The following is a 52533-nucleotide window of genomic DNA, read 5'->3' on the forward strand; positions in this document are numbered from 1 at the left end:
TTTGCGTGTGTTGTTTTTTTGTTAAGTGACGCGGGGACCGCCGAGATCTACACGCGTAAGATCGTCGGCAGCGTCAGATGTGTATAAGAGACAGGACGTCGCTAGGCAACAAAACAGTCAGCTGTGCGCTGACTGTTTTTTTACTTTCTCTTTTGATAACTTTTAACTCTACTAAAGAGATTGTTCAAAAGTGTTTTCTGAATTTAAAAAATGCAAATAAATGCCTCGAAAATGTAGTTAATTATTTGTATTGTTTATCTTAATTGTTATTTGTTAAAAATCTGAATTGTCTTTCTTTTATAAGTTCCTTGACAGTAGCAGTCCACGTTGTTAATCTTACAATTAATATTCTTTTAACTATAGGAGGAAGTTACGAAAATGTGGGAGACTAAATTTGCCAAAGAAGGTTTAACTTTTGATGATGTATTATTAGTACCAGCTCATTCCGAAGTACTACCGAAAGATGTTGATTTATCTGTTCAATTAACACCAAAGATTAAATTAAACATCCCAATGGTCAGCGCAGGTATGGATACAGTTACAGAGTCTAAAATGGCGATTGCTATGGCACGTCAAGGCGGTATCGGTATTATCCATAAAAACATGGGGATTGATGAGCAAGCTGAACAAGTAGAAAAAGTAAAACGTTCTGAAAATGGTGTTATTACAAACCCATTCTTCTTAACTCCGACACATCAAGTTTTCGATGCTGAGCATCTAATGGGTAAATACCGAATCTCTGGTGTTCCTATTGTTGATAGTATGGAAAATCAAAAGCTAGTAGGGATTATTACAAACCGTGATTTACGTTTTATCTCTGACTACTCTTTAAAAATTGAAGATGTAATGACGAAAGAAGATTTGATTACAGCACCAGTGGGAACGACTTTAGAGGATGCTGAAAAAATTCTTCAACAATATAAAATCGAAAAGCTTCCAATTGTAGATGAAGAAGGTAGATTAACTGGACTTATTACAATTAAGGATATCGAGAAAGTGATTGAATTCCCGAATGCTGCGAAAGATACACATGGCCGTTTACTAGTAGGCGCGGCAGTTGGTGTATCAAAAGATACGATGGTACGTATTGAGAAGCTTGTTGAAGCACAAGTTGACATTGTTGTAATCGATACGGCCCATGGTCATTCAGAAGGCGTATTACAAACAATTCGCTCAATCCGTGAGACTTACCCTGAGCTAGAAATCATCGCTGGTAATGTTGCTACAGGAGAAGGCGCACGTGCATTATTTGAAGCAGGAGCAGATGTTGTTAAAGTAGGTATCGGTCCTGGTTCTATTTGTACTACACGTGTTGTAGCAGGTGTAGGTGTACCACAAATTACAGCAGTATATGATTGTGCTACAGTAGCTCGTGAGCTAGGTAAAACAATAATTGCTGATGGTGGTATTAAATACTCTGGTGATATCGTAAAAGCTCTAGCAGCTGGAGGCAACGTTGTAATGCTTGGTTCTCTTCTAGCAGGTACATCTGAATCTCCTGGAGAAACAGAAATCTTCCAAGGCCGTCGCTTTAAAGTTTATCGTGGTATGGGTTCTATCGGCGCAATGGAAAAAGGTTCTAAAGATCGTTACTTCCAAGAGGATGCAAAAAAATTAGTACCTGAAGGTATTGAAGGCCGTCTTCCTTATAAAGGACCATTAGCTGATACAATCTACCAACTGATTGGTGGTATTCGCGCTGGAATGGGTTATTGTGGAGCTCCACATCTGGAGCACCTACGCGAGAATGCACAATTTGTTAGAATGACAGGTGCTGGTCTTCGTGAATCACATCCACATGATGTACAGATTACAAAAGAATCACCAAACTATTCCATGTAATATATTACTTGCAACTTTTATGCTTTCGCATCGTCTACAAAGATGGCGCGAGAGCATTTTTTTATGGTAGAGAGTCAACACGTTTGTTGTTATCTATGATAAAATGTCGAGGACAAGATTATTTTTTGGAGGGCTTTAAAGGTGAAAAAGAAAATGAACACCGTATTATGCTTACTCCTAATTCCTGTTTTATTATTTAGTATTTTTGCAGGTATTCCTGCAAAGGCAAATGCGGAAACAGATTTAGGATTAACAGTGGATGCTGCGATTTTAATTGATGCAGATTCAGGGAAAATTTTATTTGAACAAAATGCAGATACTTCACTAGGTATTGCAAGTATGACAAAGATGATGACTGAATACCTGTTATTGGACGCGATTGATGCAGGGAAAGTTAAATGGGATCAAGAATATCACGTAACAGATTATACGTATCGTATGTCTCAAAATCGTGCATTAAGTAATGTACCTTTACGTAGAGATGGCTCTTATACGATTCGTGAGTTATACGAGGCAATGGCAATCTATTCAGCAAATGCAGCAACCGTAGCTATTGCTGAAACGATCGCAGGTTCTGAAACTGAATTTTTAAAGTTAATGAATAAAAAAGCAGAAGAACTTGGTTTAGAGGGCTATAAATTTGTCAACTCTACTGGTCTTAATAATGCTGATTTATTTGGTATGCATCCATCAGGCACAGGCCCAGAAGATGAGAATGTGATGCCTGCAAAATCTGTAGCAAAATTAGCATATCATTTATTAAAAGATCACCCAAAGGTATTAGAAACATCTAAAATTGCAAAAAAGACATTCCGTGAAGGAACAGAAGATGCAATTAAAATGTCTAACTGGAACTTTATGTTACCGGGATTAGTGTATGAATATCAAGGTGTAGATGGATTAAAGACAGGTACAACAAACTTTGCAGGTCACTGCTTCACAGGTACTGCAGAGCGCAATGGTACTCGTTTGATTGCAGTTGTAATGAAAGCTGTTGATGCAAATGGACAAGGGTCCTATGAAGCTCGCTTTGATGCCACAGCGAAATTATTTAACTACGGCTTTTCACAATTCTCAAAGCAAGAAATTTTACCAGGGAACTATACATTCAAAGATCAAAAAACAGTTAAAGTGACAAAAGGTAAAGAAGACAAAGTATCGATTGCAGTAAAAGAACCAATTTCATTTATGATTAAGTCTTCTGATAAAGACTTATATAAACCTACATTGGTTTTAGATAAAAAGAGTTTAGAGGCAGACGTTAAAAAAGGCACTGTTGTAGGAAAGGTCGTTATTGAACGCACAGAAGGCACAGATTACGGCTTTATCGATGGCAAGGATATTTCATCCGATGTTGTCACAACAGAGGCTGTAGAGCGTGCTAGCGGTATCTCATTGTTCTTCCAAGGTGTAGGTAACTTCTTCGGTAATTTATGGGGAGGCATTACAGACTTTGTTGGTGGATTGTTTTAATATTTAAATACGAGCACATGAATGCACTTAAGCATTCATGTGCTTTTTCACATTTTTACACGCTATAGCATACGCTAATAGGCGAAAGGATGTGGCTAAATGTGTGGCATTACAGGCTGGGCTAGTTTTCAAAAGGACTTAAGAACAAGTGACACAATATTAAAATCGATGACGCAAACATTAAATAAGAGAGGGCCAGATGATGAAAATATTTGGTGTAGTGAGCATATTGCATTTGGCCATCGACGGTTGGCTGTTATTGATTTAATCGGTGGCAAACAGCCAATGAAAAAAATCCATGATGGTTTGAACTATGTCATTACATATAATGGCGAACTTTATAATACAGAGGAGCTACGTAAGGAACTTCAAAAAAGAGGGCACAGCTTTACAACACAATCGGATACTGAAGTACTATTAACTGCCTATATTGAATGGAAAGAGCAGTGTGTAGAATTTCTAAATGGTATTTTTGCCTTCGGTATTTGGGATGAGCAAACACAGTCTTTATTTTTGTGTCGAGACCGACTAGGCGTAAAACCCTTGTATTATACAGAGCAACAAGAAGGTGTACTTTTTGCATCTGAGGTGAAGGCTCTGCTAGCACACCCTACGGTTCAAGCATGTGTAAATGTTGAAGGGTTGGCAAGTATGATGGCTGTAGGACCTTCTAGAGCGCCAGGTAAAACCCTTTTTCAAAATATTGAAGAATTACGACCTGGCTATGCTATGCGATTCTCTAGAGAAGAAGGTTTAAGAAAGTGGCCGTATTGGCAACTACAAAGCCGTAGACATGAAGAAACATTAGGAGAAACAATTGAACATGTTGGTTTTTTGTTAACGGATGCTATAGAACGTCAGCTAGTTTCGGATGTACCCATTTGTACGTTTCTTTCAGGAGGACTAGATTCCAGTATTATTACAGGCATTGCAGCAAATAGATTCCAACAGCAAAACCATCAATTGCATACGTATTCTATTGATTATGAAGATAATGAGCGCTTCTTTAACCCACATTCTTTCCAGACCTCCACGGATACGTACTGGATTCAAAAAATGACAGAAACTTTCAAGACAGCTCACCACGCAGAGGAAATCACTCAGCAACAGTTAATTGATTTATTAGTGGAATCGGTCATTGTTCGTGATTCCCCAGGTATGGCAGATGTAGATTCTTCGTTATTATGGTTTTGTCGTGAAATAAAAAGGGAATTTACTGTAGCGCTATCAGGAGAGTGTGCAGATGAAATTTTTGGTGGTTATCCATGGTTTAAAGATAGGACTACTGGTTTCCCTTGGATCCGTTCATTGTCTGAAAGAAGTGCATTACTCCAAGAGAAGTGGAACAAAAAATTAAAAATTGAAGCCTATGCACAACAACTATATACACAAACAATAGCTGAAGTTCCTTTGCTAGATGGAGAAGGTCTAGCAGAGGCAAAGCATCGTGAAATGTCCTACTTAAATATGCTATGGTTTATGCAAACATTATTAGAGCGGAAGGATCGTATGAGTATGGGGGCAAGTTTAGAGGTACGTGTCCCTTTTGCAGATCATCGGCTTGTAGAATATGCCTGGAATATTCCGTGGGAAATGAAGAATTTAGATGGAATAGAAAAAGGATTACTTCGAAAATCAATGTCACATCTATTGCCGAATGAAGTGTTATATCGTAAAAAAAATCCTTATCCAAAAACATATCATCCTATCTATACAGCAGGAGTGCAAAAATGGTTGAAGGAAATTCTACATGATAAAAATTCAATTTTGCATGAACTATTTGAACGACAAAAGCTTGCGGAGTTAATTGAATCGGGAGGTAGCTCTTTTAAGGTTCCGTGGTATGGGCAATTAATGGCAGGTCCCCAGCTTTTAGCTTATCTAGGGCAAATTCATACTTGGTTTGAGCATTATCAAATTCAATTAATTGAGACTTAATATAAAACGACCCATCTACGTAGATGGGTCATTTTTTTGTATACTCCAGCAATCCATCAACTGCTCAATGGATGATTCGATTGCTTGTACGGGAATCCCTCCAAAACCTAATAAAAATTGAGCTTGTGAAGATTCATAATGATCTAGTCTATAGGCTGATAATGGATAAATACCGATTTCTGCTTGAGAGGCGAGCTGTTGTAATTGTTTTTCTGAAAATGTGTGTTGAACCTCTAATAAAATATGCATACCCGCTTGTTCACCAGTAATGTTAATGGATGATGAATATTTTTCTAAAATAGAAGTTAGTTTATCATGTTTTTTACGATAAATTTTACGCATACGATTGAGATGTTTTGCAAAATGCCCATCACCCATAAAATTTGCCACAATATGCTGATCAAAACGAGGCACGGTTGATGAGTAATAATTAAAGACATCGTTATAAGTAGCAAGTAGTTTAGGTGGAAGTACAAAATAAGCTACTCGCAAGGATGGCATTAAAGATTTAGTAAAAGTACTCATGTAAATAACTTTATCGTTTCGATCTAGTGCGTGTAGGGCAGGAATTGGTTTTCCAGCATAACGAAATTCCGAATCATAATCATCCTCAATAATATAACGAGAGGTGCTTTGTGCCGCCCAATTTAAAGCTTGTGCTCGTCTTGTAGCAGATAATACAGCCCCAGTTGGGAATTGATGTGAGGGTGTAATATACACAACATTAGCATTTGTTTCTTCAAGATCATGAATAATTATGCCCTCTTCATCAACTGCAATTGGATAAACTTTTCGTTTATGCTGCGAAAACATTCGATGGACGGCAGGGTATCCTGGGTTTTCTAATGCAAAGCTGGTGTCCTCACTAAAAAGACGGAGAATCATAGGGAGGAGCTGCTCCGTCCCTGAACCAATAACAATTTGTTCAGGGTGGCATACAACACCACGGGATTGATATAAATAATTAGCAATCTCTGTGCGTAAAGACAGTTCACCTTGTGGTTCCCCTGTTAATAATAGCTCCTTTGAGGTATCGTCAAAAAGCTCTTTTGCATACTTTCTCCATGTTTGAAATGGAAAAGCATCGATATCAATAGATCCTGGATTAAAATCGATTTTGTAAGACTTTTTCTTAGGATGTTCATTAATGGACGCCACAGTATCTTGTTGAATGTAGGGCAGTTCATCTATTTCTTCTACAAAATAGCCAATACGTGATTTGGACATAATATAGCCTTCAGCTAAAAGCTGAGCATAGGCAATTTCAATTGTTGTTTGGGAAATGTTTAAAAAATCAGCTAATTTTCTTTTTGAAGGCAGTTTTTCTCCTACAGTTATTTTTTTAGAAATAATAGCTTCTTTAATACCGTTATAAAGCTGATCATAAAGCGGTTTATCACTATCTCTTTCAAGCTGGAATAAAAGCATATCCATGATCTGGAACCTCCTGACCCTATAAATATTTTAAAAACTGGATATTTTGATATGGTCAATTTCTATTATACTAAACTTCATCATAAAGGTGGAGGTTAGAAAATGAAACAAACAGGTACAGAGCTAGTAAAGCGTGGAATGGCAGAAATGCAAAAAGGCGGCGTCATTATGGATGTCATTAATGCAGAGCAAGCAAAAATTGCAGAAGCTGCAGGTGCTGTAGCAGTTATGGCATTAGAAAGAGTACCGTCAGATATTCGGAAAGCAGGTGGCGTTGCACGCATGGCCGATCCTCGTATTGTTGAGGGAGTGATGGGGGCTGTAACTATTCCTGTGATGGCCAAAGCACGTATTGGTCATATTGTTGAAGCACGTGTCTTAGAAGCAATGGGTGTTGATTATATTGATGAAAGTGAAGTTTTAACACCAGCAGATGAAGAGTACCATTTATTAAAAAGTGAATACACAGTACCGTTTGTGTGTGGCTGTCGCGATTTAGGGGAGGCAGCCCGTCGTATCGGGGAAGGTGCCTCGATGTTACGAACTAAAGGTGAACCAGGTACAGGGAATATTGTGGAGGCCGTTCGCCATATTCGTAAAGTAAATGCACAGGTTCGTAAAGTCGTAGGAATGACAGAGGATGAATTAATGACAGAGGCGAAATTACTAGGAGCTCCTTTTGAGTTATTAAGAGAAATTAAACGTATTGGTCGTTTACCAGTAGTAAACTTCGCAGCAGGAGGAGTGGCAACGCCTGCTGATGCAGCCTTAATGATGGAACTTGGAGCTGATGGCGTTTTCGTTGGTTCAGGTATTTTTAAATCTGAGAACCCTGAAAAATTTGCACGTGCCATTGTAGAGGCGACTACTCATTATAAAGACTATAAGCTTATTGCGGAAATATCAAAAGAGCTCGGAGTGCCAATGAAGGGGATTGATATTGCACAGCTTGGACACAACGAGCGTATGCAAGAGCGAGGTTGGTAGCATGAAGCGAATTGGTGTATTAGCATTACAAGGAGCAGTTCGTGAGCATATACAAATGTTAGAAGCTCTTGGTTGTGAAGCAATTCAAGTAAAACAAAGAAAGGATTTAGGAAACCTAGATGGACTTGTGTTACCAGGTGGAGAAAGCACAACAATGAGAAAATTGCTGGATCGATTTGATCTGCTAGAGCCAATTCGTGGACTTGCTCAGCAAGGATTACCGATGCTTGGTACATGTGCGGGATTAATTTTATTAGCCAAGGATCTAATTGAAGATGAACCACATTTGGCTGTGATGGACGTGACTGTAGCAAGAAACTCATATGGACGTCAGGTGGATAGCTTCGAAGTACAACTAGATATTCCTAAAGTAGGTGTAGGGATTCCAGCAGTATTTATTCGTGCACCTCATATTGAAGCGGTAGGTAAAGGTGTTGAAATTCTTGCACAACATGAAGGGAAAATAATCTTGGCACAAGATGGCCATTTATTGGGTTGTTCGTTTCATCCCGAATTAACAGAGGATACACGAATTCTTGAATATTTTGTAACCTCTATGGTATGACTTGCAAAATTTGTTTTCATATAGTACAGTATGGTTAAATTTTAAATAACTGAACACGATGATGGGAAGTAGTAGCAAGCACGTTTTTTTTAGAGAGTCAGCGGTTGGTGGAAGCTGATAAAAGCACTTGTGAATCCGTCCTGGAGTTGCACAGTCGAAGTGAATGAAGTAGGCTGTAGCCGGCTGAAATGCCGTTATGAAATAAGTGGATTAGGCAGAAATATGTCTAGTCAATTAGGGTGGCAACGCGGGTAGCTCTCGTCCCTTTTTAGGGATGAGGGCTTTTTTGTGTTCATTTCGCTGCAACGATTTTCCATCATGAAGAAACTATTGGAGGTATGAAGATGTTAGATATTAAACGCGTCCGTGAGAATTTCACGGAAATTAAAGAGATGTTATTAACACGTAATGAAGACTTGGGAAACTTAGATGACTTTGAAGACTTAGATGCAAAACGTCGTGAATTGATTGCCAAAACAGAAGAATTAAAAGCAGAACGCAATAAAGTGTCTGAACAAATCTCAGTTATGAAACGCAACAAAGAAAATGCTGATGAAGTCATTGCTCGTATGCGTCAGGTTGGCGATGAAATTAAAGAATTAGATGTACAATTAAATAATGTTGAAGAACGCTTTAAAGATATGATGATGCGTTTACCAAACATCCCACATGAATCTGTACCAGTAGGCACAACAGAGGACGACAATGTTGAAGAATATACGTGGGGTGAAATTCCGACATTTGATTTTGATATTAAAGCACACTGGGACCTTGCTACGGATTTAAAAATTGTAGACTTTGAACGTGGCGCGAAAGTAACAGGTAGCCGTTTCTTATTCTATCGTGGTCTTGGTGCTCGTTTAGAACGAGCATTAATGACATTCATGATGGATTTACATGCAGAGGAGCATGGTTACGAGGAAATGCTACCACCTGTCATTGTTAATCGAGATAGCCTAACAGGTACAGGGCAACTTCCGAAATTTGAGGAAGATGTATTCAAATTAGAGGAAACAGATTATTTTATGATTCCAACTGCAGAAGTACCAGTAACGAACTTCTATCGAGATGAGATTTTACCGGCTGAAGCTTTACCACAAGGCTTTGCAGCGTATAGTGCTTGCTTCCGTTCAGAAGCGGGATCTGCAGGTCGTGATACACGTGGTTTAATTCGTCAACACCAGTTCAATAAAGTAGAATTAGTACGTTTTGTAAAACCAGAGGAGTCATACGAACAATTAGAGCTATTAACAAGTCATGCAGAAAAAGTATTACAATTACTAGGCTTACCATATCGTAAGTTAAAAATGTGTACAGCTGATTTAGGTTTTACTGCAGCGAAAAAATATGATTTAGAAGTTTGGATTCCTGCACAAAACATGTACCGTGAAATTTCTTCTTGCTCTAACTTTGAGGATTTCCAGGCACGACGAGCAAATATCCGCTTCCGTCGTGAGCCAAATGCAAAACCAGAATATGTGCATACATTAAACGGCTCAGGTCTTGCCATTGGCCGTACAGTTGCTGCTCTTCTAGAAAACTACCAACAAGCTGATGGCAGCGTAGTAATTCCTGAAGTTTTAAGACCTTATATGGGCGGTAAAGAAATAATCGCACCAAAATAAACGACAGATAAAGCTATTTTAGACAATTCCTTTATGGATGTTCTAAAATAGCTTTTTTGTGTTGCTAAAATTGAAATCTCTCATAATTTTTGAAAATTCGTTATAATGGGTAATATTCATGGGGACAAGGGGGAGAAATTCATGGAATTGCAACAATTTGCACAGGCTTTCAGTGAATTTGATAATGTTTTAATTACAGATGATAAAGGCTGTGCAATCTTTTATGATTTAGCAGATTTAAATATATTATTGGAAATCGGCTTAACACCAGATGAATTTTTTCACAGCACAGTGACTGATAATTATCAAAATTTATCACCTGAGACAAGTACTGTTTTTCAAGTCATACAAACAGGGCAGCCAGTTTTATACTATGAACAACAACTGACAACATTGAACGGTTTTAGTTATTTATCACTGAGTTCGACCTATCCCATTATGGAGCATGGAAAAGCCATTGGTGCCATTGAATTTTCAAAACATTTTTATGAAACTAAGCAAATTAAATACTTAGACAATTTCCTGGGACATAAATTATATCGAGATAATCATACAACCTATCGTTTAGAGGATTACATTACAACAAACGCCGAAATGAAAACTCAACTTGAAAAGGCACGTCGTAGTGCTCAAAAAAGTGCACCAGTTTTACTAACTGGGGAAACTGGAACTGGGAAAGATATAATCGCACAAGGCATACACAATGAAAGTGAACGCTATACAAAGCCGTTTATTACTTTGAACTGCTCAACATTAACAGAGGATAATATATTTACTCAGCTATACGGCTCGGACAATGAAGCAAAAAGTGGAAAGTTACAGGAGGCTAATGGAGGGACGCTACTCATTGACCACCTTAATTTATTGGATATATCTTTGCAGGCGAAACTTTTACATGCGGTAGATATAAAAGTGTTAAATGGTGAGCCCTTGGATATACGGTATATTACTACTGTCAATGAAGATGTGGACAAACTATTAGCTGAAAAAAGGCTACGCGAGGACTTATTTTATCGCTTAAATGTTCTTCAAATTGATTTGCCACCGCTAAGATTAAGGAAGGAAGATATTCCACTTATCCTTGATTTTTATATACAATTTTACAATGAACATACACTACAGAAAAATGTAAGCTATTGTAATGAAGTAATTCAGTTATTTTATGCCTATCATTGGCCGGGGAATGTGCGTGAACTAAAAAATGCCCTTGAATCGGCATATAATAATTTGCTTGGGGATGAAATACTTGTTGAACATGTTCCAGAGAGGATTAAAAAAAATGTTCAACATTCAACTCAATCGATCATGCAAAACAACCAATCTGGACATTTACGAGATTTAACGGAAGCCTACGAGCGTCTAATTATAGCGGAAAAGTTGCGTGAAACTGATGGACGATTAGCGGAAACAGCTAGACGTTTAGGTATATCTCGTCAATTACTAAAATATAAGTGTTTAAAATATGAATTGTTGTAAAAAAAATTTTACAAAAAGGGGATAAAAATTTATCTCCTTTTTTCGTGTTATTAAATTTTTTATTATTTAGATAAATCTTCTGTAAACGATTATAAAGGGGTTGAGGATATGTCTAAAGTTGTGCAGCATACGATAATCGTGGGGCTAGCCTTATTTGCTATATTTTTTGGTGCTGGGAATTTAATATTTCCGCCTTCCATAGGAAATAGTGCAGGGGAATCATGGATCTCCGCTCTGATGGGCTTTAGCTTAACGGGTGTTATTTTACCTGTGCTTGCGGTGTATGCAATTTATAATACTGGGGGAACTGTGGAAGCGCTCACAAGACCAATCGGAAATTGGTTTTATAAAGCCTTTAATACGGTCATGATGGTTTGTATTGGGATGGTTGTCACAATACCGAGGATGTCAGCGACAACTCATGAATTAGGAGTATCACAAATTATTCCGAACGTACCTTTAATTGTGTCAGTATTAGCATTTTTCGCGATTTGCTTTTACTTTGCGATGGACCAATCAAATGTGATCGATAAGATTGGAAAATGGTTGACGCCTGTTCTTGTTCTTATACTTATTATCCTCATTGGTAAAGGGGTATTAGACCCAATAGGAGCGGCAATTAATACAGGAGCAGAAAGGGTTTTTGCCAACTCCATAATAGCAGCCTATCAAACAGGAGATGTGGGAACAGGTATTCTTTGTGCGCCAATCTTTTTAGCAGCAATAGTGGGCTATGGCTATAAAGGGAAACAATCTAAAAAGGTCGCGCTTGGTGGAATGGCTATTGCTGCAATAGGGTTAATTGCAGTATATGGTGGCCTGCTCTATTTAGGGGCTACAAGTAGTGGCATCATCACAAATCCTGGCAGTGATACAGAACTATTAGCGGGCATTGCCTTTAGTGTCATTGGTAATTTGGGTAAAGCGTTACTAGCTATATGTGTTGTTTTTGCCTGCTTAACATCAGCGATTGGTGTCATGGTCATATCCTCACAGTTTTTAAATGAACTAACAAAAGAGAAGCTTGGCTATAGAACGTGGGTCTTTATTATGTGTGTAGTAGGCGCAACTATTGGCTCCTTAGGTGTAGGTGCCATCGTCGAAATTACATTGCCGATTTTCTTGGTAATTTATCCAGTCATTATTGTACTTGTGCTACTGGGAGCCTTTGATCGTTTTGTCCCAAATGCAGGAGCCTATAAAGGAACTGTGCTATTTGCATTTCTAGTAAGCGTCGTTGAAACATTTGCTAGCTATGAAATTACGATACCTGGTGTGACACAGTTGGTCATGCATTTACCATTGCAGTCTAGTGGATTTGCTTGGATTATGCCATCTATTGTTGGCTTTATTATCGGTACTATTTTGCATAAGGTGCTGAAAGCAGAAGATCCTGAAAAATCTACTTTTGGTATAGAAGAAATAGGAGTTGAAAAATGATGCAAATTATTTGTAACGCAAAGATATATACAGCAGATACTATTCAGCCATCTGCAACTGCTATGGTAATCGAAGGAAGAAAGATACTTTGGATTGGACAACAGGAAGATTTACCCCCCTATCAGGGAGAAATAATAGATTTACAAGGAAAGGTCATTATTCCTGGGATTATTGACGCTCATATGCATCCGATTATGTTAGCGGATGTTATGGAACAAGTGGCTTGTTTACCTCCATATATTTATTCTATTGAGGATATAATTAATGCATTAGCAAACTATGATGCAAGTCAGCGGGGATGGCTATTAGGCTGGGGCTATGATGAAGGGAAACTAAAGGAAAAAAGAGCGCCTTTAAAAGAGGACTTAGACCGTGCCTCTACAGAGTTACCTGTCATTGTTATGCGTACATGTGGTCATATTATATCGGTTAATAGTAAAGCATTAGCAATCGCAGGTATTACGAAGGATACGCTTGATCCACAGGGTGGACAAATCGATCGGGATGAAAATGGAGAACCTACAGGCGTACTGCGTGAAAATGCACGTAATCTAGTACTACAGCATTTACCTACACCATCTGAAGAAGAGATTGTCAAAAGGCTTCTAAAGCTATCACAAACTTTGGCATCCTATGGTGTAACAAGTATTACAGAATTAATGGCCACGGTAGCACCAATTGATTATTTAGGCCTGTATCGTAAAGCCCGAGAAAAAGGTTTTAAGCAACGCGTAGCAGTTTATTATATCTGGGAAGATATTCAACGATATGAGCTGTTGACAGCAAATACTATTGATCGTTCTGCAGGAGCCTATATCGGAGGCATTAAGCTATTTTCGGATGGCAGTGTTTCAGGCCGTACAGCACTTGTTTCTGAGCCATTTTTGGGAAGTGATGAAAAAGGCATAGCGATGACTTCGAAAGAGGAGCTGCTAGCGGCTGCTGCGGTAGCAAAAGAATATGGTATTCAATTAGTGGTTCATGCAATGGGGGACAGAGCCATTGATCTAATTGTCGACACATTTTATGAGGAAAAGGCTTGGTTAACAGATGCACCGTCTGTTCGTATTGAGCATGCAGCCATGCCATCTAAAAGTGCCTTGCAAAAAGCTGCTGAATGGGGGATAGGCTTTGTGCCACAACCCATCTTCTTATTTTGTGAAATTGAGAGTTATTTAGAGAATCTAGGGCTAGAAAAAACACAGACATTATATGGTGTACAAACATTTCTCAAGAGGGGGATTGCGACAGCGCTCTCTTCAGATGCGCCTGCTACATCATGGGCAGAAGCGGCTAATCCCTTTGTTACGATACAAGCAGCTGTTACACGAACAGCCTATGATGGAACAGATTTAGGTACCGCAGAAAAAATCTCTGTAGAGGAGGCATTACAGCTATACACAGCTGATGCCAAGACGATGATTCGTATGGAGAACGTTGGTCAGTTAAAAGAGGGCTATGAAGCTAATTTTGTTGTACTAACAGACGATTTGCTGACGCTTTCACATAACCAGCTTATGCATGTAAAACCATTCGCTACATATATCGAAGGAGAATGTGTTTTTACACAATCCACTATTCAAGCTCAATAAATTAGTTATGAAGATGGTCGCTGCTACGACATATTTCATATATATCGCCATTCCCTTAAATATTAAAGAAGGTGTCTCATTAGGAGGCACCTTCTTTAAAGACCATTTACATCGTTGGAAGCTAATCGTGCTTTTTTCTCAGCTTTTTTACGGTCTCGTAATGCCTTAAAAAAGTCTGTTAAAATTTGACCACATTCCTCGGCTAAAATCCCTTCTGTTACATCACATTCATGATTAAAGCGTTCATCATTTAATAAATGGTAAAGAGAATCTACACAGCCAGCTTTTTGATCTCTTGCCCCATAAACAACTCGGGGTACACGTGATTGGAGAATGGCTCCTGCACACATTGGACAAGGCTCCAATGTAACATAAAGAGTAGTATCCTCCAGTCGCCAACTCCCTATTTTTTTGCAGGCTTCTTGAATCACTAACAGCTCCGCATGTGTTGTTGCATTTTGCGTTGTTTCTCTTAAATTATGCGCACGTGCAATGATTTTTCCTTCATAAACAAGTACTGCACCAATTGGTACTTCCCCAAGTAATGCAGCCTGTTGAGCTTCCTCTAATGCTTGTTTCATAAATAAACGATCTGCGTCAAAAATATCCACTCATATCTCTCCTTAACAGTAGTGTAGCGTGCTGAATTGGTAATTGCTACTTTTAACTTCTTTTCGGATGTTATATTCATCTAAAATCATTGCAGCCATGCGTAAGCGATTGATATGTAATATGTCGAAGCATAAATACTTGTTGACATTCCTTATATATCCATATATATTTATATATGAACACATGGTCATATATAAATATTGAAGAATGGGGTAAACTTCTATGGATGAAAAATTAAACAGTTCAGAAATGCAAAAAAATATTGATCAGCATTTAGATGAAGAGACATTATTTGTAGTATCTCAGACTTTTAAAGCCTTGAGTGATCCAACACGAATTCGTATTTTAAACTTACTTTGTTCAGATGAACATTCTGTTAATGATATTGCAGAAATTTTAGATTTAGGCCAATCAACCGTTTCCCACCAATTACGCTTTCTTAAAAATTTAAGATTGGTGAAATTTAGGAGAGAAGGAACAACCATATATTATTCTAAGGACGATGATCACATTATGAATTTATTGAAGCAGGCTATTGAGCATGCGGCTCATAACTAAAATGAAATGGGGGAATAACAATGGGACATCAACACGACCATGGCCATGATCATACACATGGTGCAAATAAAAAGGTATTATTACTGTCGTTTATTATTATTACAGGGTATATGGTAGTGGAAGCCATTGGTGGCTTTTTAACAAATAGTTTGGCTCTTTTATCAGATGCAGGGCATATGTTAAGCGACTCTATCTCTTTAGGCATAGCAATGTTAGCTTTTATGTTTGGGGAAAAAGCTGCAAGCTATAGTAAGACATACGGCTATAAACGATTTGAGATTCTAGCTGCAGTATTGAATGGCATTACATTAATAGGAATCGCATTATTTATTTTCTATGAAGCAATTGAACGATTTACAAACCCACCAGAAGTAGCTACAACTGGAATGCTTATAATTAGTATAATTGGTTTGTTCGTAAACATTTTAGTTGCCTGGATTATGATGCGTGGAAGTGATACAAAGGATAATTTAAATATGCGCGGAGCATTTTTACATGTACTAAGTGATATGCTAGGGTCTGTAGGAGCTATTGTTGCGGCACTATTAATTATGTTTTTTGGCTGGGGCTGGGCAGATCCTCTTGCAAGCGTTATTGTTGCATTATTGGTCGTACGAAGTGGCTACCATGTCACAAAAGCCTCCATTCATGTCTTAATGGAGGGGACACCTTCAAATGTAGATGTTCAGGAGATTATTCAGTTAATAGAGCAGACTGATGGAATAGAAAGTATCCACGATTTACACATCTGGACAATTACTAGTGGAACGAATGCATTATCCTGTCATGCGGTTGTAAATGATCAATTGAAAATAGCTGAGAGTGAGCATATCTTGCGGAAAATTGAACATAATCTTCAACATAAGGACATTAAGCATGTATCAATTCAATTAGAAACATCCTTACATCGACATGATAATTCTATTTTATGTAAATTAGAAAATGACCATGAACATCATCACGATGAAAAATAAAATTTTTTATGACTTGCATACCCTTCTTGGGTATAGTATGATAATTACAAATAGGAGGTGTAGTGAATGGAGGAGACAGTAAAAGAAGAAGCTTGTCATACAGAGGAAGCTACGTCTTGCCGAAAAAGTCATCACCCTGAACGTGTGAAAAAGGATTTAACAACTCGCTTAAATCGAATTGAAGGTCAGATTCGTGGTATTAAGGGAATGATTGATAAAGACGTTTACTGTGATGATATTATTACGCAACTATCTGCTACACAATCTGCATTAAATAGTGTGGCAAAAATATTATTAGAAGGTCATTTAAAGGGCTGTGTTGTGGATCGTCTATCAGAGGGCGATGAAGCAGTATTAGATGAGTTAGTAATAACGATTCAAAAGTTAATGAAAAAATAGATTAAAAACATACAAAAGGAGAGATTTTATTATGCAAAACGTAACATTAAACGTACAAGGAATGTCATGTGGTCATTGTGTAAACGCGGTTGAAAAAAACGTTGGTGCTTTAGCTGGTGTTGAACAAGTAAAAGTAAATTTAGCAGAAGGTTTAGTTGATGTTGCATTTGACGATGCACAAGTATCACTTGATCAAATTAAAGAGACAATTGATGATCAAGGCTATGAAGTAAAATAAAATTTGTAGAGTGCTTCTGTGGCACTCTCTTATTTTCAAAAATATATACCCCTAGTCGGTATAAGGAGAGGTGAAAGGTAAATGAGTTCTGATCATAAGGAAGCTAATTTGCAAATTACAGGGATGACATGTGCGGCCTGTGCCACTCGAATAGAAAAAGGGTTAAATAAAATGGATGGTGTAGAACATGCAACAGTAAATTTAGCACTTGAAAAATCATCTATTAAATATGACCCAACTAAACTAAGTGAAGCAGATTTTGAAAAGAAAATAGAAGCACTTGGCTATGGTGTTGTTAAACAAAAAGCTGAACTTGATATTACAGGTATGACATGTGCAGCCTGTGCAACTCGCATTGAAAAAGGGTTAAATAAACTAAGTGGTATTTCCTCTGCTAATGTCAACTTAGCACTGGAAAAAGCGATGATTGAGTTTAATCCTTCGGAAGTATCCATCTCAGATATCATTACAAAAGTTGAGAAGCTAGGCTATGGGGCACATCAAAAGGCAGATGAGCAGGAAACAGTGGATCATCGTGAAAAAGCTATCAAACAGCAACAACATAAATTTATTTTATCGGCAATACTTTCTTTACCACTGCTATGGACGATGGTTGGTCATTTTTCCTTTACGTCATTTTTATATGTTCCAGAATTTCTAATGAATCCATGGGTCCAAATGGTATTGGCTACGCCAGTGCAATTTATTATTGGTAAACAATTTTATGTAGGGGCATATAAAGCATTACGCAATGGTAGTGCAAATATGGATGTGCTTGTTGTTATGGGGACATCAGCGGCCTATTTCTATAGTGTCTATCAAGCGATTGTAACGATAGGATCACATCACGGTCCACATCTTTATTTTGAAACGAGTGCTGTATTAATTACACTTATTTTACTAGGTAAATTGTTTGAGGCAAAGGCAAAAGGACGCTCATCTGAAGCCATAAAAAAACTAATGGGACTTCAGGCAAAGACAGCAATCGTTGTACGTGACGGTATAGAAAAGGTGGTACCATTAGAAGAAGTTATCATTGGCGATATTATTTTAGTGAAACCAGGTGAAAAAATTCCTGTAGATGGTGAGGTAATAGAGGGGACAACAGCTGTTGATGAATCGATGCTAACAGGAGAAAGTCTACCAGTTGATAAAAAGCAAGGTGATCTATTATTTGGCTCAACTATTAACAAAAATGGTTTTATTAAAATGACTGCAACAAAGGTTGGACGTGATACAGCATTAGCACAAATTATTAAAGTGGTCGAAGATGCTCAAGGATCGAAAGCACCTATTCAACGTTTAGCAGATCAGATTTCAGGGATTTTCGTACCTATTGTTGTTGGCATAGCCATTGTAACCTTTTTAATTTGGATTATTTGGGTCCGTCCAGGGGAATTTACACCTGCTTTAGAGGTATTAATCGCAGTTCTTGTCATTGCTTGTCCATGTGCGCTTGGGTTAGCAACACCAACTTCAATAATGGCAGGCTCTGGACGTGCAGCTGAGTTTGGTATTTTATTTAAAGGTGGAGAACATTTAGAGCAAACACAAGGCATAGATACAGTTGTTGTAGATAAAACAGGAACAGTGACACATGGTAAACCTGAGCTTACAGATGTTCTGTTAGCGCCAGAGCAAGATGAAGCACGCTTTTTATCCTTAATCGGAGCAGCAGAGAAGCAGTCAGAGCATCCACTAGCAGAAGCCATTGTTCAAGGCATAGAAAAACGCGGCATAGCTTTAGGTGACGTTCAATTCTTTGAAGCAATACCGGGTTATGGTGTGCAGGCAACTGTCTCAGGTCAAGGTGTTATCATTGGCACACGTAAATTAATGCAACAATATAGTATTCATATTAATGATATTTTACCAACAATGGAGCAACTAGAACGAAATGGTAAGACAGCCATGTTAGCAGCCATTAATGGGCAATATGCAGGTTTAGTAGCTGTGGCTGATACCGTGAAAGATACATCAAAAGAAGCTATTCGTCGTTTACAGGATATGGGTATTACGGTCATCATGATGACTGGTGATAACGAGCGTACTGCTCAAGCAATTGGAACAGAGGTAGGCGTGAATCATGTTATTGCAGAAGTCTTACCAGAAGGTAAAGCTGATGAAGTGAAAAAACTTCAAGCCCAAGGGAAAAAAGTAGCGATGGTTGGTGATGGTATTAATGACGCACCTGCCTTAGCAACAGCGAATATTGGGATGGCAATTGGTACAGGGACAGATGTGGCAATGGAAGCTGCAGATATTACGCTTATTCGTGGAGATTTAAATAGTATCGCGGATGCCATTCTAATGAGTAGAAAAACAATGCGTAATATTAAACAAAATCTATTTTGGGCATTTGCTTATAATACATTAGGTATTCCAATTGCTGCACTCGGTCTGCTTGCTCCATGGGTAGCAGGCGCAGCGATGGCTTTTAGTTCAGTTTCGGTCGTATTAAATGCACTTCGTTTACAACGAGTGAAATTATAGAAAAAAGTAGTACAGACACAGATACTGAGTTTGTACTACTTTTTTATTAGTATGGGAATTGGATGGATAGTGTAAATCTCGACTTATGCATATTTTTTATAAAAGAGTGTTTTATTGAAGTATTAGTTAGGCAGAATTATCTTAGCTTAGATAATTACAAGTTAAATATTCTCGAATTAAATAGCTATCAATGATCTAGAAAAAAATTATCATTCTCTTATAGTATAACGCTAAAAATCTTGTTCAATAAGATTTTTTAATTCTGTAAATCTATAACGGCTTAAGTTAATCATGTGATTACAATGAAGTAATTTCACATTGTATGACTTCATGTAGTGATCTGCTTCTATGTATTCAATTTCATTTAAGGATACTAAATAAGATTGGTGTGTACGATAAAAATTAGAGCTATTGAGAATTTCCTCCAATTTATTCAAATTCTCTGAACATTCTATTGGTTCTGTATCTCTTAAATGGATCATAGTTTTCCTACCTTTTTTTTCTATATATAGAATTGAACTGATGTCAATTAAAGAGATTTTACCATTTGTTTTAATACCAATTTTTCTTTTCTTTTTATGTGTATAGCTTAGACGATCGAGAGTCTGTTTTAGTCGTACTATATTAATTGGCTTAATAATAAAATCCTCAGGATAATATTTGTATCCCTGTAAAGCGAAGTCTTGATATGCACTCATAAAAATAATTTTTATTTTTGGATGATTTTCTTTTAAAAATTGTGCAACATCAAATCCGTTAGTAACAGGCATATTAATATCCAATAATATTACATCAATTAGCGTACCTTGCTCTAGGGCAATGAACAACTCACTCACATTTGTTGTACTTAATACTATATCAATATTTGGTGATATTTTTATAATTTCATTTATCTCATTAAGAATTAATTCTTGATCGTCAATAATGGCAAGTTTTACAGACCGCATTTTTTCTAAAATTATTCCTGTTCATCAGGTAGTTCTGGCTCATATGAAAACCAAAAGCAACTACTCACTGTTGTAATAGAATTAAAAAATAATGAGATAATTCCAATGATATAAGTTATTATTTTTATCATAATAAATCTGGCCCCTTTGATGTGATTTTATTTATAAAATACTCTGTAGATAATACAATTTTCTCCCATAACGCTGTTAATGTTATACTTTGGAAAATTAAAGGTAACCAAATGCAATACATTATTGAGTAAGGAAAAAACAAGCTTACACCGGCGAATATTACATATATGGTAATTGCAGTTATTTTTAATCTTAATATACTATCTTTATTAAAAATATGCTTCTTCTTATGCAATACGGGTGCCTTTACCATAGTAATTAAGAAACTCAAAAGTAAGAACAATAATAGTAATTTGTTATGAGATGATAAAAAATCTGTATATTTTACACAAATGATTGTCAGAGAAATAATTTGTATTGTACTAAAAACAAGGCAAAAATAATACCGAGTGAAATGAGAGCCACCAGAAAACATCCTTAATAGAGCACCCGTAAGCAAAGCTACTAAGGTTTCTGGTAAAATTCCAAATGGCCAAACAAGTAAACAAACTATTACAATTTGATTAAGCCCTGATATTATCCATTCTAGGCCATAGCGAATCTTATTTTTACTTTTTTTAAACTGTGGATTTTCAGCAATTACAAGATTTGATAGGTTTGTTGCCAATGTATTTGGCATGAGAAGTTTAAGCATAATGTCCTCCGTATGGTATTTTTACAATAAATGTAATCATGTCATCTATAACTTCTAGATGAATGTGACCTCCGTAATTTAAGACAATATTCTCAACAATGCTCAATCCTTGTCCATTGTTTGAGGCATTATTTTTTGTTGTGAAACCTCTATTGAAAATTTTATTAATACTTTTTTGTAATACTTCTTCAACCATGAAATTACTCAATTCTATTATAAAGAATTTTTTATCTCGATAAATTTTTAAATTAATATATCGCTTTTCCTTATCTAATTGTTCTACAGCTTCAATTGCATTAAGTAGTAAATTACCTAATATTCTATTCGTTTCATAAAACTTACATGGGAAGTTGGATAAATCGTCAGAAATGTGGTAGTAGATATTAATTCCTTTATTAATTGCTTTTTCTTTGTAAGAAAGCAATAACCCACCAATGGCTTCTGATGCTACAGGTAATACATCACTTATATATGAAGTTTCATCCAAAACTGAATTAATATAGTCAATTGATTCTCTATACTTCTCATTATTTAGCATTTTCTTTAAAGCCAAAATGTGATGAATAAAGTCATGTCTAAGCGAACGTATTGTTCCAATCTGTTTTAAAATATCTTCTTCATATTGAATATCTATAGAAGCGGTAAGATTTTCAATTTTAGTAACCATATGATGATGAATTAAATACAACACTGATAATGTAATAATTACTACTAAAATTGTAGAAAATAAATGAAAAAATTTTAACTGATTGTACTCAAATATGAAGATATAAAATAAAAAAAGAGTACCGAATAATAAAAATAATACAGACATCATTTTATGGTTTTTATTTTCTATTTTTCTAAACGAAATTGGAAGTTTAAATTTAGTTGTTTTTAGTATTATAAAAATAATTCCCATTATAAGAAGATTAGGTATAAGTCTAACTAAAGGTGAAGTATTTAATGATATGTATGGAACTTCCTTTAAAAGAAGCGATCCTAGTACTTCAGATACTATTAAAGAAATACAACCTAGCAATATAGCGGTAATAGAAGCTAAAAAATTTAGATTAGTGGCAAATGTTAACAAAAATCCAATTATTAAAATTAATATAATTAGGTATAAACCGGGTGACATTACTTCCTTTATCATTACCAAAACAATACTTCCATAGAAGCTAACAACCAATATTGGTATTAATCTAGTTTTGAAAGATATACCAATAAACTTGTATCCTACACAAATAATAAAAAATGTCTCCAAAAACGCCCCAAAAACGCCAAGCACCACTACTATTTCCCTCCTGATTTTACAAATATAACATAAAAACATGTAATTAAGTACATGTTTTTGTCTTTTTTTATATAAAAAGAAAGAAATAGGGTTTTCTTTTTTCTTATTAGTACTAAATACGCCAGAATTGGCACCAACTAAACATTGGTAATTAAATAAATTAGTATATTTGGTAAAATTAAATTGTATTAAACAAAAATTGGGTTTTATGGTAGATGTGCTTTTATATCTGAATCCTAGATACAGAGATAATAAAGTCTATAAAGTATACGTGAAAAAATAGAACGGTTGTCTGGAGTGATCCAAAAGATATTAGTTAAATCCACAAACGATGAGACATTTCAAGTTTCCGATAATGAACTATTCATTAAGGATCGCTGGATTTATATAAGAATTAGCAATATGAGAAGCATTAATATTAATACAGAGGTTATTTATTAATAATGTTGAAAAATGCAAGGCAAAAACATAGAGGTGAAAAATGAAATTATTAATTCAATTTAGCATGAAAAATGCTTTAGTTTTGTTTTTGATAATCCTTCTTATTATATCGGGTGGCATTTATTCGCTAAAAGAGATGAATATGGAAAAATATCCGAAGGTTAATATTCCATATTTAACTGTGATTATACCTTACCCAGGTGCTTCGCCAGAACAATCGATGAATGATATCGGAGAGAAAATGGAAAGAGAATTCCTGAATCTTGAAGGAGCAAAGAATGTTTATACAGATGGAGTTGCTAATGCTGCATATTCAACAATAGAGTTCGATATGTCTATTGATATGGAGCTAGCAGAGCAAACAGTGAGGACAAGTGTGGCTAAGATGCAACTACCAGATTTAGCTGAAGAACCTCAATTTGAAATATCTAGTCCTGATGATAATCCTGTTGTCTTTTCCTTGGGTATTTATAATGCTGGAAATTTTGAGGGTGTTCAAGCTTTCGTAAAAGAAAATATCATTCCTAGTATTGAGGGTATTGAAGGTGTAAGTGAAGTCGAGATCGGTGGAACTATGGAAAGATATGTGTTTGTACGACTATTACCAGAACAATTGGTGATGAGAGGACTTACAATTGATGATGTTAGAGTCGCCATTAAAGCAAACAATCTATCGATGCCAATGGGTGATATTTTAGTATCAAATGAAGTATTGCCAGTTCGAGTAAATAAAGAACTTAAATCAATTGACGATGTTAAACAAATAAAGATTTTCACTGAGGTAGAGAATTGGGACAACGATAAAGCTATACATAAAACTATTACTTTAGGTGAGATTGCTGAAGTTACGTATGAAAGTAAAAATTCAAATAATATCACTCGAATAAATGGAGAACAGGGCGTAAGTGTAGGAATTATAACTAAAAGTGGAGCTAATGTAGTTGATATTGTTGATCAGGTAAAAGAGAAAATAGAGAAACTAGAAATTCCTCAGGATTACGAAATAGAAGTATTACGAGATCAATCCATTGAAATTAAGCAATCAGTATACTCTATGCTTAGAGAAGCTATCTTAGGTTCACTAATGGCTGTTATTGTAACCTTGTTGTTTTTAAAAAACATCCGTTCCACTTTTATTGCTGTTATCTCTATACCAGTATCCATACTTGCATCTTTTCTTCTAATGAAAGCAATGGACTATACTTTAAACATTATGACACTTGCAGGGATTGCAATAGCTGTCGGGCGAGTTGTGGATGATTCAATTGTTGTCATTGAAAATGTATTTAGAAGGGTTAGGTCATCTAAGGAAAGAAATGATCACCTCATACTGCAAGCTACAGGTGAAGTAGCATCTGCTATCACTTCTTCTACTATTACAACCGTAGCTGTTTTTTTACCATTAGCTTTTGTACCAGGAATTGTTGGGAGTTTTTTTAAACCACTTGCATGGACTATCGTAATATCACTATTGATTTCATTAATTGTTGCTGTTACTATTGTTCCGCTCTTGTCAAGAATTTTTCTATTGAAAATTACTCCAAATGAACATAAAGAAAATATACTACAAATTTGGTATCGCAAAATTTTAACTAGAGTGTTAAAACATCGCTTTGTAACCCTATTTGCATCAATATTGATTCTAGTTACTTCTGTCGCATTAATTGTTCCTAAGGTAGGAACAACTTTCCTTCCTCAAGAAAACGTCAATAACTTCGATGTGGAAATTACAATGGAAAAGGGAACTACCCCCGAGGAAACATTGAAAGTCACGAGTAAGGTTGAAAAAATCTTATTAGAACAAAAGGAAATTAATTTAGTAAATACCAGTATTGATGGGAAATCCGAAAAAGCAGAGATTTCATTTGTTGTAAAAGATTCTGTTGAAAATATAGATGACTTTGTTAAGGGTTTACGATCTCAGTTTACAAGTATTCCTGAGCCAGAAGGCATAACTCTGTCTGGTGTGGGAGGAATTATTGGTGGTTCTGAAAGTAGATATGTTCTTGTCGTAAAAGGAGCAAATTCAAAAGATATAGAAGAAGCTAGTGATCAAATTATTGCTTCTTTAAAAAGAGTAGAAGGGATAGAAAATATAGGTTCTTCTTTAGAAGGAGAAGAACCTGAAATAATTATTGATTTAGATGAAGATAAGCTTGCTGAAAAAGGTCTAATGCCAGCTATGGTGGCGCAAAGTCTTCGAACACTAATTAGTGGTGATATTTTAACGACTATGAGGGTAAGAGACGAAATTAATGAAATAAATATAGGGCTAAAGATGGATAACGTAACATCGTTGGAAGAACTTAGTAAACAAAAAATTAATAATATTATGGGGGAACCAGTAGCTCTTAATGAGATTGGCGAATTGAAAAAAGTTGATAATATCTCAGCTATTTCTCATTTGAATGGACATGAGTATATTATGATCTATGGGACAATTGTTGACGAAAAAATTGGAAATGTAATTAAAAAAGCGGATGAAACAATAGATAATTTGGATTTACCGAATAATGTTAATTATTACAAAGAAGGTGTATCTGCATCAATGACAGATGGCTTCACAGAGCTATCTATAGCTATAATTGTTAGTATTTTCCTGGTCTATTTAGTAATGGTCATTGCTTTTAGAGAAGGAAAAGCACCTTTTGTAATTTTATTTGCTATACCATTTTCTATCATTGGAGCACTAATTGGTCTTTACATTGTTAATGAGCCTATTGGTATGCCTGCAATGATCGGATTACTCATGTTGAATGGTATTGTCGTAACAAATGCTATAGTCCTAGTTGATAAGATAAAGAAAAATGAAAGTAGTGGTATGACTAAATATGAAGCCTTAATTGAAGCTGGGGTTGTACGTATTCGACCAATCTTAATGACAGCTATTGCAACAATTGGTGCTTTAATCCCAATGGCTATATCTAATGACACTGGGATGGTTTCTAAATCGCTCTCTGTAGTTGTAATAGGTGGACTATCCACTTCTACATTTTTAACGCTCTTTATTGTCCCAGTACTATACAGCATATTCACACCTAAATTAGAAAATGTAACGAAGTAGATGTAATAGCTAATACAAGTTTTTCTTATATATTGAAGTATTTAATTAACTATATGGAAGAGTGGTAATTTCTATTGTTAGTTGGAAATGGTTTAGACATGGTTGATTTAGATCGCATAGAGAAAATGTTAAAAAAGAATGAGAGATGGATTATTGAGAAAGTACTCTCAAAAAGAGAAAGAGCTTATTACTTAGATCTCAATGGCAGAGAAAATAAATTAGCTTGGGTTGGTAAATGTTTTGCTATTAAAGAAGCAACATTTAAAGCCATTAATCAACTGATTTATGGGAAGTTCAATTTTTTGAATATTGAATTTATAGTTGATGAAAATGGGAAGCCCAACATTTATTCAACCAAAATTGATTTTAAAGAAAAGGGGATCTTTCTACATCACTCGATAAGCCTTACATCCAAAACTGTTACGGCGTTTGTTACTGCTGAAAAATTAAAGGAGGTGAGTACTAATGAAAATTAAAGCGAATCCAATTCAAATTAAGAACCTAAAAAATGTAGACCGTTACAACGCTTGCGGTAAATGCTAAAAGATTGTACAAACCACTTACATTAAAGGAGGTGACCACTAATGAAAATTAAAGCGAATCCAATTCAAATTAAGAACCTAAAAAATGTAGACCGTTATAATGCTTGCGGTAAATGCTAATAAGCTAAAAGATCAATATACTTAGTTAAAAAACATAGGGGTAGGAGATAAGAAATTACTCTCTCAGAAAGGAATTTCTTATCTCTCCTTTCCAATCAAAGGGTGACAATATATGTTATATATTGATTACATTGAAACAGGTATTCCCGAAAAAATAGTAGATATTGAGGACCTGCAGGAGTACTTAAATTTAAAGAATTACCAGATTAAAGTTTTTAAAAAAGTACATGGATTGGCAGAAATCAGAAAAGAAGAGGGTTCCTTAACTGAATTATTAAGTGCACCCATTTTAAGGATATTTGAGCGTAGTAATATTTCTAAACAAGAAATTAAATATATAATTTACTGTCATACTATTCAAAATATATATCCTTTTCCGCTAAATATTTTCAATGAAATAAGTGAGATTTGCAATATAAATAATACAGTGAATTTTTCGTTAAATCAGCAAAATTGTGCTTCAAGTCTAGTAGGATTAGAGATTGCAGATAGTTTACTAAGGAATGCAAAAGTAAATGACAAAGTTCTTTTAATAATGGGTGAAAAAGTCTTCAATCCAATTATGCAAGTAATTCAAAATACAACTATTTTAGGGGAAGCTTCAGCTGCTGTCATTCTATCAAATAATAGTAAGAAAAATATAAAATTTATAAAAACATATACGAAAGTACTGGGAAGATATGCAGAAGGAATTGGTATTAATCAAGAGAAACAAAAACAATTCGAAAAAGAGTATATCCCAACACTAACTGCTTTAATAAAGGATATGCTCAATGATCAAAATTTAGATTTGTCAAAAATTTCATTGATACTGCCACATAATGTGAATATATCTTCTTGGAGACAATTGTCTAAATCGTTAGATATCCCAATTCAGAAAATTTACTTAAAAAATGTGAGTAAGTATGGACATTGCTTTTGCGCTGATCCATTTTTAAATCTGGAAAGTGTGATCGAAGAAGGTATTTTAAAAAAAGGTGACTATTTCTTAATGGTTTCAGTTGGTCTAGGAGCTACATTTGCTGTTAGCTTATTTCAGTTTTAGAAAGAGGTGAATTATGGAAGCGGTTAATTATTCTTTTAGTGAGAGTCTTAAAAAGGGACTAGTGAACGATGAAAATGCAACATTTATATATATAAATAACTTTGAAGTAGAACAATATTGGAAAACATCGGATATTGTGGGGATCCCATCAGTTTCAACAGCAAGTGCAAAGATTATGGTTAATAGAATGGAAGAACAAGGTGTATTATTTTCCAGCCCTACAGATATAGTAATTTTAAAACGACCTGTAAGTAACGATTTTTTAAATTATTTACAGCAGGTGTTAGAATGTCCGACAATTATATATGTAGAGAAGAGTAATCCAAATCTTAATATTACACAGGATATTCTGAATTGCCAAAAAACTATTTTATATCTTAAAGAAATGAAGGAAAAGAAAAAAAACATTTATTTTATGCCTTATGGTTGTTCAGAGTATGAAGAACAACTCTCAGAATTAACTGGCATTCCTTTAGCTGTACCGAATAGTGATGTGTTTCGTAAAGTAAACACTAAAGTGTATAGTCGATTATTAAACGAAAAAGTAAATATTAGGCAGATACCTGGTGGTGAGTGTGATTCAATTGATAGTTTACAGGAGACTTATCAAACCTTGAAGCATCATCTAACAGAGGGGGGGAAATTAGTTTTAAAGGAATCACTTGGAGTATCAGGAAAAGGATTAGTTATTATTGATTCTGAAGAAAAGTTTCAAAAAGTAATTAAGATGATAAGTAAAAGTCTAAATAAAAAAAATAACGGTAAAGTGAGTTTTATATTAGAAAAGTGGATTAATAAAGTAGCTGATATTAACTATAAGCTTTTAATTGATGTTAATGGAAATATTACATATTACGGTGCGAAGGAATGTATTGTAAAAGATGGTGTTCATCAAGGACATCTCTATCCAACCTATATCACAAGGAAGTTGGATAAAGAACTAAGAATTATTGGAGAAAAAATTTGTACACAATTATATAAAGACGGTTATTTTGGAGTTGTTGGAATAGATGCGATATATGATCAAGTGGGTACACTTTGGCCAAATCTCGAAATTAATGCACGATTAAATATGTCTTCCTACCAAATGAGAATTCAAGAAAACTTTTTGCAAAATGATAAATGCGCCTTAGCAAAATACTATGAGTTGAAGTTAACACGCAAATTAACTTTTAAGGAAGTGTCAACTGTACTTGAAAAATATATGATTAACTACCAGCGTAAAGAAGGTCTTTTAATTAATAATTTTGCAACTGTTAATTCAGGTTTTAGCAAAGAAGGCAAATTGTTTAAGGGGAGATTATACGGAGTTTTAATAGCAAATAATGAGGATTCGTTAATAGAGTTAGACAGTATTATACTGACTCAACTAGATAAATTTCAAGACTGAGAAAGGAAAAGGCAAATGGTATATCAAATACAAGGAATACCAATAATAGATTTAGCAGAAAGATATGGTACACCCCTATATATATATGATGGGAACGAAATTAAAAATGCATTTTTAGAATTAAAAAGTAATATCCCAGATTATTTAGAGGTATTCTTCTCCTTAAAATCCAACCCTAATATTTCAGTCTATAACTTACTAAAGTCTTTGGGTGCAAAAGCAGAAGTTTCCTCATTGACTGAACTAAAGACGGTTCTAATGGCAAATACAAATCCAAACGATATTATCTTTTTAGGACCAGGGAAAAGTGAAGAAGAAATTAAAAATTGTATTGATCATTCAATTTACGCAATTGTGTGTGAATCTTTTCAGGAATTAGAGTTAATTAATGAAATTGCTTCACTTCGAAAAAAAAGAGTACGTGTGGCTATTAGAGTGAACCCAACCTTTACTGTAAAAGGGTCGAGACTTAGTATGGGTGGTAAACCGCGGCAATTCGGAATAGATGAAGAAGAAATATTTCAAAATATAAGTATACTAAATTCATATAAAAATGTGGAAATTATAGGAATTCAAGTATATATGGGAACAAGGATCTTAGATGGTGATGTCATCTGTCAAAACACACAGAATATTTTAAAATTGGCAGAAAAGTTTAGTAAACAAACAGATCAGTATTTACAATTTGTAGATATTGGTGGAGGTTTAGGTGTACCTTATTTCGGTAATGAAGAGGAATTAAATATACAAAGATTAGGTAAACAGCTAGCGCCAATTATTGCCGATTTTAAAGCTAATTTCCCAAATACAAGGTTAGCAATGGAAGCGGGTCGCTATCTTGTAGCAAAGTCAGGAATATTTGTATCCAAAGTGAATTATACAAAAAAATCAAGGGAAGAAAATTTTGTAATAACAGACGGAGGTACAAACTGTCATATGGCAGCTGTGGGGATAGGTAGTTTTGTAAAAAGAAATTTTCCAATGATAAATCTAACAAATTTAAATGAAACTGATATAGAAACTTATAATGTAACGGGTCCGCTATGTACTCCAAATGATATAGTGGGAAAAAATGTGGAACTGTCGAGAGTTCAAAAAGGAGACCTTATAGGGGTTTTACAATCAGGAGCGTATGGGCCAAGTGCCTCCCCAGGTTTATTTTTAAGCCATGGTTTTCCAGCTGAAGTTATGATTCTAAATGGGGAGCATTATTTAATTAGAAGACGTGATCATTCGGATGATATTATAGATAAACAAATAATGGTTAATGAAAAAATAATACGGTAAATAGAAAGGGTTTAGAGAATGTTGAAAAAAAATACTTTTGAGATAACTGTAGCTACATTAAGAGAAGTGTTGGACATTGATACTGCGACAGAAATATTGCCAGAAACCTCATTAGAATCATTGAGCTTGGATTCTACTTCGATTTTTGAACTTTTAATGGTTTTGGAAGACAATATTGATGGATTTTCTGTTGATCCAGAAGATATAGAACCTGAGTACTTTGAATCTGTAGAGACCATTGTTGATTATATTAATAATTCTTTAGTAAGTGCATAAATGAATAGGCATGATAAAGATAAATTCTTATATTCATAAAAGTTTCCCCGAAAAGAGACCTTATAGTTATAGTAGTTTAAATATATCATTTCAAACAGATTTAGCAAGTATATATGGCTTTGAGGTAGATGAATCATTATTAAGTTCAGGGCGGAATAATTCATTTAGTTATATGGGATCTAGTTTAATAGATCATTTGTCAAATATGGGTAACAGAATTGATGATGTAGATTTAGTTGTTTTAGTTTATTGCATCCCAGATATTAATCTCTCCACTTCAAGTGTTAATTATTTTATTGATAAATACGCCTTAGACGCAACAGGTTTTGCCGTATCAGGAGTTGATACTTATGCTCCTTTTGCTGCAATGAAAATCATAAAGGAATTATTTAATACTAAAAAGTGTAAAAAGGCAATATTTTTAATTCTTGATCAATCTACCCTATCTTATCCGGTTACAAGATACGAAGAAATTGAAGATACCGGAATTGCCTTTCTCGTTGAGTCACATGGAACTAGCCCTTGTCTTGAATTAGATGAGTGGGGTTATGATATTATACCTAATCTGCGTGGATGGTTGGATAAAATCACTCAAAAGCAAAAAAAGAATGTATTTATTATTTCTTCTAATTTAGAAGAAATATATGAAGAGATGCCATCCAACTCTACCTTTATTTCCTCTCCTAATCAATTATGTACATCTTTGTTTGCAAAACTTTTAAATCTAATAAGCGAGGATAAAGTTCAGGGAAATTCCTCTATTTATTTGCTAGATGGAAATTTAGTGAGAAATGAAATGTATTATATGAAGTTTAATATATATGGAGGCAAAATGTGAATCTTGGTATTGCAAAAATTGGGACATATATCCCGAATCTAAGACAAAATATTGAAGAAGTAGTAGAGTATTGCGGTGGCAATGACAGAGAAATTAAGCTAATGAAAAGATTACACAACATTCAACAAGTTCCTATTGTAGAAGAGGGACAAAGATTAGATGAGACACTTGGGTATGCCTTATTAGATCTAAAGCTGAATGAAAACATTGATTTAATATTATATGCCCATTCTTTACTTGCTCAAGTGCCTCACGATTATGGGTTATTAAATAAGGTGCTTAAGCCATTTAATTTAAATAACGTAAAAAAATTTGGAATTACTCAAGAGGCTTGTGCTTCTTCCTTTTATGCGATGGATCTTGCAAATTTATATTTTACAAAGAAAGAAAATGTTAACAATGTACTCATAATTTTGGGCGATCAATCCAATATGACTAATCGATTAAGGTATATTGAAGGTTCTACCCTTATAGGAGACTCAGCTGTTGCGATTCTTCTACAAAAGAATTTTGAAACAAATAAATTATTGTCCATAGGTCTTTATAAAGACACTAGATTTAATCAGGGATTTTTTGAAAATCCGCAAAAAACAGCTCTCTTTAATGAGGAATATGTTTCAATTATTATTAAAGCAGTTCATGAAACTTTAAAAAAGGTGAATGTATCTCTCGATGAAGTTCAATATATTCTTCCTTATAATGTTAACAAAATGACTTGGAGGAGATTTTCAAAATTAACCCATTTTCCTTTTGAAAATATTATCCTAGATTTACTTCCAGACATTGGACATACCTATACAACTGATTGTTTTATAAATTTGGCGTATTTACAATCAAAAAATAGATTAAAAAAGGGAGATAAATTTTTAATGATAAGTGTAGGACTAGGTTGTTTTGTTGGATCAGCTCTATTTGAACATTAAGATTTTATTATAGAAGGAGATAAGTAATGACTACTTTTTTATCATCGAAGAATGAGGATTTATTGAACTATATGAATCGCTTTTTTGAAGAAACACGCGGTTTAAGTCCTATTGAAACTTTTGAATGGTATTCAAAAAGCTACACTAACCCTGTCATTGTATCATCCAGCAATTATTTTATTACCCCCAATACTATTTTAGAGAATCCAGCAACTCAGCTCCTTAGGGGAAATACTCTCTACAAAATGGCAGAAGTTAAATTTGAAAAAATTAACGATTTTATTCTAGGATATGAAAAGATTAGCTTATTTAAAATAGATGTCCCGATTAAACAGGATACACGGAATATATCTCAGATAGAGAGTATATTTTTAACAAAAAACCACTTTGCTTTGATAATGCGGTTACGGATTGCTTTGGATTGCCTAAATTATGATAAAAACCTTTTGAGCAACCGCTTTTCAGGGAAATTACCGATTATCCAATATCAAATGGTGAAAGGACAGTTTTCAGAAGCAATTATTAAATTATATTCTATTGTTAACAACTATATCAACGGAGATAGGGCAATAGAAGATAACTCTTTTTATGCATTTCTCCATAGTGAAATAGATGAATGTATGAATACTTTGATTAATCTTACTGGAGGTCATGGAGTCCTATTAGAAACAGTAAGCAGAAAAATTTATTTGTCTTTTGTCATCAAAAATCTGTTTGTAGAAACGGAGTGAAAAGCTTTGAACAGAGAGAGATTAGATGCTTTTGAACTAGCTATTAAATCATATTCTCAAGAATTTAGGGATATTGGTCTTGTTATAGATAAAGAACCAGATAGACTAGGTGAATTTACCAATTTGGACAGTGTTCAATTATTATCACGCATGATGATTCCTCCGGAATATAATGATCGTCCATTTATCGTAAATAATACAAAGTTCTACGGTTTATCTTGCATTGAGAGGGTCATTGGAACAGAGTGGCTTTCCTATGGAGACGCAGGTGTAGTTGTTGGTTGTCCAGGACCTTCCTTATCAGGGATAATTATCCAAGATTTTGCTGATGAGGAGCAAAAAGAGAAGTATTACAGTACTTTGATTGAAAAGCCATCTTGGACATTTTTTGCCTTAACTGAGCCTAAAAAGGGATCAGATGCCATGAATATAGAAACAAATTTAAAGAAAATAGATGGAAACAGTGGAAAGAAGATGTTGAATGGTGAGAAATATTTCATAGGAAACGGTACTCGGGCAGATATCGGCGTTGTTTTTGCACGTACCACAACTGGCCCTTTAGGAATTGAAATGTGCCTGGTTGAAAAGGGACAAGATGGTTTCTCGGCAGAATCATTGGGTACATTAGGCCTTCGCGGTCCGAAGCTTAGTAAGTTAATGTTCCAAAATGTGTGTATAAATGAGAGTCAGATTATTGGGAGACACTTAAGCCCATTAAAAAGAGGTATGCACGGAGCTATTACTGTTTTTAATAAGATGCGTCCCACAGTAGCAGCTATGGCACTGGGTGTATCACAAGCAGTTTATGATTATATGATAACTAATAAGAAAAATTTATCCTTAGATCAACAACTAAAATTAGAACATTTTCAAAATGAGCTCATAACGGTAAGGAATCTTATTCGACAAGCAGCATTAGAATTAGATATTAATCCTAAAAATGGCTATATTGGTTCAATTGCTAAAATTAGAGCAACGGCATTAGTAAAGAAAATCACTCAATACGCCCTTGATTTGTTTGGTGAAGGATCCTTATTTGACCATCCACATTTAAATAAATGGTTTAGAGATGCATTTGCGTTTGAAAATATGGAAGGTACTTCCAATATATTAAAATTAAATGTTTTTCAAAGTTACATGAATGGAAATATTTCTTATGTATAACATATGTAATTTAAATCTATCATTATCATCTTTAGCTTTTCTCAATATAGATCAAGATAATTATTATATAGATGGAGAAGAGATATCCGATTATTTAAGATTAGAGCCTCATTTACAAATTGAAGCTTACTACAATAATGTTCCTAAAGAATCTGTCGTATCATACTCAATTAAAATTAACAATCAACAGGTAACCTTATCAGAAATGATACATCAATGCCATATAGAACTCTTTCCAAAAGTGAACAACTACCAATGTTTACTGCTTTCAAATTCATTCTCTGATCGTCAACCAGAAATACAAGCCTTACCAAGAATTTTAGAGTGGTCTGATATAAAACCGAAAAATTATTTTGGTATTTCTCATTTAAGTTCAATAGCTTCGATAGAAAGTTTAGAAATTCTAGAACTTTCATTAAATGAAGAGGAAGATGGGATACTTTTATTGGGAGAACAGTTGATTATTGAAAAAAATCGTTATTGTGAAGGTTATTCACCTTTTGCAGATTTTGCTATGGGTATGCACTTTTCAAAAGGTTATGGACCGATTCAAGTCCTTCAAATAGGAAGTTATTTCACTTCTGATAATGAATTAAATAGTAATAATAGCGAGATTATCTTTTCCGAAATTATTAATCAAATTATTGAATTAGTTTCACAACAACATCAACTTAAAAGGGTTATTGTACAAAATTTATTTAGTCATATGGTTTACGAAGAATACGATGCCCTTTATATTCGGCAAATAAATAGTACCAAAGATTATCAAAGCGGTGATGTTTGGTACACATTTCTCGAATTATTATCTACAGAAAAATTAAACAAAGAGGAGAAAATACTTATAATATCGGCGAACCGAGATCTAAGTACTTCTTTTGCAATTCTTCAATTTAATGAACTTCCTATTATAACAAGCATTAAGTGGTAAGGGATGGATAATTTGCAAAAAAAAATTGATTATTTAAATGACAGAATTGTTCCGCTAATTTATAAAACCTTTATTCCAATGGTATTGGCTTCTTCTGTTTCAATTGTCACACAGTTAGCCAATACCTTTTTTATGGGGCATGAGCATAAGGATGCACTTTATATTGTTGGTTTGTATATACCATTTTCCTTTTTTATGACGGCGTTGATTGAAGGATTTCAAATATCGAACGCATCTACAGTAGCATTTGAAAAAGGTAAGGACAATTTGAATAATATTTCTAAAATCATTAATAACCTACTTTTGTATGGAATTATATCTAGTTTAATTATTGCTATTTTTATTAGTTTAGTTATTCCCCAGTTAATCAATTTTTTTAATGTTCATGATGGAGCAATCAATACATTTCTTAAATATACCCGTTTAATGGTTTTTATGACCGTTTTTTCTGTTATTAATGCAATCTTATTATCGAGTATTAGAGGATATGGATTAGTAAAAATTTCGTCTGGAATAAGTGTTTTAGCTTCATTGTCCAATATAATATTAGTTTACATTTTTATTAATTTTTTTAATCTAGGTGTTTATAGCATTGTACTTGCAAATTTTATTGTTATTAGTATTTCAATTTTTTTAAGCGCTTATTTCCTTCTTAAATATAAGATCTTTAATTTTACTAGCTATTTTTTTTCCTTGAAAAATATGAAATTAGAAAAAATAGTGAAAATTAAAATTTTGAATATTGGGATTCCGGTTGCAATTTCTTATTTTCTAATTTTTATTAGTACATTTTTTTTTAACAAAATTTTAATGCCATTTGGTAACGAGGTAATAGCAGGCTTTGGTGCTGCTTACCGTTTACAAACCATTGTCCTACTAGTATCAATATCTTTTGGCAATACATTAGGTCTTATTATGAATCAAAATATGGGTGGTAATAATGCGGAACGCGCTTTTCAAGTCTATAAGAAAGGGCTTATTAATATAGTAGGAATTTATATTATTATTGGCATGGTTATATTTTTAGGAAGAGATCTTATTGCTTCTTTTTTAATAGCTGATGGAGAAGTGAGCGCACATACAGAAAATTATCTACAAATTGTTGCTTTATCTTATAGCATAATGGGACCAATGATGTCTTCCTTGTTAGTTCTTGAGCAAATTGGTAAAGGGCTACGAGCGTTCTTTTTAAATTTTTTATATTTCTTTTTAATTGTTGTTGTAGGATGGCTTCTAACAACTATTTATCAGGTAGAAAGCCTATTCTATTGGACAATTAGCTTAGTGAATACTTTTGCAATTATAGGTATTTTCTATAGTTATGTTGTTATTAAGAATAACTTTAAGATGAAAAAAACGTAGTTTGAAAAAAATTACTAAATAATGACTTATTACTTTAATAGAGTAGAAAAAAGGCATTCATATTGAGAATGCTTCATTTTCGAAGTCTTACTTTGTCTTTAAGTTCGTATATCGGAGAAAAATAAGAGTATAGCTTTTTTAAATAGCTAAATAACAAGTAATGATCACATAATTTAATTTTTTCTTCAATGAAATAGGAAGAAAAAGATGATACCTAAATTATATCAATATGAAATACCCTTAATTATTTTGATTTACAAAGGAGAGTGAAAATATTGGATAGTTTTTATGAGTTATATAAGCGATTTTTATCAGAGGAAGAAATGCTGAAAAGTTACTATTATGAGAATGGCTTGTCGATTGATCAGTTTCTTTCGTTGACAAATATGGTTATGGAATTATTACCTCTAGAACTAAATGAACCTTGTGAGAAAATTTGGGCGAAATATTTGAGTCATAACAGACTCATAAATAGAGAGAGGGTAAAACCTAATTTTGAAATTGATAGTTTTGATGAAATATTCGGTGAAGAATATATGATGGAAACACTTAGTGAAGGAGGTGCATTTCTTACTTGGCATTTTGGAGATTATCGGCATAATACTGACCAAATTATTAAAGCTTTGAGATTTAAACTCCAAGATAAAAACAGAAAATTTTTTGTAGTAGTGGACCAGGAATCCTATGAATCAGAAGGAAAACTAGAGGCTTGGGAGAAAGTAAGAGAAGAAGCTGGAGTTAGATTATTAGTTGCAGAATCAAAACTAATTGCTATTAAGTTATTTTACCTTTTAAAAGAGAACAATTCATTTTTATTGTTTTTGGACGGTCAAGCAGGATTTAATGAGGATAATGCAGACATTCGAACGAAATTTCTATCATCAGAAATAAAGGTTAGAAGCGGAATCTTTAGAATTCTTGAAAAAGCTAAGAAAAAAATATGTATACTTATTACTACTATGTCTGAAGATGGAAAGAAACAAATTATCTTCTATAAACCATTTCTTGTTGAGCCAAATAAGATAGATGAAGCAGTTAACAAAGCCTTTTCAATTTTTACTGCTGAACTTATAAAAAAACCAGAACTATGGCGTTTATGGTATCGTCATGATGAACAAGTTTTAAATTGGCATTCATCTGTAAATATTGATAATGGGCGACCAATTCAAATTGATTGGAGAACAAAAGACATACATAGTAATCAAATGTTGGGATTAGATGCTAAAAATGCTCGATTATTTGAGCTTGAAACTGAAGAATTATCACTTAACATGCAACAAATATCTGGTATCAATTATTTTATACACCAAAATGACAAATATATGAATTCTACTATAAGATTATCTCTTTTATATCCATTGAAAAAAGTTATGGCAAGTTCAATTTCTATTTTTTCTGAATTACTAATCCCCCATGATATTCAGGCAAAGTTAGATCATTTGTATGGAGCCACTTTGAAAAGTAATGTATCAAGAAAGGGAGATTATCAAGTTCTAGAATTTGAAATGTCCATTATACAAGATAAGAGTTTGGATTCCGATATATTGTCAAATTCACTAAAACTATTATCAGAAATCATATACAGCTCACTTGAAAACGGATTTAATTCTGAAAGAGTAGAAAAGGAATTTTTAAATCACTATAATCGCATTCAAGAGATAAACGATTATGTGGAATATACAGTTCAAGAAAAGTGTTTATCTATTATGACAGAAGGAGAACCATTCAGTACTTCAATTTTTGGTGATTTGAACACACTTAAAGATTTAAATTCAAAAATATTATTCAAGCATTATCAAGATTTCATAGCTTCAGCAAAAATATATATTCATATAATAGGTCCCAATATTGATGAAAAAAGGATACAAAGTAATATTTGTGATTATTTTAAACGGGAAAAAGAAAGTATCGTTTTGTCTAAGGAAAATATGATTTCTTCAATTAATGAGGAAATTAAATATATTGAACATGAATCCACGACTAAACAAGGAAGACTATTGATTGGATTTAAAACAGGCATTAACTTATCTTCACAAAATTATATCCATTTACTTGTTTTTAATGCGATTTTTGGAAATTTACCCTCATCAAAATTGCAAACGGAAATAAGACACAAAAGAGGATTGGCCTATTATTTAAGATCTGAAATTGAAGATTTGAAGGGAATATTATTAATTCATGTGGCTTTACAAGAGGAAAATTATGAAATGGTGACTAAGATTGTTCTAGATGAGTTAAACAAGATTCGAGATGGAGGTATAACTGAAGAAGAAATTCAAGCAGGTGTAAATGCAGTGAAACATTTTGTTAAATCAGGGTTGGAAACGCCTGCTATCTTAATTGATATTAGTTTAACTGGAGAATTATTAGATTACCAAGATGATGAAAATAAATTCTTTTCTAGATTAGATAATATTTCCAAAAAAAATATTGTCGATGTTGCTAAAGAAATAACGTTGGATACTGTTTTTAAATCCGTGAGAAAGACGGTGGAAATATAAATGGAATGTATTCAATATGATAAATTGGGGCTTTCTATTTTTTGTGAAACATTTAGTAATGGTTTGGAATTACATATGATACCGCTAAAAGGCATGTCGCAAACATTTGCGGTATTAAATGTTAACATTGGTGCTAATGACACAGCATTTATTAATACTACTACTAAGGAAAAAATAGAATTTCCACTGGGTACAGCTCACTTTATCGAACATTTAATGTTTAGGAATAAAAATGCCATCGATCAAATTTGTTCAGAAATAGGTGCAACTATTTCTGCAAAGACTAACTATAATAATACGGAATTTTTAATTTCTTGTTCCGGTAATATAGAAGCTATTATTCCTAAATTATTCACAGCCCTCCTAAACCAAAGTTTTTCAAAGTTTGAAATTGAGAATGAAAAAAGAGTCATTAAAGAGGAAATTTTGGTATATCAAGATGAGCCAAGCTGGATAGTTTATAGAGATCTAGTAATGCAGATGTATCCGGAATTATCTATTTGTACAGATGTATCCGGTACCATAGATAGTATTAAAAGCTTGGATAAAGAATTATTAGAACAGGTGCATAATATTTATTATAAATCTAATAACATGAAATTGGTGGTTGTTGGTGATGTTAATCCAATAAGACTGAATGAATGTATTTTCAATACAATAGAGCGCAATGGACATCATGTTAAAACAAAAGATCATGAAGTTGAACGTTTTTATCCAAAAGCACAAAATGAACCTTATAAAAACATTGCAATTATTAAAAATAAAGCCCAGGATTTATTTTCAATAGGTTTAAGGCGTCAAATACAAGAAGATAATAAAATTGATAATTATTTAGCAACACAAGTGATAATGGAGTCCCTTTTTGGTTTAGGATCCACTCTAACAGTTAATTTAAAGAAAGAAGGTCTAATTACAAATAAATGGAGTTATTCTAATTATACTGGTCCAAACTATGACTTTAGTGTTGTCAGTAGTTCGACGATGAATTTAAACTCATTAGTAATAAAGATATGGGAAGAACTTCAACAGGTGAGAAAAAACGGTTTGATGCCATCAGAAATTGATAGGGCAACAAAAAAAATGATTGGACAGAGATTGTTGCAAATAGATAATATAAAAGAATTTACATTAGCGTATTCAGAAAATCTATCGAATGGCTTTAATTACTTTGATTTTTTGGACTACTTACATAAAGTAGATTGTAATTACATTAACAGTAAATTAGAATCGATTGTTTCCTTTGATCATTTTTTAAATTTGCCTCATGAAATACTGCATGATTCATAAATTGGACTATTTAAAGATAATATGTAAGAAAAATTTATCAAAGAATCCCACATTAAATTTTCCATCTACACACTCTAACTCCCACGGGACTACTAGTTTACCTAGTCCCGTGGGTTTCTATTTATTTTAAGATTGTTTTTTGAATGATCCCACCTTTCTTCCAGCACACTTTTTGATTCATACGTTTTTTTGAATGATTGCCGAAAAGTTATGATTTAAGATGAATGTATCTATTAGATCGCTAGGTATGAGGGTAGTTCTATTTTTCATCTATACAATATGATACAATTAAAAGCACTGACTCATTTGATAGAATGCTATCTAAACCTCTACAAAACCAAGTTACAACCATAGTGTATATTGTATTATTAGAAATAATTCCCTGCGTATTATCCATACGGGGCATAATTATTAAAATAGAATCCATAGAACAAAAGGAGGAGCTTCTGGTGACGGTTCCATTTGTTACGGTAGAAGGTCCGATTGGTGTTGGTAAAACCTCTTTATCGAAAGAGATAGCAGCGACATTTAATTACCATCTATTAAAAGAAATTGTAGACGAAAACCCTTTTTTAAATAAGTTTTATGAAAACATTGAGGAGTGGAGTTTCCAAACGGAAATGTTCTTCCTCTGTAATCGCTATAAGCAACTAACCGATATTAAAAAATTTCGTTTAGCACATGCCAAACCTGTTGTAGCAGACTATCATATTTTTAAAAATTTAATATTTGCGAAGCGTACATTGGCACCAACTGAATACGAGAAGTATGAGGAAATCTATAGAATTTTAACGAAAGACATGCCTGTTCCAAATGTAGTGGTTTATTTACATGCCAGCGTTGAGACATTAATGAAGCGTATCGCCATGCGAGGGCGAGAGTTTGAAAAGATGATTTCACGTGATTACATGGAGCAGCTTGTGGCCGACTATCATTCTTTTATCGAGCATTTTGAAAGCATGCATCCCGAAATTCCAGTTATTCGATTTAATGGAGATCAGCTTGATTTTGTAAAAAATCCCAATGATTTAAATCATGTTTTAAAAATAATTAAAGATACGTTACAACAAAGGAGTTTGCAATAATGAATTTAAGAGAGAAGTACGATATTCCACCACAAACGGTTATTACGATTGCAGGTACTGTTGGGGTAGGAAAATCGACGATGACAAAGGCTTTAGCAGAGGCACTGAACTTTCGTACCTCGTTCGAGAAAGTAGACACAAATCCATACCTTGATAAATTTTATGAGGACTTTGAAAAATGGAGCTTTCATTTACAGGTCTACTTTTTAGCAGAGCGTTTTAAAGAACAGAAGCGTATTTTTGAATATGGTGGAGGATTTGTACAAGATCGTTCTATTTATGAGGATACTGGCATTTTTGCTAAGATGCATTATGATAAAGGAACAATGAGCCCAACAGATTATGAGACTTATACAAATTTGTTTGATGCAATGGTGATGACACCTTATTTCCCACATCCAGATTTGCTTGTCTATCTTGAAGGACCTATTGATGCAGTTATTGGGCGTATTCAAGAGCGAGGACGTACAATGGAGCAACAAACACCGAATGATTATTGGATAGAAATGCATGAACGCTATGAAAATTGGATAAATAATTTTAATTCTTGTCCCGTTCTACGTTTAGATATTAATGATTATGATTTATTAAAAAATCCTGATGCCATTGAAGCAATTGTAAGCCGTATCAGTCATATGCTAAAACAAACAAGCCATTTACGAAAATAAAAGTAAAATAAATGACCAAAAAACGTGAGACAATATATAGCCGATTGTTTCACGTTTTTTGAATAGGAGGGATTATTATAAGAATCGCAGTGTATTGCGGATCCGGTTTGGGTAAAAGTCCTATTTATGCAGAGAAAGCTGCTGAGCTTGGTACAGCACTGGCAAAAAACGGTCACAGGGTTGTCTATGGTGGTTCTAAAACAGGCCTAATGGGGAAGGTAGCCGATGCTGTTTTAGCAGCTGGAGGAGAAGTGATTGGTGTGATGCCAACACATTTACAAAAGCGTGAATTGGCCCATGCCTCATTAACAGAAATTCATATTGTAGACTCTATGCATATTCGTAAAGCTAAAATGGCCGAGTTAGCCGATGCTTTTATTGCTCTGCCAGGTGGCGCAGGGACTTTAGATGAATATTTTGAGGTATTTACTTGGGCTCAGATTGGACTTCATACAAAACCTGTCATTTTATATAATGTCCATGGATTCTATGATGCACTTCTACAGCATTTTAAAACAATGCTAGAGGAAGGCTTTATACGTGCAGAGCAAAAGAAGTTCTTACGTGTAGCGGCTACCTCTGAAGGGATTTTACGTTTATTAAAAAAACATGGATGAACATTCTCCATGTTTTTTATCTTGATGCAGCAGGTACACTAACATCTGCTGCAATTACACTGAGGCATAATTAATGTAATATAAAATTAAATTTTAAGTAAAAAATTAGTAACGGATGGGGTGTTCTTTATGCATAGTGTAGAGGCTCAAGTAACCGATGATTTAGTAGTACAGGCTATTGAACGCAATATAGCTATTATCCGCTTCGATATGGATAGAAGAGTAGCGTATGTCAATGAACTATTTGCTCAAACATTAGGCTATACAGTGCAGGAAATGCTAGGAAAACATCATAAAGACTTTTGTTTGCCAGATTTCGTTAATAGTATGGAGTACGATAAATTTTGGCGTCACCTAACGGCAGGAAACAGCTATCAGGACAAAATAGAAAGAATTGATGCTAGAGGGAATATAATTTGGCTGGAAGCGACATATATGCCTGTCTTCGCAAATAATACAAGAAAAGTAATAGGTGTATCCAAAATAGCTACCAATATCACCGAACGCCAACATGAGATAGTTAGTGTTGCCGACAAGTTGAAGGGCATGTCTAATAAGCTTTACCAGCGTTCAGAGGCGGGCATTCAAAATAGCCAAGATCTACTAGAAACCATTAAAGTGGTTTCAAAGGAATCAAATGAAAATGTAAGTAATCTTGTACAGCTTCAGAAACAAGCAGATTCTATTAAAGGGATTGTCAAAACTATACAAGAAATTGCCTCACAAACTAATTTATTGGCATTAAATGCAGCTATTGAAGCAGCTAGGGCTGGAGAATATGGAAGAGGTTTTGATGTAGTGGCGAAAGAGGTACGTAAGCTTTCTGTAAGAGTTGAACAATCTATTTCAGAAGTGAAGGATAATGTGGAGGGCATTGAGCGAGAAATTGGTCAGGTGACTGATAGTATTACAAAAATAGCAGAAAAAATAGATAAAACAAATGAACAAATTACTGTCACAGCAAATGACTTTAGTGAAATAGCATCTGCTGCTGAAGCCTTAGACGAGCAATCAAAGCAATTTATTGAAATTATTTAATTCTAATAATGACTACTATTTTCGAGATATATTGAAATAGGATATATTTTTTATTTACAATACTAGTGTAAGTCATTAATCATAATAGGGGTGTTATGTATGACAAAAGTGGAAGTAAGCTTTCAGCATTTACCAACAACAGCTATTTCAGATGCAACTGGCGGGCATACCAATGTGCGAAGTGATATTAAGCCGTTAGCAGACCATTTTAAAGTTGCTGGGCGAGCTGTAACTGTACGTTTACCAGATGGTGAAAATGGGGCAGTTTTGGAAGCGATTAGGGCTGCAAATGAAGGGGATATTTTAGTCATTGATGCAAAAGGAAATACAAACCGAGCTGTTGCTGGAGATTTTGTGATCTCCTTAGCAAAAGGGATAGGTGTACAAGGTTTTGTTGTGGATGGTGTAATCCGTGATATTGCAGCAATTCGCGAATTAAATTTCCCTGTATTTTCGTTGGGCACTACTGTAGCAGCAGGCAATAAAAATGGCGGTGGTCAAGTAAATGTACCGATCGCCATTGGAGGAGTTACGGTTCATCCTGGTGATTATATTATTGGGGATGTGGATGGTGTAATTGTTGTGCCACAGCAAGATGCTGAAAAAATTGCTGTAGCGGCAGAGGCTAAGCTTGAAAAAGATGAAAAACGCGCTCAAGAAGCACATGTCAATGGAAAAGAATCAATTATCGCTTATTTAGATAAAGTGTTAGCAAAATAAAAAAACCCTCACGATGCCATCCAACATCGTGAGGATTTTTTTAAATTACGCTAGATTTTCATTATCATTAAAGTAATTTTTCATCTTTTCTCGATCGAAACGGCCTTCCCATTTAGCCATTACTAATGACGCTAATGAGTTACCAATTACGTTAACAACTGTACGTCCCATATCAAGAATACGGTCAATACCAGCAATGAAGGCTAGTCCCTCAAGTGGAATACCTACAGTACCTAAAGTTGCTAGAAGTACTACGAATGATACGCCTGGTACACCTGCAATACCTTTTGATGTAACCATTAATACAAGCATTAACGTAATTTGTTCACCAATGCTTAGGTGAATACCGTACATTTGTGCAATAAATAATGCTGCAATGGCTTGATATAGTGTTGACCCATCTAAGTTAAAGGAGTAACCGGTAGGTATAACAAAAGATACAATATCCTTTGGCGCCCCTAATTTCTCCATTTTCATCATAATACGTGGTAACACAGCTTCAGAACTTGCTGTTGAGAAGGCTAAAATTAGCTCATCTTTTAATACTTTAATCAAATAGAAGATGCTGATTCCTGCGAATTTTGCCACAAGTCCAAGAACGACAAAGATAAAGAATAGCATTGTTGCATAAACAAGAATTGCTAATTTGGCAAGTGGAACCAGTGAAGCAAACCCATATTTGGAAACGGTTACACCAATTAAACCAAATACCCCTAGTGGCGCGAATTTCATTACGAGGTTTGTTACCCAGAACATAGCATCTGCTACCCCTTGGAAGAAGTCTAAGACTGGTTTCCCTCGATCTCCTACTGCAGCAACCCCTAAACCGAAAATAACTGAGAAGAAGATAATTGCTAGCATATTACCTTCAGCCATTGACTGAATAATATTTGTTGGGACAATGCCTACAATGATATCAAATGGTCCCTCATGCTGAACTTCCTCAGTTGTTGATACATACTTCGAAATATCCCCTTGAGATAATTCATTCATGTTAAGACCTGCACCAGGTTGGAAAATGTTTGCGGAAAGTAATCCAACTACGATTGCAACTGTAGTAATAATCTCAAAGTAAATTATAGATTTCCCGCCTAATCGTCCAAGTTGCTTCATATCTCCAGTACCAGCAACACCAACGATTAATGTCGAAATAATAATCGGTACAACAATCATCTTAATAAGATGTAAAAATATATCCCCTAATGGTTGTAGATATGTCTCAATTTTGGGATTTCCGTAAAAGATACCACCAACAATGATCCCTAAAATCAAACCGATTAAAATCTGAGCGGCTAAACTGACTTTAAATTTCTTTTTCAAATCCTTTGTACCTCCCCTAATATTAAATTTTTAGGACACGCCTTACTTTAATAATACGGAGGACTTATGGAATCCGACAAAATCCGAGAAAATTAATTTACTTTTGTTAAAATGTCTGAATATAACACTTGAATAAACTTCTTAATATTTACCTTTGCTTTACGATTATCGTGATCTTCAATCTGTGTCATGAGCTGACGAATTTCTTTAAAATCAAAGTAGCGAGGGGCATAGTACTCGAATTCTGAGTTTGTGTAATCAACAACCCCTAAATTAGCGAGATTAATCATGGCAGCTAATATTGTACGACGCACACGCTGCTCGATGGCTTTACTCTCTTTTAAAATTTCATCTGGCGTAGCCTTGGTCACAGCTGCAATTTCTTCATAAAGCTCTTTTAATGGAGGAAGGGGGGCAATCTTGTGCTGGTGAGCAAGTAATGTTTCTATAATGGCAATGATATCCTCACTACCAATTTCCCCGACAATCCCCATATCATTCAAAATAGATTGAATATGGTCTCGTGATGTAGCTTTATGAGTCTTTTGTTCACTTAACTCAATATTTGTAAGTGATTGACGTATCACTAATAGTGAATTTTTAAGTCGAAATTGTTCAGTTGTTTTTTTCAAAACATTTTCGACTTCAATACGATTGATTGGTTTATGAATGAAGAAATCAATTCCTTGCTCATATGCTTCGCCAACCATTTCCTTATTCACTACCTGTGAAATCATAATAAATTGTCCCTCGAAACGATTTTGCATAAGTTGTTCCACAGTTGCTATGCCATCAAGCTTAGGCATCAGTAAATCAATAAGTACAAACTCTGGCTGTGTCATTAAAATTTGTGGAATGGCATCCTCACCATTGCGAGCCTCACCAATAACTGTTCCTAACCCGCTATCTTCAATAATTTGCTTTAACATAACACGACTTGCACGATCATCATCTACAATAAAATACCTCATTTAAGTCTCTCCCGTTTGAATAGTTTGCGTAGGAATTATGATTTTAAACGTTGTGTATTGATTGTTTGATTCAACGGTTATTGAGCCTTTTAATTTTTCTACTAGTTCAGCAACATGTGAAAGCCCAATGCCAGTTGCTGCAACACCATCAACATTGAATTTAGTGGTGTATCCAGGTTCAAAAATAACAGAAATATCTGCTTGTGAAATCCCTTGTCCATTATCACATACGGTTATTACAGTATTATCCTCTTGGCGCCCAATAGCAATAGAAATGATCCCTTGCTTTTCAATAGCCTCAACAGCATTGGCTGATAAATTATTTAATAGAGCAAGGAGTGCAATATGATCTTTCGTTTGAAAATCGAAGTCTATACATGTATTAAATTGTATTTCCTTACCGAGTAATTCTGCATATTTCCTATTACCTTCTTCAATATAATGCAATAATTCAGATAATACAAAAGGGCCAAAGCTCTTTTCACCGACAATCTTTGAAATACCAGCATATATCCGTTGAGAATCCTTTTTCACTTCATGGATTTCCTGGGCAATATGAAGTGCTTGTAAACTTTCCGCTCGAAAACCTAGCGTCTTTAACTGACGATATAATTCATAACCACTACCTGTAATTGTTTCAATATGATTCATTGATTTTTTTAAATATAGTGTCTCCACATAGAGATCAGATCCAATATTCAGCATTTCTTGTACTCGTTTTTTTTGTTCAGCTATCAAAATAGAGCTGTAAATCCCTACTACAAAAAAGCTTCGTAATAATGCTACCGCTAATAGGATCAAGAGATCATGGAGAAATAAAAAAGTATATGTTTGGACAAAAAAGCGGAAAATTTGTTCAGCTAAATTACTGATAACCTCACTAAAAGCAACGAGTAAACCAAGTTTTAGTGGTTTTTCTCTGTATTGTTGAATATCTAAAATTTGCAGGCATACTGCAAACAATACATAAAATAAACCAGCTGGTAAATGGTTAAATATACTCTCGGCAATCGGAACATCATGTAATGTCGAATTAATAACCCGAAAAATAGTTGTCACAATACTGGTAGCTACACCGGCTAAAATAATTGGTGTAGGTTTAATTAATGTGCATAAAAAGAAGACAATGGTTCCTAAACCAAAACGGAAAGTTGTATTAGCAAAAGGCATAATTTTAATTTCACTACCTATTGCGGTCATAACAGCAATAATGAAAATCCAAGTAAGGGAAGCACGCGTCATAAGTAATTTCGATTGCAATTCAACAACCTCCCATCATTGATATAATAAAAAATACCACAACCGAGGCGGAAGTGGTATCTAACAAGTAATACATACAATTTGGGCAAAAAAAAACGGCTACATTCGTAGTCGAAAATTTAAAACTGGAGGAGGTAGAGGGATTCGAACCCCCGCGCGGTGTTACCCGCCTGTCGGTTTTCAAGACCGATCCCTTCAGCCAGACTTGGGTATACCTCCATGTTATATTGCTTTACTGTCTTATCGACAAAAATAAATTTATCATAACTAGAAACGAACGTCAAGATAATTTTTGAAAAAATATATAATGTTTAAATTGTCACTTAGAAATAAATAATTTGTGCATTAAGTTGCATTTTATACAAACAGTCAGTATACTAGTTATTGCCGTGCTAGGTGGGAAGGTAGCGGTGTCCTGTAACTCGCAATCCGCTCTAGCGAGACTGAATTCCTTTTTCGAGGCTGTCCGTATTGTTTGGTCTGCCTTTTGCACGTAGTGTTGACGATTGGGTCCTGCGCAATGGATACCCATGAACCATGTCAGGTCCGGAAGGAAGCAGCATTAAGTGGTCTTATTCATGTGCCGCGGGGTTGCCTAATCTGAGCTAACGACAAGAGTAACGCTTATGTGCGGCTGTCAAGGAAAGGTGCACGGCATTAAATTGCCAATTCAAAGCATCCGTCTATTATAGGCGGATGCTTTTTTATTTTAAATTTAGCATCTTCATTTTCTATATAATGCTGCAAATGCTATAATAAAACTATTCAATTAAATGGAGAAGGAGAGAGGAAATCAGTGACGTATCAAGCATTTTACCGTGTGTATCGACCACAATCTTTTCGAGAAATGTCTGGTCAAACACATGTCAAAAGAACGCTACAAAATGCTCTCCTAGCAAATAAAACAACACACGCTTACTTGTTTTCTGGGCCCCGTGGTACAGGGAAAACAAGTACTGCTAAAATCTTTGCGAAGGCCTTGAATTGTGAACATGCACCATCGAAAGAGCCTTGTAATGAATGTGCTACATGCATGAGTATTACAGATGGTTCTCATCCAGATGTAATTGAATTTGATGCAGCCTCAAATTCACGTGTTGAAGAGATTAGGGATATCATAGAAAAGGTTCGTTTTGCTCCCGCAAGCAGTAGATATAAGGTGTACATCATAGACGAAGTGCATATGCTTTCTACAAGCGCTTTTAACGCTCTTTTAAAAACGTTGGAAGAACCACCTCCTCATGCTGTGTTTATTTTAGCAACTACAGAGCCTCATAAATTGCCTGCTACGATCATTTCTCGTTGTCAGCGTTTTGATTTTAAACGACTTTCTACTAATGATATTATTGAACGTATGAAGGTTGTTTTGGAAGATATTGACTTGCCATATGAAGAACAAGGTTTAAAGGTGATTGCACAATCAGCCGCAGGGGGAATGCGTGATGCTTTAAGCTTATTGGACCAAGTTGTGTCTTTTAGTGGCGAAAAATTAAAACTTGAGGATACGTTATTAGTTACAGGTTCTATTAGTCAGGATGTTTTTTATGATCTAGCGGAGGCACTTAAAGTAAAAGATGTTGCGCAAATGCTTGCCCTTTTAGAGCAACTTATAGCTGACGGTAAGGACCCTTTGCGGCTCTCAGAGGATTTAATTACATTTTTCCGCGATTTATTATTACTTCAAACAAGTGATGATTTAGCTGAACTTTTAGAGCTTGTATCTCCTGAGGAACGTGTATTCACTTTAGCACACGAATTTGCACCAAATATGCTTTATGGGTATATTGATATACTTGCAAAAACACAGCAAGAGATGCGTTTCTCTCACCATACAAAAATTTATTTAGAGACGGCTTTGCTTAAAATGGTACAGTTTTCAGGAGGGATAGCCCATCAAACGGTGACTACAAATGAAATGGGAGAAAACCCTGATCTCACTCAAAAAATTGTGGCTCTTGAACAGCTGGTTCAGCAACTATCCTTACAACTGCAAACGGGGACTCCTGTGCAAACGCCGACAGCACAAAAAGAGCAACGGCCCCGAGCTAAAAGTCCGAATGGTTATAAAGCACCTACAGGTCGTATTCAGGAAGTGCTGAAAGATGCCACAAAGCAAGATGTGCAACGCATTAAGTCCATTTGGGCGCAAGCCTTAAGTCAAATGCAAAAATCACAATCTGCTCTTTTAGCAGAAGCCGAACCTGTTGCGGCATCTTCAAGTGCTTTTGTGTTAAAATTCAAGTATGATATTCATTGTCAGATGGTTGCCGACAACCAGTCTTTAAAGGCTCACTTTACACAATTAATTGCAGGGCAAACTGGTACAATGTACGAGATGCTATGCATACCAGAAGAATCATGGTTAAAAATGCGTGAAGAGTTTATTCGTGATCATGGTCTGCAGCAAAAGAAATCACAGTCTGAATCAGAGCATGGAGAAGAATTATTAGAGCCACCACCGGCAGAAATGCCAGAAGAACCATTTATCGATGATGCCCAACCTCTTGCTTCACAAGATCCACTTGTGACTGAGGCTGAAAAGCTCTTTGGTAAAGATTTTGTTGAAATTATTGAAGATTAAATTTTTAGGAGGAAACATTTATGCGTGGAATGGGAAATATGCAAGGTATGATGAAAAAAATGCAAAAAATGCAAAAGGAAATGATGGAGGCACAAGAAGCTTTAAATGCTGAGCAATTCGAAGGTGTTGCAGGCGGCGGTATGGTGAAAGTAACAGTTTCTGGTCAGCGTGAAGTAGTTTCAGTAAATCTGGATGAATCTGTAGTAGACCCAGAAGACATAGAAATGCTACAAGACCTAATTGTTATTGCAACAAATGAAGCGTTGAAAAAAGTAGAAGAAAAAACAAACTCAACTATGGGTAAATTCACGCAAGGCTTAAACCTTCCATTCTAGGAGGTATTCATATGTACTACCCAGAACCAATATCTAAATTGATCGATAGTTTTATGAAATTGCCAGGTATCGGGCCGAAAACTGCGGCTCGTCTGGCGTTTTTTGTGTTAACAATGAAGGAAGATGATGTATTATCTTTCTCTAAAGCACTGATTGATGCTAAACGAAACCTAAGCTACTGTTCTGTTTGTGGCAATATAACAGATGTAGATCCATGTCACATATGTACAGATAAGCAGCGAGATCATTCTATTATTTGTGTTGTACAAGATACAAAAGATGTGATTGCAATGGAAAAAATGCGTGACTACAACGGTATGTACCATGTACTTCAAGGAGCAATTTCACCAATGGATGGTATTGGTCCAGAAGACATTAATGTTGCTTCTTTGCTAGTGCGCTTGCAAGATGAAAGTGTCCAAGAACTTATTTTAGCTACAAATTCAACAATCGAGGGTGAGGCAACCGCTATGTACATTTCTCGCCTTGTCAAACCGTCTGGCATTCGTACAACCCGTATTGCTCATGGATTGCCAGTAGGTGGAGATCTAGAATATGCAGATGAGGTTACGCTATCTAAGGCAATGGAAGGCCGACGCGAGTTATGAGTGAGGGATTAGTATGTTCTTCCGTAGTAAAGGGAAATTAAAAAAAGAATTCGATGATAAGCTTGTGAATCTGATTAAAGAAACAAAAGAGGATTTACAACAGGCAAAGATAATAGAAGAATTAATGGATGATTATGACCTAGGTGTAATTGCTCAACGCAAAACAGCAGAAAGTATTCATTTCTATTTGTTTAAGGAAGCTAGAATTCGTAAGGTATTAATAAAATAGTTCTCTGTAAAATATTCATAGAAGCAAAACAGGAAACATAAACTTTCATAATTATTTAATTGAGGGGGCAACTATATGTCTGGGTTAGTAATTATGAGTATTTGTATTCCTGTCGGGCTTCTTTTTCTTTATGTAATAATAAGACATGTTAAATTGGGTAAGATCTTAGAAGGATTATCGGTGTTTTGGTTTAGATTTGCATTTGCTTTTCTACTATTATTCGTAATCCATTTAGGTATTGGTTATATAGGATATAATGTGCCAATCAATCTGTTTTCGGTCTTAACAATCGCTGTTTTAGGTATTCCTGGTGTCTTAGGAATAACAGCTTTAATATTTATTTTATAAAAGGCTTGCAATATAAAAAGATTATGGTATAGTTATAAAAGTCGCTAATACAACTGATTGAAACGGAAAATAATTTTAAAATTATTGTTGACACAGTTTGTGGCGCGTGGTATTATATAAGAGTTGCTGCTGAAACAGCAGTGAACGATATGAACCTTGAAAACTGAACAAGCAAAACGTAATCAATAAAGTTTTAATTAGCTAGCTTCGGTTAGTTAA

47 protein-coding genes, 1 tRNA gene, 1 other RNA gene and 1 other annotated feature are annotated in these 52533 nt (G+C 34.7%); of the genes, 39 read left to right on the forward strand and 10 right to left on the reverse strand.

Annotated features, from left to right (window positions below):
- The first annotated feature begins 378 nt into the window (after positions 1–378).
- The 3 genes from guaB to asnB all read left to right on the forward strand — a co-directional run bounded on the left by guaB (position 379) and on the right by asnB (position 5253).
- Entirely contained in the window at positions 379–1842 is a 1464-nt protein-coding gene (gene guaB / locus BFM98_RS15850) for an IMP dehydrogenase (protein ID WP_004233999.1), read from the forward strand.
- 141 nt (positions 1843–1983) lie between these two features.
- Positions 1984–3315: a D-alanyl-D-alanine carboxypeptidase family protein gene (locus BFM98_RS15855; protein WP_083225387.1), complete on the forward strand. Its 1332-nt coding sequence runs from the start codon at positions 1984–1986 to the stop codon at positions 3313–3315.
- A 99-nt stretch (positions 3316–3414) separates the two neighbouring features.
- On the forward strand, positions 3415–5253 hold the full coding sequence (gene asnB, locus BFM98_RS15860) for an asparagine synthase (glutamine-hydrolyzing) (protein WP_066037873.1): 1839 nt from the start codon (positions 3415–3417) through the stop codon (positions 5251–5253).
- Positions 5254–5268: 15 nt separating this feature from the next.
- On the opposite strand, the gene pdxR is transcribed toward asnB, so the two are convergent.
- Entirely contained in the window at positions 5269–6687 is a 1419-nt protein-coding gene (gene pdxR, locus BFM98_RS15865) for a MocR-like pyridoxine biosynthesis transcription factor PdxR (protein WP_083225388.1), read from the reverse strand.
- 102 nt (positions 6688–6789) lie between these two features.
- On the opposite strand from pdxR, the gene pdxS reads away from it, so the two are divergent.
- The 6 genes from pdxS to BFM98_RS15895 all read left to right on the forward strand — a co-directional run bounded on the left by pdxS (position 6790) and on the right by BFM98_RS15895 (position 14372).
- Positions 6790–7674: a pyridoxal 5'-phosphate synthase lyase subunit PdxS gene (gene pdxS, locus BFM98_RS15870; protein WP_066037874.1), complete on the forward strand. Its 885-nt coding sequence runs from the start codon at positions 6790–6792 to the stop codon at positions 7672–7674.
- A 1-nt stretch (position 7675) separates the two neighbouring features.
- Complete coding sequence (pdxT, locus tag BFM98_RS15875; RefSeq protein ID WP_066037875.1) at positions 7676–8239, forward strand: pyridoxal 5'-phosphate synthase glutaminase subunit PdxT; 564 nt, start codon at positions 7676–7678, stop codon at positions 8237–8239.
- Between the two features lie 49 nt (positions 8240–8288).
- Positions 8289–8508, forward strand: a binding site (T-box leader).
- A gap of 75 nt (positions 8509–8583) precedes the next feature.
- Entirely contained in the window at positions 8584–9864 is a 1281-nt protein-coding gene (gene serS, locus BFM98_RS15880; RefSeq protein WP_066037876.1) for a serine--tRNA ligase, read from the forward strand.
- A gap of 141 nt (positions 9865–10005) precedes the next feature.
- Positions 10006–11340, forward strand: coding sequence for a sigma 54-interacting transcriptional regulator (locus tag BFM98_RS15885; RefSeq protein ID WP_054548498.1), 1335 nt, complete (start codon positions 10006–10008; stop codon positions 11338–11340).
- A gap of 108 nt (positions 11341–11448) precedes the next feature.
- Positions 11449–12780: a branched-chain amino acid transport system II carrier protein gene (gene brnQ / locus BFM98_RS15890; protein WP_054548497.1), complete on the forward strand. Its 1332-nt coding sequence runs from the start codon at positions 11449–11451 to the stop codon at positions 12778–12780.
- Entirely contained in the window at positions 12777–14372 is a 1596-nt protein-coding gene (locus BFM98_RS15895) for an amidohydrolase (RefSeq protein WP_066037877.1), read from the forward strand. The genes brnQ and BFM98_RS15895 overlap by 4 nt, the downstream gene beginning before the upstream one ends.
- 95 nt (positions 14373–14467) lie before the next feature.
- On the opposite strand, the gene tadA is transcribed toward BFM98_RS15895, so the two are convergent.
- On the reverse strand, positions 14468–14983 hold the full coding sequence (gene tadA, locus BFM98_RS15900) for a tRNA adenosine(34) deaminase TadA (RefSeq protein ID WP_081010911.1): 516 nt from the start codon (positions 14981–14983) through the stop codon (positions 14468–14470).
- A 223-nt stretch (positions 14984–15206) separates the two neighbouring features.
- Here tadA and BFM98_RS15905 point away from each other — a divergent pair, with 223 nt between their 5' ends.
- The 5 genes from BFM98_RS15905 (at position 15207) to BFM98_RS15925 (ending at position 19646) form a co-directional block, all read left to right on the forward strand.
- The gene (locus BFM98_RS15905) at positions 15207–15542 is read left to right on the forward strand and encodes an ArsR/SmtB family transcription factor (protein ID WP_004233978.1); all 336 of its coding nucleotides are present in this window, start codon (positions 15207–15209) and stop codon (positions 15540–15542) included.
- Between the two features lie 20 nt (positions 15543–15562).
- Complete coding sequence (locus BFM98_RS15910; protein ID WP_066037878.1) at positions 15563–16516, forward strand: cation diffusion facilitator family transporter; 954 nt, start codon at positions 15563–15565, stop codon at positions 16514–16516.
- Between the two features lie 66 nt (positions 16517–16582).
- Positions 16583–16915, forward strand: coding sequence for a metal-sensing transcriptional repressor (locus tag BFM98_RS15915; protein WP_048390994.1), 333 nt, complete (start codon positions 16583–16585; stop codon positions 16913–16915).
- Between the two features lie 31 nt (positions 16916–16946).
- The gene (gene copZ, locus BFM98_RS15920) at positions 16947–17153 is read left to right on the forward strand and encodes a copper chaperone CopZ (RefSeq protein ID WP_036121975.1); all 207 of its coding nucleotides are present in this window, start codon (positions 16947–16949) and stop codon (positions 17151–17153) included.
- Between the two features lie 81 nt (positions 17154–17234).
- The gene (locus BFM98_RS15925) at positions 17235–19646 is read left to right on the forward strand and encodes a heavy metal translocating P-type ATPase (protein ID WP_066037879.1); all 2412 of its coding nucleotides are present in this window, start codon (positions 17235–17237) and stop codon (positions 19644–19646) included.
- A gap of 230 nt (positions 19647–19876) precedes the next feature.
- Here BFM98_RS15925 and BFM98_RS15930 read toward each other — a convergent pair whose 3' ends face one another.
- Genes BFM98_RS15930 through BFM98_RS15940 form a run of 4 tightly spaced genes read right to left on the reverse strand, consistent with a single transcriptional unit; the run spans position 19877 to position 22632 of the window.
- Positions 19877–20593 (reverse strand): LytR/AlgR family response regulator transcription factor, encoded by a 717-nt coding sequence (locus BFM98_RS15930; protein ID WP_066037880.1) that lies wholly within the window; start codon positions 20591–20593, stop codon positions 19877–19879.
- Between the two features lie 11 nt (positions 20594–20604).
- Positions 20605–20724, reverse strand: coding sequence for a cyclic lactone autoinducer peptide (locus BFM98_RS24585; protein ID WP_083225389.1), 120 nt, complete (start codon positions 20722–20724; stop codon positions 20605–20607).
- Positions 20721–21332, reverse strand: coding sequence for an accessory gene regulator ArgB-like protein (locus BFM98_RS15935; RefSeq protein WP_175400764.1), 612 nt, complete (start codon positions 21330–21332; stop codon positions 20721–20723). The genes BFM98_RS24585 and BFM98_RS15935 overlap by 4 nt, the downstream gene beginning before the upstream one ends.
- 19 nt (positions 21333–21351) lie before the next feature.
- Positions 21352–22632 carry a sensor histidine kinase gene (locus BFM98_RS15940; RefSeq protein WP_066037882.1) on the reverse strand — a complete coding sequence of 427 codons (1281 nt, stop codon included), beginning with the start codon at positions 22630–22632 and terminating at the stop codon, positions 21352–21354.
- A gap of 508 nt (positions 22633–23140) precedes the next feature.
- Between BFM98_RS15940 and BFM98_RS15945 the strand changes: the two genes are divergently transcribed.
- The 19 genes from BFM98_RS15945 to BFM98_RS16035 all read left to right on the forward strand — a co-directional run bounded on the left by BFM98_RS15945 (position 23141) and on the right by BFM98_RS16035 (position 44662).
- Entirely contained in the window at positions 23141–26140 is a 3000-nt protein-coding gene (locus BFM98_RS15945) for an efflux RND transporter permease subunit (protein WP_217492440.1), read from the forward strand.
- Between the two features lie 74 nt (positions 26141–26214).
- Positions 26215–26616 carry a holo-ACP synthase gene (gene acpS, locus BFM98_RS15950; protein ID WP_066037884.1) on the forward strand — a complete coding sequence of 134 codons (402 nt, stop codon included), beginning with the start codon at positions 26215–26217 and terminating at the stop codon, positions 26614–26616.
- A 298-nt stretch (positions 26617–26914) separates the two neighbouring features.
- Positions 26915–27847, forward strand: a complete 933-nt coding sequence (locus tag BFM98_RS15955; protein ID WP_066037885.1) for a ketoacyl-ACP synthase III family protein — start codon at positions 26915–26917, stop codon at positions 27845–27847.
- Between the two features lie 13 nt (positions 27848–27860).
- On the forward strand, positions 27861–29237 hold the full coding sequence (locus tag BFM98_RS15960) for an ATP-binding protein (RefSeq protein ID WP_066037886.1): 1377 nt from the start codon (positions 27861–27863) through the stop codon (positions 29235–29237).
- A 15-nt stretch (positions 29238–29252) separates the two neighbouring features.
- Entirely contained in the window at positions 29253–30524 is a 1272-nt protein-coding gene (lysA, locus tag BFM98_RS15965) for a diaminopimelate decarboxylase (protein ID WP_066037887.1), read from the forward strand.
- Between the two features lie 18 nt (positions 30525–30542).
- Positions 30543–30800, forward strand: coding sequence for a phosphopantetheine-binding protein (locus BFM98_RS15970; protein WP_083225391.1), 258 nt, complete (start codon positions 30543–30545; stop codon positions 30798–30800).
- Between the two features lie 10 nt (positions 30801–30810).
- Positions 30811–31638: a hypothetical protein gene (locus tag BFM98_RS15975; RefSeq protein ID WP_103117235.1), complete on the forward strand. Its 828-nt coding sequence runs from the start codon at positions 30811–30813 to the stop codon at positions 31636–31638.
- Positions 31635–32561, forward strand: a complete 927-nt coding sequence (locus tag BFM98_RS15980; protein ID WP_066037889.1) for a 3-oxoacyl-[acyl-carrier-protein] synthase III C-terminal domain-containing protein — start codon at positions 31635–31637, stop codon at positions 32559–32561. The genes BFM98_RS15975 and BFM98_RS15980 overlap by 4 nt, the downstream gene beginning before the upstream one ends.
- Positions 32562–32587: 26 nt before the next feature.
- A complete protein-coding gene (locus BFM98_RS15985) occupies positions 32588–33292 on the forward strand; it encodes a hypothetical protein (RefSeq protein ID WP_066037890.1) in 705 nt (234 codons plus the stop codon).
- 6 nt (positions 33293–33298) lie between these two features.
- A complete protein-coding gene (locus tag BFM98_RS15990) occupies positions 33299–34456 on the forward strand; it encodes an acyl-CoA dehydrogenase family protein (protein ID WP_066037891.1) in 1158 nt (385 codons plus the stop codon).
- On the forward strand, positions 34449–35384 hold the full coding sequence (locus tag BFM98_RS15995; RefSeq protein WP_066037892.1) for a hypothetical protein: 936 nt from the start codon (positions 34449–34451) through the stop codon (positions 35382–35384). The genes BFM98_RS15990 and BFM98_RS15995 overlap by 8 nt, the downstream gene beginning before the upstream one ends.
- A 3-nt stretch (positions 35385–35387) precedes the next feature.
- A complete protein-coding gene (locus BFM98_RS16000) occupies positions 35388–36746 on the forward strand; it encodes an MATE family efflux transporter (RefSeq protein WP_066037893.1) in 1359 nt (452 codons plus the stop codon).
- 275 nt (positions 36747–37021) lie between these two features.
- Positions 37022–39247, forward strand: coding sequence for a M16 family metallopeptidase (locus BFM98_RS16005; RefSeq protein ID WP_066037894.1), 2226 nt, complete (start codon positions 37022–37024; stop codon positions 39245–39247).
- Positions 39248–40534 (forward strand): EF-P 5-aminopentanol modification-associated protein YfmH, encoded by a 1287-nt coding sequence (yfmH, locus tag BFM98_RS16010; protein WP_066037895.1) that lies wholly within the window; start codon positions 39248–39250, stop codon positions 40532–40534.
- A gap of 449 nt (positions 40535–40983) precedes the next feature.
- A complete protein-coding gene (locus BFM98_RS16015) occupies positions 40984–41619 on the forward strand; it encodes a deoxynucleoside kinase (protein ID WP_004233969.1) in 636 nt (211 codons plus the stop codon).
- Positions 41619–42287, forward strand: a complete 669-nt coding sequence (locus BFM98_RS16020) for a deoxynucleoside kinase (RefSeq protein WP_048391003.1) — start codon at positions 41619–41621, stop codon at positions 42285–42287. Before BFM98_RS16015 ends, BFM98_RS16020 begins: the two co-directional genes overlap by 1 nt.
- Before the next feature lie 89 nt (positions 42288–42376).
- On the forward strand, positions 42377–42904 hold the full coding sequence (locus BFM98_RS16025; protein ID WP_054548495.1) for an LOG family protein: 528 nt from the start codon (positions 42377–42379) through the stop codon (positions 42902–42904).
- A gap of 129 nt (positions 42905–43033) precedes the next feature.
- Positions 43034–43942, forward strand: coding sequence for a methyl-accepting chemotaxis protein (locus BFM98_RS24520; RefSeq protein ID WP_016995248.1), 909 nt, complete (start codon positions 43034–43036; stop codon positions 43940–43942).
- Positions 43943–44041: 99 nt separating this feature from the next.
- Positions 44042–44662 carry an RraA family protein gene (locus tag BFM98_RS16035; RefSeq protein ID WP_066037896.1) on the forward strand — a complete coding sequence of 207 codons (621 nt, stop codon included), beginning with the start codon at positions 44042–44044 and terminating at the stop codon, positions 44660–44662.
- A 45-nt stretch (positions 44663–44707) separates the two neighbouring features.
- On the opposite strand, the gene BFM98_RS16040 is transcribed toward BFM98_RS16035, so the two are convergent.
- The 4 genes from BFM98_RS16040 to BFM98_RS16055 form a co-directional block, all read right to left on the reverse strand.
- Positions 44708–45982, reverse strand: coding sequence for a cation:dicarboxylate symporter family transporter (locus BFM98_RS16040; RefSeq protein ID WP_016995246.1), 1275 nt, complete (start codon positions 45980–45982; stop codon positions 44708–44710).
- Positions 45983–46074: 92 nt separating this feature from the next.
- Positions 46075–46953, reverse strand: a complete 879-nt coding sequence (locus tag BFM98_RS16045; RefSeq protein ID WP_048391012.1) for a response regulator — start codon at positions 46951–46953, stop codon at positions 46075–46077.
- The gene (locus tag BFM98_RS16050; RefSeq protein ID WP_083225392.1) at positions 46954–48213 is read right to left on the reverse strand and encodes an ATP-binding protein; all 1260 of its coding nucleotides are present in this window, start codon (positions 48211–48213) and stop codon (positions 46954–46956) included.
- Positions 48214–48339: 126 nt separating this feature from the next.
- Positions 48340–48432, reverse strand: a tRNA-Ser gene (locus tag BFM98_RS16055).
- 168 nt (positions 48433–48600) lie between these two features.
- On the opposite strand from BFM98_RS16055, the gene ffs reads away from it, so the two are divergent.
- From ffs to BFM98_RS16085, 6 genes are all read left to right on the forward strand, one after another.
- Positions 48601–48868: signal recognition particle sRNA large type (gene ffs / locus BFM98_RS16060), an RNA gene on the forward strand.
- A gap of 141 nt (positions 48869–49009) precedes the next feature.
- Positions 49010–50794, forward strand: a complete 1785-nt coding sequence (gene dnaX / locus BFM98_RS16065) for a DNA polymerase III subunit gamma/tau (RefSeq protein WP_048391014.1) — start codon at positions 49010–49012, stop codon at positions 50792–50794.
- Between the two features lie 20 nt (positions 50795–50814).
- Positions 50815–51129, forward strand: a complete 315-nt coding sequence (locus BFM98_RS16070) for a YbaB/EbfC family nucleoid-associated protein (protein ID WP_004233957.1) — start codon at positions 50815–50817, stop codon at positions 51127–51129.
- A gap of 11 nt (positions 51130–51140) precedes the next feature.
- Positions 51141–51737, forward strand: a complete 597-nt coding sequence (recR, locus tag BFM98_RS16075; protein WP_048391017.1) for a recombination mediator RecR — start codon at positions 51141–51143, stop codon at positions 51735–51737.
- 13 nt (positions 51738–51750) lie between these two features.
- On the forward strand, positions 51751–51966 hold the full coding sequence (locus BFM98_RS16080) for a YaaL family protein (RefSeq protein WP_004233954.1): 216 nt from the start codon (positions 51751–51753) through the stop codon (positions 51964–51966).
- Positions 51967–52041: 75 nt separating this feature from the next.
- Complete coding sequence (locus tag BFM98_RS16085; protein ID WP_066037897.1) at positions 52042–52314, forward strand: pro-sigmaK processing inhibitor BofA family protein; 273 nt, start codon at positions 52042–52044, stop codon at positions 52312–52314.
- Positions 52315–52533: the final 219 nt, after the last annotated feature.

Source organism: Lysinibacillus sp. AR18-8, assembly GCF_001705465.1.
Taxonomy (GTDB): domain Bacteria; phylum Bacillota; class Bacilli; order Bacillales_A; family Planococcaceae; genus Lysinibacillus; species Lysinibacillus capsici.

Excerpts from the sequence above, each read along its gene's own strand:
- guaB (WP_004233999.1), top strand. The coding sequence starts at position 379 with ATGTGGGAGACTAAATTTGCCAAAGAAGGTTTAACTTTTGATGATGTA.
- asnB (WP_066037873.1), top strand. The coding sequence starts at position 3,415 with ATGTGTGGCATTACAGGCTGGGCTAGTTTTCAAAAGGACTTAAGAACA.
- pdxR (WP_083225388.1), bottom strand. The coding sequence starts at position 6,687 with ATGGATATGCTTTTATTCCAGCTTGAAAGAGATAGTGATAAACCGCTT.
- pdxS (WP_066037874.1), top strand. The coding sequence starts at position 6,790 with ATGAAACAAACAGGTACAGAGCTAGTAAAGCGTGGAATGGCAGAAATG.
- pdxT (WP_066037875.1), top strand. The coding sequence starts at position 7,676 with ATGAAGCGAATTGGTGTATTAGCATTACAAGGAGCAGTTCGTGAGCAT.
- serS (WP_066037876.1), top strand. The coding sequence starts at position 8,584 with ATGTTAGATATTAAACGCGTCCGTGAGAATTTCACGGAAATTAAAGAG.
- BFM98_RS15885 (WP_054548498.1), top strand. The coding sequence starts at position 10,006 with ATGGAATTGCAACAATTTGCACAGGCTTTCAGTGAATTTGATAATGTT.
- brnQ (WP_054548497.1), top strand. The coding sequence starts at position 11,449 with ATGTCTAAAGTTGTGCAGCATACGATAATCGTGGGGCTAGCCTTATTT.
- BFM98_RS15895 (WP_066037877.1), top strand. The coding sequence starts at position 12,777 with ATGATGCAAATTATTTGTAACGCAAAGATATATACAGCAGATACTATT.
- BFM98_RS15905 (WP_004233978.1), top strand. The coding sequence starts at position 15,207 with ATGGATGAAAAATTAAACAGTTCAGAAATGCAAAAAAATATTGATCAG.
- BFM98_RS15910 (WP_066037878.1), top strand. The coding sequence starts at position 15,563 with ATGGGACATCAACACGACCATGGCCATGATCATACACATGGTGCAAAT.
- BFM98_RS15915 (WP_048390994.1), top strand. The coding sequence starts at position 16,583 with ATGGAGGAGACAGTAAAAGAAGAAGCTTGTCATACAGAGGAAGCTACG.
- copZ (WP_036121975.1), top strand. The coding sequence starts at position 16,947 with ATGCAAAACGTAACATTAAACGTACAAGGAATGTCATGTGGTCATTGT.
- BFM98_RS15925 (WP_066037879.1), top strand. The coding sequence starts at position 17,235 with ATGAGTTCTGATCATAAGGAAGCTAATTTGCAAATTACAGGGATGACA.
- BFM98_RS15930 (WP_066037880.1), bottom strand. The coding sequence starts at position 20,593 with ATGCGGTCTGTAAAACTTGCCATTATTGACGATCAAGAATTAATTCTT.
- BFM98_RS24585 (WP_083225389.1), bottom strand. The coding sequence starts at position 20,724 with ATGATAAAAATAATAACTTATATCATTGGAATTATCTCATTATTTTTT.
- BFM98_RS15945 (WP_217492440.1), top strand. The coding sequence starts at position 23,141 with ATGAAAAATGCTTTAGTTTTGTTTTTGATAATCCTTCTTATTATATCG.
- BFM98_RS15955 (WP_066037885.1), top strand. The coding sequence starts at position 26,915 with ATGTTATATATTGATTACATTGAAACAGGTATTCCCGAAAAAATAGTA.
- BFM98_RS15960 (WP_066037886.1), top strand. The coding sequence starts at position 27,861 with ATGGAAGCGGTTAATTATTCTTTTAGTGAGAGTCTTAAAAAGGGACTA.
- lysA (WP_066037887.1), top strand. The coding sequence starts at position 29,253 with ATGGTATATCAAATACAAGGAATACCAATAATAGATTTAGCAGAAAGA.
- BFM98_RS15970 (WP_083225391.1), top strand. The coding sequence starts at position 30,543 with ATGTTGAAAAAAAATACTTTTGAGATAACTGTAGCTACATTAAGAGAA.
- BFM98_RS15975 (WP_103117235.1), top strand. The coding sequence starts at position 30,811 with ATGATAAAGATAAATTCTTATATTCATAAAAGTTTCCCCGAAAAGAGA.
- BFM98_RS15985 (WP_066037890.1), top strand. The coding sequence starts at position 32,588 with ATGACTACTTTTTTATCATCGAAGAATGAGGATTTATTGAACTATATG.
- BFM98_RS15995 (WP_066037892.1), top strand. The coding sequence starts at position 34,449 with ATGTATAACATATGTAATTTAAATCTATCATTATCATCTTTAGCTTTT.
- BFM98_RS16000 (WP_066037893.1), top strand. The coding sequence starts at position 35,388 with ATGGATAATTTGCAAAAAAAAATTGATTATTTAAATGACAGAATTGTT.
- yfmH (WP_066037895.1), top strand. The coding sequence starts at position 39,248 with ATGGAATGTATTCAATATGATAAATTGGGGCTTTCTATTTTTTGTGAA.
- BFM98_RS16020 (WP_048391003.1), top strand. The coding sequence starts at position 41,619 with ATGAATTTAAGAGAGAAGTACGATATTCCACCACAAACGGTTATTACG.
- BFM98_RS24520 (WP_016995248.1), top strand. The coding sequence starts at position 43,034 with ATGCATAGTGTAGAGGCTCAAGTAACCGATGATTTAGTAGTACAGGCT.
- BFM98_RS16035 (WP_066037896.1), top strand. The coding sequence starts at position 44,042 with ATGACAAAAGTGGAAGTAAGCTTTCAGCATTTACCAACAACAGCTATT.
- BFM98_RS16045 (WP_048391012.1), bottom strand. The coding sequence starts at position 46,953 with ATGAGGTATTTTATTGTAGATGATGATCGTGCAAGTCGTGTTATGTTA.
- BFM98_RS16070 (WP_004233957.1), top strand. The coding sequence starts at position 50,815 with ATGCGTGGAATGGGAAATATGCAAGGTATGATGAAAAAAATGCAAAAA.
- recR (WP_048391017.1), top strand. The coding sequence starts at position 51,141 with ATGTACTACCCAGAACCAATATCTAAATTGATCGATAGTTTTATGAAA.
- BFM98_RS16080 (WP_004233954.1), top strand. The coding sequence starts at position 51,751 with ATGTTCTTCCGTAGTAAAGGGAAATTAAAAAAAGAATTCGATGATAAG.
- BFM98_RS16085 (WP_066037897.1), top strand. The coding sequence starts at position 52,042 with ATGTCTGGGTTAGTAATTATGAGTATTTGTATTCCTGTCGGGCTTCTT.